The sequence below is a fragment of the Psychrobacillus sp. NPDC093180 genome (genome assembly GCF_044754065.1).
GTDB lineage: Bacteria > Bacillota > Bacilli > Bacillales_A > Planococcaceae > Psychrobacillus.
In genome coordinates, this window is record NZ_JBIVOJ010000015.1 from 1 (window position 1) to 57,671 (window position 57,671).

56 protein-coding genes (1 of these 56 running past the window's edge) are annotated in these 57,671 nt (G+C 35.9%); 41 read left to right on the forward strand and 15 right to left on the reverse strand.

The window, feature by feature from the left end; translation table 11 throughout:
• Positions 1-292: 292 nt before the first annotated feature.
• From ACIP9W_RS18940 to dnaA, 7 genes are all read right to left on the reverse strand, one after another.
• Positions 293-1,399 carry an HD-GYP domain-containing protein gene (locus ACIP9W_RS18940; protein WP_400792635.1) on the reverse strand — a complete coding sequence of 369 codons (1,107 nt, stop codon included), beginning with the start codon at positions 1,397-1,399 and terminating at the stop codon, positions 293-295.
• A gap of 113 nt (positions 1,400-1,512) precedes the next feature.
• Positions 1,513-4,017, reverse strand: coding sequence for a DNA gyrase subunit A (gene gyrA, locus ACIP9W_RS18945; protein WP_400792637.1), 2,505 nt, complete (start codon positions 4,015-4,017; stop codon positions 1,513-1,515).
• 27 nt (positions 4,018-4,044) lie between these two features.
• Entirely contained in the window at positions 4,045-5,967 is a 1,923-nt protein-coding gene (gyrB, locus tag ACIP9W_RS18950) for a DNA topoisomerase (ATP-hydrolyzing) subunit B (RefSeq protein ID WP_400792764.1), read from the reverse strand.
• Between the two features lie 63 nt (positions 5,968-6,030).
• Positions 6,031-7,143 carry a DNA replication/repair protein RecF gene (gene recF, locus ACIP9W_RS18955; protein WP_142540827.1) on the reverse strand — a complete coding sequence of 371 codons (1,113 nt, stop codon included), beginning with the start codon at positions 7,141-7,143 and terminating at the stop codon, positions 6,031-6,033.
• A gap of 1 nt (position 7,144) precedes the next feature.
• Positions 7,145-7,372 carry a S4 domain-containing protein YaaA gene (gene yaaA / locus ACIP9W_RS18960; protein ID WP_142540836.1) on the reverse strand — a complete coding sequence of 76 codons (228 nt, stop codon included), beginning with the start codon at positions 7,370-7,372 and terminating at the stop codon, positions 7,145-7,147.
• 471 nt (positions 7,373-7,843) lie between these two features.
• The gene (gene dnaN / locus ACIP9W_RS18965) at positions 7,844-8,980 is read right to left on the reverse strand and encodes a DNA polymerase III subunit beta (protein ID WP_400792640.1); all 1,137 of its coding nucleotides are present in this window, start codon (positions 8,978-8,980) and stop codon (positions 7,844-7,846) included.
• A gap of 170 nt (positions 8,981-9,150) precedes the next feature.
• Entirely contained in the window at positions 9,151-10,494 is a 1,344-nt protein-coding gene (gene dnaA, locus ACIP9W_RS18970) for a chromosomal replication initiator protein DnaA (protein WP_400792642.1), read from the reverse strand.
• A gap of 520 nt (positions 10,495-11,014) precedes the next feature.
• Between dnaA and rpmH the strand changes: the two genes are divergently transcribed.
• From rpmH to ACIP9W_RS19025, 11 genes are all read left to right on the forward strand, one after another.
• Positions 11,015-11,149, forward strand: coding sequence for a 50S ribosomal protein L34 (rpmH, locus tag ACIP9W_RS18975; RefSeq protein ID WP_142540824.1), 135 nt, complete (start codon positions 11,015-11,017; stop codon positions 11,147-11,149).
• Positions 11,150-11,212: 63 nt separating this feature from the next.
• Complete coding sequence (rnpA, locus tag ACIP9W_RS18980) at positions 11,213-11,557, forward strand: ribonuclease P protein component (RefSeq protein WP_400792644.1); 345 nt, start codon at positions 11,213-11,215, stop codon at positions 11,555-11,557.
• Between the two features lie 60 nt (positions 11,558-11,617).
• Positions 11,618-12,388 carry a membrane protein insertase YidC gene (gene yidC / locus ACIP9W_RS18985; RefSeq protein ID WP_142540822.1) on the forward strand — a complete coding sequence of 257 codons (771 nt, stop codon included), beginning with the start codon at positions 11,618-11,620 and terminating at the stop codon, positions 12,386-12,388.
• A complete protein-coding gene (gene jag, locus ACIP9W_RS18990; RefSeq protein WP_400792646.1) occupies positions 12,385-13,140 on the forward strand; it encodes an RNA-binding cell elongation regulator Jag/EloR in 756 nt (251 codons plus the stop codon). Before yidC ends, jag begins: the two co-directional genes overlap by 4 nt.
• Positions 13,141-13,628: 488 nt before the next feature.
• On the forward strand, positions 13,629-15,014 hold the full coding sequence (mnmE, locus tag ACIP9W_RS18995; RefSeq protein WP_282241688.1) for a tRNA uridine-5-carboxymethylaminomethyl(34) synthesis GTPase MnmE: 1,386 nt from the start codon (positions 13,629-13,631) through the stop codon (positions 15,012-15,014).
• A 23-nt stretch (positions 15,015-15,037) separates the two neighbouring features.
• The gene (gene mnmG / locus ACIP9W_RS19000) at positions 15,038-16,927 is read left to right on the forward strand and encodes a tRNA uridine-5-carboxymethylaminomethyl(34) synthesis enzyme MnmG (RefSeq protein ID WP_400792648.1); all 1,890 of its coding nucleotides are present in this window, start codon (positions 15,038-15,040) and stop codon (positions 16,925-16,927) included.
• A 23-nt stretch (positions 16,928-16,950) separates the two neighbouring features.
• Positions 16,951-17,667 carry a 16S rRNA (guanine(527)-N(7))-methyltransferase RsmG gene (gene rsmG / locus ACIP9W_RS19005; RefSeq protein ID WP_400792649.1) on the forward strand — a complete coding sequence of 239 codons (717 nt, stop codon included), beginning with the start codon at positions 16,951-16,953 and terminating at the stop codon, positions 17,665-17,667.
• 193 nt (positions 17,668-17,860) lie between these two features.
• Entirely contained in the window at positions 17,861-18,733 is an 873-nt protein-coding gene (gene noc / locus ACIP9W_RS19010) for a nucleoid occlusion protein (RefSeq protein ID WP_400792651.1), read from the forward strand.
• A gap of 132 nt (positions 18,734-18,865) precedes the next feature.
• Positions 18,866-19,627 (forward strand): ParA family protein, encoded by a 762-nt coding sequence (locus ACIP9W_RS19015; protein WP_142540816.1) that lies wholly within the window; start codon positions 18,866-18,868, stop codon positions 19,625-19,627.
• The gene (locus ACIP9W_RS19020) at positions 19,620-20,456 is read left to right on the forward strand and encodes a ParB/RepB/Spo0J family partition protein (RefSeq protein WP_282241681.1); all 837 of its coding nucleotides are present in this window, start codon (positions 19,620-19,622) and stop codon (positions 20,454-20,456) included. Before ACIP9W_RS19015 ends, ACIP9W_RS19020 begins: the two co-directional genes overlap by 8 nt.
• Positions 20,457-20,521: 65 nt before the next feature.
• Positions 20,522-21,229, forward strand: coding sequence for a DUF554 domain-containing protein (locus ACIP9W_RS19025; protein ID WP_400792654.1), 708 nt, complete (start codon positions 20,522-20,524; stop codon positions 21,227-21,229).
• Here the strand turns inward: ACIP9W_RS19025 and yyaC are convergent.
• Positions 21,185-21,811, reverse strand: a complete 627-nt coding sequence (yyaC, locus tag ACIP9W_RS19030) for a spore protease YyaC (RefSeq protein WP_400792656.1) — start codon at positions 21,809-21,811, stop codon at positions 21,185-21,187. The two genes, ACIP9W_RS19025 and yyaC, sit on opposite strands and share 45 nt — an antisense overlap.
• Positions 21,812-21,863: 52 nt before the next feature.
• Here yyaC and ACIP9W_RS19035 point away from each other — a divergent pair, with 52 nt between their 5' ends.
• The 3 genes from ACIP9W_RS19035 to ychF all read left to right on the forward strand — a co-directional run bounded on the left by ACIP9W_RS19035 (position 21,864) and on the right by ychF (position 24,113).
• Positions 21,864-22,682 (forward strand): mechanosensitive ion channel family protein, encoded by an 819-nt coding sequence (locus tag ACIP9W_RS19035; protein ID WP_400792658.1) that lies wholly within the window; start codon positions 21,864-21,866, stop codon positions 22,680-22,682.
• Between the two features lie 41 nt (positions 22,683-22,723).
• Positions 22,724-22,924 (forward strand): DUF951 domain-containing protein, encoded by a 201-nt coding sequence (locus ACIP9W_RS19040; protein ID WP_142540811.1) that lies wholly within the window; start codon positions 22,724-22,726, stop codon positions 22,922-22,924.
• An 88-nt stretch (positions 22,925-23,012) separates the two neighbouring features.
• Positions 23,013-24,113, forward strand: coding sequence for a redox-regulated ATPase YchF (gene ychF / locus ACIP9W_RS19045; protein WP_142540810.1), 1,101 nt, complete (start codon positions 23,013-23,015; stop codon positions 24,111-24,113).
• Between the two features lie 25 nt (positions 24,114-24,138).
• On the opposite strand, the gene ACIP9W_RS19050 is transcribed toward ychF, so the two are convergent.
• Complete coding sequence (locus ACIP9W_RS19050) at positions 24,139-24,687, reverse strand: DUF3267 domain-containing protein (RefSeq protein ID WP_400792660.1); 549 nt, start codon at positions 24,685-24,687, stop codon at positions 24,139-24,141.
• A 166-nt stretch (positions 24,688-24,853) separates the two neighbouring features.
• Between ACIP9W_RS19050 and rpsF the strand changes: the two genes are divergently transcribed.
• From rpsF to ACIP9W_RS19140, 18 genes are all read left to right on the forward strand, one after another.
• Positions 24,854-25,144: a 30S ribosomal protein S6 gene (rpsF, locus tag ACIP9W_RS19055; protein WP_282241676.1), complete on the forward strand. Its 291-nt coding sequence runs from the start codon at positions 24,854-24,856 to the stop codon at positions 25,142-25,144.
• Between the two features lie 43 nt (positions 25,145-25,187).
• A complete protein-coding gene (gene ssb, locus ACIP9W_RS19060) occupies positions 25,188-25,697 on the forward strand; it encodes a single-stranded DNA-binding protein (protein WP_142540807.1) in 510 nt (169 codons plus the stop codon).
• Positions 25,698-25,743: 46 nt separating this feature from the next.
• The gene (gene rpsR / locus ACIP9W_RS19065) at positions 25,744-25,980 is read left to right on the forward strand and encodes a 30S ribosomal protein S18 (RefSeq protein ID WP_142540806.1); all 237 of its coding nucleotides are present in this window, start codon (positions 25,744-25,746) and stop codon (positions 25,978-25,980) included.
• 140 nt (positions 25,981-26,120) lie between these two features.
• Positions 26,121-27,062: a YybS family protein gene (locus ACIP9W_RS19070; protein ID WP_400792662.1), complete on the forward strand. Its 942-nt coding sequence runs from the start codon at positions 26,121-26,123 to the stop codon at positions 27,060-27,062.
• Between the two features lie 12 nt (positions 27,063-27,074).
• Positions 27,075-29,051 carry a DHH family phosphoesterase gene (locus tag ACIP9W_RS19075; protein ID WP_400792664.1) on the forward strand — a complete coding sequence of 659 codons (1,977 nt, stop codon included), beginning with the start codon at positions 27,075-27,077 and terminating at the stop codon, positions 29,049-29,051.
• On the forward strand, positions 29,048-29,497 hold the full coding sequence (gene rplI / locus ACIP9W_RS19080) for a 50S ribosomal protein L9 (protein ID WP_400792666.1): 450 nt from the start codon (positions 29,048-29,050) through the stop codon (positions 29,495-29,497). The genes ACIP9W_RS19075 and rplI overlap by 4 nt, the downstream gene beginning before the upstream one ends.
• A gap of 12 nt (positions 29,498-29,509) precedes the next feature.
• Entirely contained in the window at positions 29,510-30,865 is a 1,356-nt protein-coding gene (gene dnaB / locus ACIP9W_RS19085) for a replicative DNA helicase (protein WP_142540802.1), read from the forward strand.
• Between the two features lie 140 nt (positions 30,866-31,005).
• A complete protein-coding gene (locus ACIP9W_RS19090; RefSeq protein WP_400792668.1) occupies positions 31,006-32,292 on the forward strand; it encodes an adenylosuccinate synthase in 1,287 nt (428 codons plus the stop codon).
• Positions 32,293-32,649: 357 nt separating this feature from the next.
• Entirely contained in the window at positions 32,650-34,122 is a 1,473-nt protein-coding gene (locus ACIP9W_RS19095; protein ID WP_400792670.1) for a peptidoglycan DD-metalloendopeptidase family protein, read from the forward strand.
• Between the two features lie 398 nt (positions 34,123-34,520).
• On the forward strand, positions 34,521-35,225 hold the full coding sequence (gene yycF, locus ACIP9W_RS19100) for a response regulator YycF (RefSeq protein ID WP_282241669.1): 705 nt from the start codon (positions 34,521-34,523) through the stop codon (positions 35,223-35,225).
• 4 nt (positions 35,226-35,229) lie between these two features.
• The gene (gene walK, locus ACIP9W_RS19105) at positions 35,230-37,053 is read left to right on the forward strand and encodes a cell wall metabolism sensor histidine kinase WalK (protein WP_400792672.1); all 1,824 of its coding nucleotides are present in this window, start codon (positions 35,230-35,232) and stop codon (positions 37,051-37,053) included.
• The gene (locus ACIP9W_RS19110; protein ID WP_400792674.1) at positions 37,044-38,366 is read left to right on the forward strand and encodes a YycH family regulatory protein; all 1,323 of its coding nucleotides are present in this window, start codon (positions 37,044-37,046) and stop codon (positions 38,364-38,366) included. Before walK ends, ACIP9W_RS19110 begins: the two co-directional genes overlap by 10 nt.
• The gene (locus tag ACIP9W_RS19115; RefSeq protein ID WP_400792676.1) at positions 38,353-39,162 is read left to right on the forward strand and encodes a two-component system regulatory protein YycI; all 810 of its coding nucleotides are present in this window, start codon (positions 38,353-38,355) and stop codon (positions 39,160-39,162) included. Before ACIP9W_RS19110 ends, ACIP9W_RS19115 begins: the two co-directional genes overlap by 14 nt.
• 12 nt (positions 39,163-39,174) lie before the next feature.
• Positions 39,175-39,963, forward strand: a complete 789-nt coding sequence (locus ACIP9W_RS19120) for an MBL fold metallo-hydrolase (protein ID WP_400792678.1) — start codon at positions 39,175-39,177, stop codon at positions 39,961-39,963.
• 132 nt (positions 39,964-40,095) lie between these two features.
• Positions 40,096-41,337 (forward strand): S1C family serine protease, encoded by a 1,242-nt coding sequence (locus ACIP9W_RS19125; protein ID WP_400792680.1) that lies wholly within the window; start codon positions 40,096-40,098, stop codon positions 41,335-41,337.
• Between the two features lie 167 nt (positions 41,338-41,504).
• Positions 41,505-41,672 (forward strand): CxxH/CxxC protein, encoded by a 168-nt coding sequence (locus tag ACIP9W_RS19130; protein WP_400792682.1) that lies wholly within the window; start codon positions 41,505-41,507, stop codon positions 41,670-41,672.
• Positions 41,673-41,759: 87 nt separating this feature from the next.
• Positions 41,760-42,239 (forward strand): 23S rRNA (pseudouridine(1915)-N(3))-methyltransferase RlmH, encoded by a 480-nt coding sequence (gene rlmH, locus ACIP9W_RS19135; protein ID WP_400792684.1) that lies wholly within the window; start codon positions 41,760-41,762, stop codon positions 42,237-42,239.
• A gap of 160 nt (positions 42,240-42,399) precedes the next feature.
• Positions 42,400-42,825, forward strand: a complete 426-nt coding sequence (locus tag ACIP9W_RS19140; RefSeq protein ID WP_400792686.1) for a nucleoside 2-deoxyribosyltransferase — start codon at positions 42,400-42,402, stop codon at positions 42,823-42,825.
• Between the two features lie 116 nt (positions 42,826-42,941).
• Here the strand turns inward: ACIP9W_RS19140 and ACIP9W_RS19145 are convergent, their stop codons facing one another.
• Entirely contained in the window at positions 42,942-43,226 is a 285-nt protein-coding gene (locus ACIP9W_RS19145) for a ClbS/DfsB family four-helix bundle protein (protein WP_400792688.1), read from the reverse strand.
• Positions 43,227-43,472: 246 nt separating this feature from the next.
• Here ACIP9W_RS19145 and ACIP9W_RS19150 point away from each other — a divergent pair, with 246 nt between their 5' ends.
• Entirely contained in the window at positions 43,473-43,970 is a 498-nt protein-coding gene (locus ACIP9W_RS19150) for an LURP-one-related/scramblase family protein (RefSeq protein ID WP_400792690.1), read from the forward strand.
• A 46-nt stretch (positions 43,971-44,016) separates the two neighbouring features.
• On the opposite strand, the gene ACIP9W_RS19155 is transcribed toward ACIP9W_RS19150, so the two are convergent.
• A complete protein-coding gene (locus ACIP9W_RS19155; protein WP_400792692.1) occupies positions 44,017-44,934 on the reverse strand; it encodes an EamA family transporter in 918 nt (305 codons plus the stop codon).
• Between the two features lie 154 nt (positions 44,935-45,088).
• Here ACIP9W_RS19155 and ACIP9W_RS19160 point away from each other — a divergent pair, with 154 nt between their 5' ends.
• Complete coding sequence (locus ACIP9W_RS19160) at positions 45,089-45,877, forward strand: nucleotidyltransferase domain-containing protein (protein ID WP_400792694.1); 789 nt, start codon at positions 45,089-45,091, stop codon at positions 45,875-45,877.
• 219 nt (positions 45,878-46,096) lie between these two features.
• Complete coding sequence (gene safA, locus ACIP9W_RS19165; RefSeq protein WP_282241657.1) at positions 46,097-46,708, forward strand: SafA/ExsA family spore coat assembly protein; 612 nt, start codon at positions 46,097-46,099, stop codon at positions 46,706-46,708.
• Positions 46,709-46,805: 97 nt separating this feature from the next.
• Here the strand turns inward: safA and pgeF are convergent, their stop codons facing one another.
• Positions 46,806-47,582, reverse strand: a complete 777-nt coding sequence (pgeF, locus tag ACIP9W_RS19170; protein ID WP_400792696.1) for a peptidoglycan editing factor PgeF — start codon at positions 47,580-47,582, stop codon at positions 46,806-46,808.
• A gap of 85 nt (positions 47,583-47,667) precedes the next feature.
• Positions 47,668-48,993 (reverse strand): short-chain fatty acid transporter, encoded by a 1,326-nt coding sequence (locus ACIP9W_RS19175; protein ID WP_400792698.1) that lies wholly within the window; start codon positions 48,991-48,993, stop codon positions 47,668-47,670.
• A 199-nt stretch (positions 48,994-49,192) separates the two neighbouring features.
• Between ACIP9W_RS19175 and ACIP9W_RS19180 the strand changes: the two genes are divergently transcribed.
• From ACIP9W_RS19180 to ACIP9W_RS19205, 6 genes are all read left to right on the forward strand, one after another.
• On the forward strand, positions 49,193-50,062 hold the full coding sequence (locus tag ACIP9W_RS19180; RefSeq protein WP_400792700.1) for a LysR family transcriptional regulator: 870 nt from the start codon (positions 49,193-49,195) through the stop codon (positions 50,060-50,062).
• Between the two features lie 243 nt (positions 50,063-50,305).
• Positions 50,306-51,877, forward strand: a complete 1,572-nt coding sequence (locus tag ACIP9W_RS19185) for a malate:quinone oxidoreductase (protein WP_400792765.1) — start codon at positions 50,306-50,308, stop codon at positions 51,875-51,877.
• A gap of 395 nt (positions 51,878-52,272) precedes the next feature.
• Positions 52,273-52,611: a zinc ribbon domain-containing protein YjdM gene (locus ACIP9W_RS19190; protein WP_282241654.1), complete on the forward strand. Its 339-nt coding sequence runs from the start codon at positions 52,273-52,275 to the stop codon at positions 52,609-52,611.
• A gap of 106 nt (positions 52,612-52,717) precedes the next feature.
• Positions 52,718-53,959: an ATP-binding protein gene (locus ACIP9W_RS19195; RefSeq protein ID WP_400792703.1), complete on the forward strand. Its 1,242-nt coding sequence runs from the start codon at positions 52,718-52,720 to the stop codon at positions 53,957-53,959.
• A 10-nt stretch (positions 53,960-53,969) separates the two neighbouring features.
• On the forward strand, positions 53,970-54,872 hold the full coding sequence (locus ACIP9W_RS19200) for a response regulator (protein WP_400792766.1): 903 nt from the start codon (positions 53,970-53,972) through the stop codon (positions 54,870-54,872).
• A gap of 116 nt (positions 54,873-54,988) precedes the next feature.
• Positions 54,989-56,263 carry a cation:dicarboxylate symporter family transporter gene (locus tag ACIP9W_RS19205; protein ID WP_282241652.1) on the forward strand — a complete coding sequence of 425 codons (1,275 nt, stop codon included), beginning with the start codon at positions 54,989-54,991 and terminating at the stop codon, positions 56,261-56,263.
• Positions 56,264-56,310: 47 nt separating this feature from the next.
• Here ACIP9W_RS19205 and ACIP9W_RS19210 read toward each other — a convergent pair whose 3' ends face one another.
• Positions 56,311-57,480: an SLC45 family MFS transporter gene (locus tag ACIP9W_RS19210; protein ID WP_400792705.1), complete on the reverse strand. Its 1,170-nt coding sequence runs from the start codon at positions 57,478-57,480 to the stop codon at positions 56,311-56,313.
• A 61-nt stretch (positions 57,481-57,541) separates the two neighbouring features.
• Positions 57,542-57,671: the 3' portion of a glycoside hydrolase family 18 protein gene (locus tag ACIP9W_RS19215; RefSeq protein WP_483880178.1), read on the reverse strand. Its footprint extends 1,064 nt past the window's final position; only the last 130 of its 1,194 coding nucleotides appear in the window; its start codon lies off the right edge, out of view — the gene reads right to left on this strand; its stop codon occupies positions 57,542-57,544.

The window sequence follows — 57,671 nt, forward strand, 5'->3', positions numbered from 1 at the left end:
TCGTCCTGAGCCAGGATCAAACTCTCCATAATAGAGAACTTAAAAAGCTCATTTTGTTTTGCTGGCATCATCATTAAATGATGTCATAATTGTTTAGCTATCAGACTAACAAGTTAACCTGAATAGCTCATATCTTAACGTTTTGCATGTTCAGTTTTCAATGTTCATGTTGTTGTCTCGTTTTGACGACTTCTATATAATATCAAGGTTCCACACATATGTCAACACTTTAATCTAAAAAAATTAAACTCTTTCCTTTTCAGCTAGAAATAAGGAAAGAGTTATTTTTAAGTCATTCTATAATATTCTCTATGTACAAAGATCTTTTGGCCGCTAAGTCAATTATTTGGCCAGTTTCTGTTAAACGAATCATAGGCCTCATTTGGGAATCTCTATGGGAAAACACAACTTCCCCTGTTCTTCCATCTGACAAGTGAACTCGAGTTGAAATTGGCAAATCACCCACGAGTGAAATTAATGCATGAACGGCTTCGATATTATATTTGCCAAACTCTTCTTCCTTTATCATCTCTAATACTTTGAATGAGGAGCTCTTCGCACGATAAACACGTTCGGATGTCATTGCATGATAAACATCTGCTACAGCAATTATTTGAGAGTAAACAGATATATTATCCATTTTTTCTCCTTTTGGATAACCGCTTCCATCTAATCGCTCGTGATGCTGGAAGATTGCAAGCTTCAGTTCGGATTTCAATAAAGGGCTGTCTTGTATCATTTGCAAGCTATATATAGTATGTTTTTTTATCTCTGAAAAATCAGCTTCGGTTAAATAGGACTTTTTCTCTCTAATCTTCACATCCACTTTTGCCATTCCTATATCAGCTAGCAAACCAGCAGTTGCTATTTGCTTAATCATTCCTGGTGGATAATTCATTTTTTTTGCTATTGCACCCGATATTATACCGACAGCAATCGAGTGATGTGCAATATAGTTATCTAAAGAAGAAAAACTATTTAGGTAAGAGAATATTTTTTTATCGTCCATAGCCCTTTCAACTAAGGGCATAATTATATTGCGTAATTTTGCTAAATCAACTTTTATTCCAGCTTCCCAAGAAGAAAATTCTTTGTAAAAACTAATTATTGCATCATTATATAGCTTTACAAAATTTGTTTGGATAGCAGGTTCATCTTTATTTTGTATAGCATATACTTGCTCTTCGTTTAATTTATTTATTTCGTCTTCCGTTCTACTAAATACATTTTCTATTATAATAGGTACTTTCTTAACATTAAAGGCACGTAACACTTGAATATGTTCTCTTGTTATTTTAGTGTCCTTTCGAATGATAGGATTTTTTGTATGAACCAAAATATCTTCCGCAAGTACACTTCCTAATCTCAATTCCTCTAAATTTTCTAAAGTCTGGTACATTCCATTCCCTCCTTTTTCTAAATGTTTCTTTAATTATACTAAATATTATTGGTTACTGTATATGCATGAAAAACACTCTTAAACAAATTTGTTTAAGAGTGTTTTTCATTTACTTATTCACTTGTTTCTTCTGTAGAGGATGATTCCGTATCGGTAGGAGAATTTTCTTCTACTTCTGTTTCTTCATCTTCTTCTTTTTCAACTTTTGCGACAGTAGCTATTAGCTCATCGTCTGCAAGTCTCATTAGTCGGACACCTTGTGTACTTCTACCAGTTATAGAAATATCATTTACGTCCATTCGAATGAGCATCCCGTTTATCGTGATTAACATTAAATCTTCTGTTCCATCTACTGCTTTTACAGCAGATAATGGACCGTTTTTATCGGTAATTTGACATGTCTTAACACCCATACCACCACGGCTTTGTAAACGATACTCAGATTCTGGTGTACGTTTTCCATACCCATTTTCTGTAACAACTAATATTTCTTGATCCGGTTCTATAATTTCCATCCCTACTACATAGTCGTCATCTTTTAGACGAATACCTCTTACCCCACCGGCAGTTCTACCCATAGAGCGTATATCATTTTCTTCAAATCGAACTAGCTTACCTTGTCTTGTTCCTATGATAATTTGTTTATTTCCATCCGTTAAACGAACAGCAATCAATTCATCATCCTCACGTAATGAAATGGCGATCAAACCATTTGCTCGGATATGTGCAAATCCAGAGACAGGTGTACGTTTGGTTACACCATGTTTTGTCGTAAAGATAAAATAGCTATCTTCTTCGAAGGATGCCATTGGAATCATTGCAGTAACTTGTTCATCCTTGTCTACACCCAGTAAGTTGATAAGCGGCAATCCTTTTGCGGTGCGACCATACTCAGGTATTTCAAATCCTCTAGCGCGGAAAACTTTTCCTTTATTCGTAAAGAATAAAATAGTGTCGTGTGTTGATGTGTACAATAGATGTTCTACAAAATCATCTTCGTTTGTACCCATCCCTTGAACACCCCGACCACCACGTTTTTGACTCTTATACGTATTAGCAGGCAATCGTTTGATGTACCCTTTGTTTGTCAAAGTAAGTACTGAGTTTTCTACAGGTATTAAATCTTCATCTTCTAAAACTTCTGCTCCACCGGCAACAATTTCAGTTCGGCGCTTATCTGCATAACGATCTTTAATTTCTGTAATTTCTTCTCTTATTATCTCAACTACTCGATACTCATTTGCTAAGATGAATTTTAGTTCTTCGATGAGTTTAACTAAAGCTGTATATTCTTCTTCAATCTTATCTCTTTCTAAGCCTGTTAAACGTTGTAAACGCATATCTAAAATTGCTTGGGCCTGACGTTCAGACAAATTGAATTTTTCCATCAAACCATTTTTTGCTTCTTCGCCTGTTTGCGATGCACGAATTAAAGCAATGATTTCATCAATGTGATCTAAAGCAATTCGTAAACCTTCTAAAATATGTGCTCGATCTTCCGCTTTATTTAATTCAAACTGTGTACGACGGCGGATAACTACTTTTTGATGTTCTAAGTAATAATAAAGCATTTCTTTTATGTTCAATACTTTTGGTTGGTTATCCACGAGGGCCAGCATATTAACCCCAAAGCTAGATTGCAAAGCCGTTTGTTTATATAAATTATTTAAAAGTACATGTGAGTTTGCATCTTTTCGAACTTCAATAACAATTCGCATACCATTACGATCTGATTCATCCGCTAAATGGGTAATACCGTCAATTTTTTTATCGCGAACTAACTCTGCAATTTTTTCGATTAAACGAGCTTTGTTTACTTGATATGGTAACTCTGTAACGATAATTACTTCTTTACCACTAGCTTTTTGTTCGATTTCTACTTTTGCACGAATTAGTATAGAACCCCTACCTGTTTCGAATGCACGACGAATACCACTTTTTCCTAAAATGATACCGCCTGTTGGAAAGTCAGGCCCCGGGATAATACCCATTAATTCCTCTATGGTAATTGCAGGATTTTCAGACAATGCTAAAACGCCATCGATTATTTCTCCTAAATTATGAGAAGGAATATTTGTTGCCATACCAACTGCAATTCCAGAAGCTCCATTTACAAGTAAGTTAGGGAATCTACTTGGTAATACAACAGGCTCTTTTTCCTGTCCGTCATAGTTATCTTTGTAATCTATTGTGTTTTTATTAATATCACGCAATAACTCCATCGCAATTTTAGACATTCTGGATTCGGTGTAACGCATGGCAGCTGCTCCATCACCATCAACTGAACCAAAGTTACCGTGTCCGTCTACTAACATATAGCGGTAGCTCCAATCCTGTGCCATACGAACCATTGCTTCGTAAATAGAGGAGTCACCATGTGGATGGTATTTCCCCATTACGTCTCCTACAATACGAGCAGACTTTTTATGGGGTTTATCCGGAGTATTTCCTAACTCTTGCATTCCATATAAAATTCGTCGATGAACAGGCTTTAGCCCGTCTCGAACATCTGGTAGTGCACGAGATACGATAACACTCATTGCATAGTCAAGAAACGATGTTTTCATTTCTTGACTAATATTGATCCCTTTGACACCTTTATTCGGTATTTCTGACATCCTAAAGACCTCCAATCATACACATTCTTAAATATCTAAGTTTTTCACATACACAGCATTTTCTTCGATGAATTGACGTCTCGGTTCTACTTCTTCACCCATTAACTGCTCAAATATCGCGTCTGCTTCCATTGCGTTATCTAAGTTTACTTGAAGTAAAGTACGTGCATCTGGATCCATCGTTGTTTCCCAAAGTTGCTCTGCATCCATTTCTCCTAGACCTTTATAACGTTGAATATTGGGTTTGGAGGTTTTTGGTAAACGATCTAGGATCTCTTTTAATTGTTCATCATTGTAGCAATACTCGACATGTTTTCCTTGCTTCACTTGAAATAATGGTGGTTGTGCTGCGTATACATAACCTGCTTCAATAAGCGGTCTCATGAAACGGAAGAAAAAAGTAAGCAATAACGTTCGAATATGCGCACCATCAACATCAGCATCCGTCATAATAATAATTTTATGATAACGTGCTTTTTCTAACGTAAACTCTTCTCCAATGCCAGTTCCTAGTGCAGTAATCATTGCTCGGATTTCAGCATTTCCTAAAATTCGATCTAAGCGTGCTTTTTCTACGTTTAGAATTTTCCCTCTTAAAGGTAAAATCGCTTGGAAATGACGATCACGACCTGATTTAGCAGATCCACCAGCAGAGTCACCTTCTACGATGTACAATTCACTTTCCGCAGGTACACGGGATGAACAATCTGCAAGTTTGCCCGGTAGGCTAGAAACTTCTAATGCTGACTTTCTACGTGTAAATTCACGAGCTTTTTTCGCGGCAACTCGTGCTCTTGCAGCCATAAGTCCTTTTTCAATAACTTTACGGGCAGTTTGTGGATTTTCTAGCAAAAATCGATCAAAGCCCTCTGAAAACAAGCTGTTTGTAATCGTACTCACTTCAGAGTTACCAAGCTTTGTTTTTGTTTGTCCTTCGAATTGAGGATCTGGATGTTTAACGGAAACAATAGCTGTTAATCCTTCACGCACATCGTCCCCTGTTAAATTGGCATCTGCTTCTTTTAACAGACCATTTTTTCTAGCATAGTCATTAATAATACGAGTTAGTGCTGTTTTAAACCCCGACTCATGTGTTCCACCTTCATACGTATTAATATTGTTTGCAAAGGATAATATATTAGATGCGTAACCAGAGTTGTATTGCATAGCAATTTCAACGGCAATTCCATCTTTTTCTCCTTCTACAAAAATTGCTTCTTCCGTTATCGGCTCTTTTGATTTATTTAAATCTTCAACGTATGATTTTATTCCGCCTTCGTATAAATATTTAACGGATTTTTCTTGGCCTTCTCTTTCATCCGCAATTGTTATCGACAAACCACGGTTTAAATAAGCTAATTCACGGACACGATGTGCCAATATATCAAATTCATATATAGTAGTTTCGGTGAAAATTTCTGCATCTGCTTTAAATCGAGTTGTTGTACCAGTTATATCCGCTTCTCCAATTACTTCCAAAGGAGTAATCACAGCACCACGTTCAAATTTAATACAATGAATTTTTCCGTCACGTTTTACATATACTTCTGTAAACTCTGAAAGGGCATTTACAACGGAGGCACCAACACCATGAAGTCCACCTGATACTTTATAGCCTCCGCCACCAAATTTACCACCTGCATGTAAGACAGTCATAATAACTTCAACGGCAGGTTTACCCATTTTTTCTTGTATATCTACGGGAATACCACGACCATTGTCTTCTACTCGTATCCAATTGTCTTTTTCAATTGTTACGATAATATGATCACAGTATCCAGCAAGTGCTTCGTCAATACTGTTATCGACTATTTCCCATACAAGATGGTGAAGTCCCTTCGAACTGGTAGTACCGATGTACATACCTGGACGTTTTCTAACTGCTTCTAATCCTTCTAATACTTGTATCTGATCGGCATCATAAGATTTTTCTAACTCTTTTTCTTCCATAGCCAACTTGCTCACCTACTCTTTCATCACTTCAATAATGGTGACTCATATCTAAAAAAAATTTTAATCGATAACTGCTCCTTGTTCCACATGAAACATTTTTGCATGTTGAATCGTATCATGTGCAATGCCTTCTACACTTGTCGTTGTAACAAATGTTTGGACATCACCTTGAATAGTGTTTAACAAATGCGATTGTCTATAGTCATCTAATTCTGATAGAACGTCATCCAGCAATAAAACAGGAGCTTCACCTACCTCCTGTTTTATCAATTCGATTTCAGCTAATTTTAAAGACAAAGCCGTTGTTCTTTGTTGGCCTTGTGATCCATATATTTGAACATCATAATCATTAACGAAAAATTGAAGGTCATCTCGGTGCGGACCTGTTAAAGTCACTCCACGATCAAGTTCTCTTTTTTGATTATCTGTTATTTTTTTTTCAAGATGTTCTTTCATCTCGTTCTCTGTCCAATCTGCTTTAATACCAGAAGTCGAATTATATGAAACGGTCAACTTTTCTAAACCTCTAGAAATACCAAAATGGATTGGTTCTGCCCACTTTTGGAGTAAATCCATAAATTGAAATCTTTTTTGGATTACTTTCACAGCAGCATCTATATATTGTTCCGTGTACACATCAAACATAACATCCTTAAGAAAAGGCTTCCCTTGATTCTGTTTCAATATATGATTTCGTTGTTTTAGTATCTTTTGGAATTGAAGTAAATCATGTAAATAAACAGGGGAAATTTGGCCGATTTCCATATCCAGAAACCGCCTTCTAACTTGTGGACTTCCTTTTACTAAGTATAAATCTTCCGGAGCAAACATGACGACATTTAGCTGCCCGATATAATTACTTAATTTTTTTTGTTCTAAGTGATTAACTTTCGCTTTCTTACCTTTTTTTGACAATGTTAATTCTAAAGGCAAATGACCATACTTTTTTTGAATAGCCCCTCTTATTTTACCATAGTCTGCTTCCCAACGTATCAATTCTTTGTCATTGGAGGTTCTGTGTGATTTTGCCATCGACAATACATAAAGGGATTCCATCAAGTTTGTTTTCCCTTGTGCATTTTCTCCGATAAAGACATTTATTTTGGAGGAAAAGTCCAACTCAATTGATTCATAATTACGGAAATCTTTTAACTCTAACCGTTCAATATACATGTTAATCCCCGTTCTCTGGTCCAATCATCTGGAATCTTCCTACCCCCGGAATATTTACAACGTCTTTGTGACGCAGCTTACGGCCTCTTCGATCTTCTACTTCACCATTCACATAAACGGCATGTTCACTTAAAAACCATTTGGCCATTCCACCTGAATCTATTGCATCTGTCATTTTCAATAGTTGACCAAGTGTAATAAATTCTGAGTCAAAACGAATCTCTTCCAACAATAATTCAACCTCTTCTCATTTTCATTATCCCTTCATTTTACTCCAAATAACCGAATAAGTAAAAAAAAGCGTAAATGGTTTGCAATGTAGCTTGTTTTCGAAGTTTTTTATTTCGAATTATGTGTAACAGTCATCGTCATCTTATGACAAATAACCTCTTATTTTTAGAAAACAGGTATCAACTTACTAAAAAACAAAATCATAAACAGTTTTTCAAAATGGAGCATTATTTAATAAAGCGATCAATATCTTCACGCGATGTGGCATTTTTAACCTTTGTTCCCTTTGTGGGCAGATGATCTTCCACATCGCCTATCTAGCGGATATCATTCAACATACTACCGCACAGTACCCCTAAAAAAGTAGATTTGGTTAAATGCAAAGTTATCCACACTGTTGATAATTTACTCAAGCGTAAAAAAGATAGCCACGATAGTGACTATCCCCAATTTTTTTGTTTTTTTCAAATTAATAAGTTCTTACCGGCAATATAAGCTGCAAAATAGAATCATCGTGAACAGATTTCAATACAAAAGGTCTCATTGCTCCAGAGAACATGATTTTTACATCTTGACCATCGATTGCTTTTAAAGCATCCATCATATATTTTGCACTAAAAGAAAGTTTCAAATCTTCCCCGTCTATGGATTCTGCTTGAATTTGTTCTTCTACATTTCCTATTTCAGGAGAATTAGAGGACACTTCAACAAAACCATCACCAATAGTTGAAAAACGAACAACATTATTTCTTTCTTCTCTTGCGAGTAATGAAGCTCGATCAATTGCTTGGAGCAATGATTTTCCGTTAACTAAAATGGTTGTTTTGTATTCATTAGGAATCAATCTTGACGTATCAGGATAATTTCCTTCTAACAACCTTGAATAGAACAACACATCTCCCGTTTTAAACAGTATTTGTTGTTGTGTCATAACGATTGCTACTTCAGAGGATGTTTCTTCTAATATTTTATTTAATTCATTTAAGCTTTTCCCTGGAATAACAACACTATATTCTTCTTGAGGTAAATCTTTTAGTGCTGTTTTTCTTTTTGCTAAACGATGGCTGTCTGTTGCTACACAGTGAAGCTCTCCCTCTTTTACCGACCAATTAACTCCAGTGAGGACTGGACGACTCTCTGAAGTAGATACAGCAAATACCGTTTCTCTAATAATTGATTTTAGTAAATCAGAAGGAATAAAGAATTGACGATCCTCCTCAATTTGTGGAAGCAATGGATACTCAGATGCATCTAAACCAATTAAGTTAAACTCTGATTTACCTGAACGAATATGTGTTTGAAATTGATTGGTTACTTCGATTTCTACTTCGTTAGTAGGAAGTTTTCGTACAATCTCGTTGAACACGCGGGCTTGTAAAACTATTGTTCCTGCTTCTGTCACTTTAATAATTTGTTCTCCATTTTTTTCTGTTGGAATATAGGTTTGAATAGTGATGTCGGAATCACTGCCCGTAATATAAAGTCCTTTTTGTGAAACTTCTAATTTAAGACCAGTTAAAATTGGGACAGTTGTTTTTGAACTTACTGCTTTCATTACGTCATTTAATCCCTCTAATAAACTATCTCTCATTACTTCGAATTTCATTTTTGTACCTCACTTATATAGTTATTATTTATTTAAAAGAATAATAGATATAGTAATAGGGCTTGTGGATATGTTGATAAGTGTATTTTAACCTTTATATGCCTGATTATCCACATGTGAATAAGTTGTTCTTAAGTGAAAGGATAAAGAATAAACTTATCCACAATGATTTATCTCCCTAAAATAGTTTTTATTTGTTTTAAGTCATCTTGCAAATTTGTATCATCTTTAAGCATTTTAGAAATCTTCTCGTGTGCATGAATAACAGTTGTATGATCTCGGCCACCAAACTCTTCCCCGATTTTCGGCAGAGAAAAGTCTGTCAGTTCTCTAGAAAGATACATTGCGACTTGACGAGGAAATGCAATAGACTTAGTACGTTTTTTAGCTGCGAAATCTTCCAACCTAATGTGAAAATGCTCCCCAACTACTTTTTGAATGTCTAAAATGGTAATAATTCTTGGACGTGCATTAGGCATAATATCTTTTAGTGCTTCTGTTGCAAGTTCCGGGTTTATATCTTTATTTACAAGAGAAGAATAAGCAACTACGCGTATTAATGCCCCTTCTAACTCCCGAATATTCGAATCGATTTGATTTGCTATATAGGCCATTACTTCATCCGAAATATCCAGTCCGTCAGCTCTTGCCTTTTTACGTAAGATAGCAATTCTTGTTTCTAAATCTGGTGGCGCTATATCAGTTATTAAGCCCCATTCAAAGCGAGAACGAAGTCGATCTTCCAGTGTAGGAATTTCTTTTGGCGGTCTATCACTTGAAATGACAATTTGTTTGGATTCTTCATGTAATGCGTTAAAAGTATGAAAAAATTCTTCTTGAGTTGATTCTTTTCCGGCAAGGAATTGAATATCATCTATTAACAGGACATCTATGTTCCGGTATTTATTGCGAAACTCAATAGTTTTATTGTCACGAATAGAGTTAATGAATTCATTCGTAAATTTTTCAGAAGATAAATAAACCACTTTTGCATTGGGATCGTGTTCTTGTACATAATGACCAATCGCATGCATTAAGTGGGTTTTTCCGAGTCCAACTCCTCCATATATAAATAGAGGATTATATGCTTTTGCAGGTGCCTCTGCTACAGCTAAAGAAGCAGCATGAGCGAAGCGGTTTCCTGATCCAATAACAAAAGTATCAAACGTGTATTTAGAATTTAAAATTCCAGGGGAAAACTCAGATTGTTCTCCATTATTATTAGGGATTTTCGGTTTTGGTATATCAAACTCTTCTACGTCTTGGTTCTTTGGTACAACAAAAGAAATAAGAAGTTCGTTACCAGTCACTTCTGTCAAAATTCCAGCAATTAAATGGACATAATGGTTTTCAAGCCAGTCTCTTGCGAAGGAATTCGGCGCAGCTATTGTAACAGTCTCTCCTTTATATGAAAGTAGCTTCGTCGACTTTAACCAAGTTTCAAAACTAGGTTTCGATGTTTTCTTTTCTACTTCAGAGAGAACCTTTGCCCAAAGTTCTTCTAAATGTTCCAATAATCTAGTCTCCTTTTTTAGAGTAGTAAAACGTTCATATTTACAACTTGCAAAAATAATTAATATGTATAGATTTAAGACATATACACAAATCCACTTCCTGTGGATAAATATTGTAAACGTACGTGGAAAAACTTATCCACAGATTATTAACAACTGTGGATAAGAAAAAGTGGTAAAATTTAATTGAAAAAGTAAAACACAAATATCGTAACAAAAAAACATTGTAATTACAAGAGATTTAAGAGTTATCCACAATTATCAAATTATTAACATTCCAGGTTGTCCACAAGGTATGATTATGTTCAGAACATGTTCATAAGTCTTGTGGATATTTTTTTCTGTTTATTTTTTTATACACAAGCAAAAAAGAGGAGTAATAATAATTGTGGATAAACTATCTTTTAAACGAGGACTATAAGAATTTGAAAAACGATTGACATAATCACAGTAGTTATATATAATATCGGAGACTGTCTAAAGAAATTTGTAAGATGATCACTCAGGAGGTGTCATATAGATGAAACGTACATTCCAACCAAATAGCCGTAAACGTAGCAAAAACCACGGTTTCCGCGCACGTATGAGTACTAAAAACGGTCGCCGCGTATTAGCAGCACGCCGTGCAAAAGGAAGAAAAGTATTATCAGCATAAGTCCACTGACCATTCAGTGGTCTTTTTTTTCTTTTATAACGATTAGTCGGAGCAGGTGAAACGATGAATAAAAGACAACGAATAAAAAGAAACGCAGAGTTTCAAGAGATCTTTAAAAAAGGAAAGTCATTTGCCAATAGACAATTCGTTGTCTATTGCTTAGCAAAAGAAGAGGATTATTACCGTGTTGGATTGTCGGTAAGTAAAAAAGTAGGGAATGCAGTAGTCCGAAATCGTATAAAGAGATATATTAGACAAACCTTTTTAGAAATACATGATCAAGTGTATTCGAATATGGATTATATAATTATCGCCAGAAATCCGGCGGCCAAGCTAGATTTTCATGAAACCAAAAAAAGTTTGGAACATGTTTTAAAAATTGCAAAGGCAATCAAAAAGAAAAGCTAGTGTAGACTTTCTTAGAAATGGTAAGATGAAATGAAGATATATAATTAGGGGGAAAGAAGGTTGAAAAAAAGATTATCATTAGTACTATTACTAGTAGTAGTAACTGCACTACTTGCTGGTTGTTCTGAATTTAATGAGCCGATCTATTCTGATTCAGAAGGATTTTGGAATCATTACATCGTTTGGCCGTTAGTTTCAGCTATTACTTACTTTAAAGATTTACTAGGCACTTATGGTTTAGGAATTATTACGGTAACAATTATTATTCGCTTAATAATCTTGCCTTTAATGATTAAACAGACAAAAAGCTCGAAGAACATGCAAGAAGTACAACCTGAATTACAAAAATTAAAAGAAAAATACAGTTCTAAAGATGCAGTAACTCAGCAAAAGTATCAGCAAGAAATGATGGCCCTTTTTAAAGAAAGAGGAATCAATCCAGCTGCTGGGTGTTTACCGGTGTTTATACAAATGCCAATACTAATAGGTTTTTATCATGCAATTAGCCGCATGAATAATACACCTGAAATCAATCTAGGTGACTTTTTAGGATTTGCGTTAGCAGAGCCTAGTATAATACTTGCAGTTCTTGCTGGTATTATGCAATTGATCGTTTTACGTACTGGTCCGGCAATGGATAATCCGCAAATGAAAATTATGATGTATATCATGCCATTTATGATTATTGGATTTGGTATCGTATTACCGGCTGCATTAACATTATATTGGGTTATCGGAAACATCATCTCTATTATTCAAAATTTATTCATTTATAAACCTTGGAACAAGAAAGCAAAAGAACCTGTTAAATCGGGAGGGGCTAAAAAATGAATCAGATTACACAAACTGCGCCTACAAAAGAAGAAGCTATAACTATTGCACTAGAAAAGCTAGGAGTACCCATGCAAGATGTGTCGATTACAGTAGTGGAAGAGGGTAAAAAAGGTTTTCTAGGATTTGGAGTAAAACCTGCAGTTGTACAAGTAACTGTTTTTAAAAAAGAAATAGTAGAAGAAGTTCCTAAAACAGAAAAAATTGAAATAGAACAACCTCAACAGGGCCAGCTTCATAACACAGAAGTAAGTGTACTAAGTGAGAAAGAAGAAACACCTGTAAAGCAACAAACGAATGAGTTGGCATTAGAGGAAACTACACGATATATAGAGAAAATCGCTAAAGAGATGAAAATAGATGATTTAGTAATAACTGAAAAAAGAGATGGAAAGTTTGTTCATCTTCATCTAAATAGTGATAAAGCGGCGTTATTAATAGGAAAGCGTGGACAAACACTGAATGCGCTTGAAAATTTATCCCAGCTTGTCGCAAATAAGTTTTCTAATTCCTTCATTATTATTAAATTAGATGTTGGAAATTACCGAGAGCGTAGAAGAGAGTCACTCGAGCAGCTTGCAGAAAGAATGGCAGACAAAGCTGTTCGAACAGGTAAAAAAGTAGAATTTGAGCCGATGTCTTCTTTTGAAAGAAAAATAATTCATCATGCACTATCTGTTCGTGTAGATATAGAAACCTATTCAATGGGGACAGATCCAAATCGTTATTTAGTTATAGAACCAATAAAGTAAAAAGAAATGGGTTTTAGCTCTCAATAGCTGAAATCCATTTTTTAAATTTTATCCCGCATTAACGAGCAGTAAGACTCCCACTTTAAGATTGAAGAAAAGCGAAAAGATAAGTGGGAGATCAACTGCTGGCATGCGCCCGATTGGTTCAACTAACAATCAGTGGGGGATAGCGGACTAAAAGCGCGACGTCCATGTCGCAACGTCCGCACTAGCACGTCCTGTGCGTCGGAACCCCCCACTGATTGAAGTTTCACTTTATTAGCAATACCGCAGATTGTGAAGGAAGTATGAGAATAATGTCAGCCAGGCCAAGTCGGATTTATACGAAGATAATCGATATGGTTAAATTGGTACATTTTGTTCACACGAATAAAAGTATCTATGCTTCTGATTTTGGGTATTTTGTGGTATCGTTATATGTTAGATAGTCGTGTTCGTTTACTTATTCACATGTGGATAAGTGTTAAACTGTAAGGAGGTAGACACTAGTGGAATTTGATACAATAGCAGCTATTTCTACACCGCTTGGTGAAGGGGCTATAGCAATAGTAAGAATCAGTGGGTCTAATGCAGTAGCTATAGCAAATAAAATTTTTCGTTCACCAAACGAAAAAGATTTACTAAAACAAGCATCTCATACGATACATTATGGACATTTAGTTGATCCTAAAACGAATGAGGTAGTAGAAGAGGTAATGCTATCCTTAATGAAAGGACCAAAAACATTTACAAGAGAAGATGTAATAGAGATAAATTGTCATGGAGGACTTGTATCGGTCAATCGTGTCTTACAACTCATTTTAATAAATGGTGCACGACTCGCAGAGCCAGGTGAGTTTACGAAACGTGCATTTTTAAATGGAAGAATCGACTTATCGCAAGCAGAAGCTGTCATGGATTTAATAAGAGCAAAAACAGATAAAGCGATGAATGTTGCTTTAGGGCAAATGGACGGACGATTATCTAGACTTATTAACACATTAAGACAAGCTCTTCTTGAGACTTTGGCACAGGTAGAAGTAAATATTGATTATCCAGAATACGATGATGTGGAAGAAATGACACTTCCACTGATGATAGATAAATGTACTTGGGTGAAAGAAGAAATTGATAAACTATTAATTACTTCATCTCAAGGAAAAATACTTCGTGAAGGACTTTCGACTGCAATTATTGGCAGACCGAACGTTGGAAAATCTTCTTTATTAAATAGTTTAATACAAGAAAATAAGGCTATTGTTACGGATATAGCGGGAACTACAAGAGATATTATAGAAGAGTATGTTAATGTACGCGGAGTTCCGTTAAAATTAGTAGATACTGCTGGAATCCGAGAAACAGAAGATATCGTTGAAAGAATTGGTGTAGAAAAATCACGACAAGTATTAAAAGAAGCAGATCTTCTTTTACTTGTGTTAAACAATGCAGAGCAACTAACCGAAGAAGACCGTCGACTATTTGAAGCGGTTGAAGGTATGGATTGCATTATCATCATTAATAAAACAGATTTACCGTCCGAAATAAATATGGACGAAGTGAAGCAGTTGGCAGGCGATAAACGAGTAGTCACGACTTCCTTACTTCAGGAAGAAGGGGTCGATGAATTAGAAGAAGCAATAGCTACTCTATTTTTCGAAGGATCTATTGAAGCATCAGATCTAACATACGTGTCGAATGCTCGTCATATATCCTTATTACATTTAGCAAAAGCAACTGTAACAGACGCAATTGAAGCTGCACATAATGACGTGCCAGTGGATATGATTCAAATAGATGTGACAAGAACTTGGGAAATACTAGGCGAGATAGTTGGAGATACAGTGGAAGAAAGTCTAATTGACCAGTTATTTGCACAGTTTTGTTTAGGAAAATAAAAAATTGAGAGGAAGTAACGAACATGCCAAACTTTGAAGCAGGCAAGTTCGATGTGATTGTTGTTGGAGCAGGACATGCAGGCGTGGAAGCAGCACTAGCAGCTGCTAAAATGGGTGCAAAAACGCTTGTTTTGACAATAAATCTTGATATGATTGCATTTATGCCATGTAATCCATCCATCGGAGGGCCAGCGAAAGGAATTGTTGTGCGTGAAATTGACGCATTAGGCGGAGCCATGGGAAAAGTAATAGATAAGACACATATTCAAATGAGAATGCTGAACACTGGGAAGGGTCCAGCTGTTCGAGCACTGCGTGCGCAAGCGGATAAAGTGTTATATCAACATGAAATGAAACGACTACTTGAAGAACAAGATAATTTAACGATTCACCAAGCAGTTGTAGAAGAATTACTTGTAGAAGATGAAAAAATCATTGGATTAGTAACACAAGTAGGGGCTATTTACCGAGCAGAAACAGTGGTCATTACTACAGGTACATTTTTACGCGGAGAAATAATCATTGGAGACTTAAAATATTCAAGTGGACCAAACAATCAGCAACCTTCTATTAAATTAGCGGATAGTATCCGAAATTTGGGCTTTGATTTGGTTCGATTTAAAACAGGTACTCCACCACGTGTAAATAGTAAAACAGTAGACTATAGTAAAACAGAAATTCAACCTGGCGATGACGTTCCTAGAGCATTTAGTTTTGAAACAACTGAATTTATCATGGATCAATTACCATGTTGGTTAACATATACAAGTGAAAAAACACATCAAATTATTAATGAGAATTTACATTTATCTCCTATGTATTCTGGTATGATTAAAGGAACTGGACCAAGATATTGTCCGTCTATTGAAGACAAGGTAGTTCGATTTAATGATAAACCGCGCCATCAGATTTTCTTAGAACCAGAGGGAAGAAATACAAAAGAAGTATATGTTCAAGGATTATCGACTAGTCTACCTGAGCATGTTCAACGACAACTAATAGCCTCAGTTCCTGGACTTGAAAATGCAGAAATGATGCGTGCTGGCTATGCAATTGAATACGATGCAATGGTACCAACTCAATTATGGCCAACACTTGAAACAAAAAAGATTCAAAACTTATACACTGCAGGTCAAATTAATGGAACTTCTGGATACGAAGAAGCAGCAGGTCAAGGATTAATGGCTGGTATAAATGCGGCACTGCGAGTACTAAACAAAGAAGAAAAAGTGTTAAGCAGATCAGATGCATACATCGGAGTATTAATCGACGATTTAGTAACAAAAGGAACAAATGAACCATATCGTTTACTTACTTCACGTGCAGAATATCGTTTGTTATTACGTCATGATAATGCTGATTTAAGACTTCTTGAAATAGGCTATGAAATCGGTTTGGTCTCTCAAGAGAGATATGATCAATTTTTAGCTAAAAAGAAACGAATAGAAGATGAATTAGTTCGTCTTCGCACTCTAATCATTAAGCCAAATGAAACAACACAGGCGTTAATACGTAGTGTAGATGGTAGTGAACTAAAAGATGGTATACGTGCTGCTGATCTACTGAAGCGAACAGAAATGCACTATGATTTAGTTGCCGAATTGGTTCCGTCAGAAGTAGAATTAACATTAGAAGAAAAAGAACAAGTTGAAATTCAAGTAAAATATGAAGGATATATTGAAAAATCTCTTCAACAAGTAGAAAAACTTAAAAAAATGGAAGACAAAAAAATTCCTGACCAACTTGATTATGATGCAATTTCTGGAATTGCTACGGAAGCTAAACAAAAATTGAAGCAAGTCTGTCCATTATCTATTGCACAAGCATCTCGTATATCAGGAGTAAATCCAGCGGACATTTCTATCTTGCTTATCTATATCGAACAAGGAAAAATCGCTAAAATATCTGGATAGTCTTAAATGATAAGGAGAACTACATGAACGAAGAACAATTTAAACAAGCCCTTCATGAAAAAGGAATTTCACTAAGTGATGTTCAACTAGAACAGTTTAAAAAATATTATGAACTACTAGTTGAGTGGAATGAAAAAATGAATTTAACAGCTATCACAGATGAACCTTCTGTCTATTTAAAACATTTTTTTGATTCTATTAGTGCTTCTTTTTATGAAGATTTTAATGGCCCTTTCTCTGTTTGCGATGTAGGAGCAGGGGCTGGATTTCCAAGCATTCCTATAAAAATTTGTTTTCCACATATAAAAGTAACTATAGTTGATTCATTGAATAAAAGAATTCAATTTTTAACTAATTTAAGTAAAGAATTAAACTTATCCAATGTTCAATTTGTGCATGCTCGAGCAGAAGAATTTGGACAAAATAGTGAATATAGAGAAAAATATGACATTGTAACTGCAAGAGCTGTAGCAAGGCTCTCTGTCTTATCTGAATTATGTGTCCCCCTAGTAAAGGTGGGGGGCAGGTTTATTGCAATGAAGGCTGCTAGTGCTTCCGATGAGTTAAAAGATGCGAAAAAAGCACTAGATGTGCTAGGTGCTGAGAAAAGTGGAGAGTATTCATTTCTTTTACCTATAGAAAATAGTGAGAGAACGTTATATGTCTTTTCTAAAACAAAAAGCACACCGAAAAGATACCCTCGAAAGCCAGGTATTCCAAACAAAACGCCTATTATTTAACCTTACTAAACGGCTTGTTTCTATCTACAATTCATTAATATATTACAAAGTTATTTTCTTTAGAATTAGAGATAAGAAGCAAGTATGTTAAGGTGCATTAAATTGAGGAACGTTCCACGTGAAACATTTATAGTAGTGTAATTTTTTCGTGAATATTAAGTGTATAGAGTTTCTAAAAGGTGGTGCTTGTTAGATGAAAAGTCCTTTTTCTCGTTTTTTCGGAAGCTCTGAAAAACAAGGACAAGATGTAGTTGTGGAACCCACAAAACATCATTTAGAAGAAGTAGTGAATATAGCAATTGAAAAAATCATACCCAATAGATATCAACCGAGAACTGTTTTTGATGAAGCAAAAATAGAAGAACTTGCTCGGACTATTCATACGCATGGTGTAATTCAACCAATAGTCATCCGTAAAATGGATGATGAAAAGTATGAAATTATTGCTGGGGAGCGACGTTTTCGAGCAATGTCGAAATTGCAGTGGGCAGAAGTACCAGCAATTATTCGTAATTTAAGCGACAAAGAAACTGCTTCTATTGCTTTAATAGAAAACTTACAACGGGAAGAACTAACCGCAATTGAAGAAGCAGTCGCTTATCAAAAGTTGCTAAAACTGCATGAGCTTACCCAAGAAGCATTAGCACAACGTCTTGGAAAAGGGCAATCTACTGTGGCTAACAAACTAAGACTGCTAAAACTCCCGGAAGAAGTGCAAGAAGCAATTCTGAAAAAAGAGTTATCAGAAAGACATGCAAGAGCATTAATGCAAATTAAAGACAAAGAAATCCAAATGCAATTGATGAACATGACAATAGAACATCATTGGAATGTAAAACAATTGGAACAAAAAGTAGAAGAAATTATAAATCCTCCTGTGAAAGAGGATAAAAAAGCAACAAAATCAAAAAGAAAAGCTGTTAGCAAAGACGTACGAATTGCTTTAAATACGATAAAACAGTCCTTATCTATGGTTACCAAGAGTGGTATTAATATTAAAACAGAAGAAGAAGATATGGAAGAATTTTATCAAATTACTGTGAGAATACCTAAAAAGAAATCATAATATATTATCAAATTCAAACTCTGGCATTTTTGCAAGAGTTTTTCTTTTGTTACAAGAATAATATCCAATTTTCTTGAGAAATTTGATAGAATGGAATAGAGTCAAAAAATTACGACGAAAGTAGGTGCAAGAGTGGGAAGAATTATTGCAATAGCCAATCAAAAAGGTGGTGTGGGAAAGACTACTACATCTGTTAACTTAAGTGCCTGCCTTGCCTACTTAGGCAAGAAAGTTCTACTTGTAGATATTGATCCACAAGGAAATGCTTCTAGTGGCGTAGGTGTGAATAAAGGTGATATAAGTCAATGTATTTACGATGTTTTAATAGATGATGTAAGTGTTTTAGAAACAATTCAAGAAACAAAAGTGGAGAATCTGTATATTGTTCCCGCTACTATTTCTTTAGCAGGAGCAGAAATAGAATTAGTTTCAACTATTTCTCGAGAGGTTCGATTAAAAAAAGCATTACAAGAAGTAGAAAATCAATATGATTACATCGTTATTGATTGTCCACCGTCTCTTGGATTATTGACTATAAATTCGTTGACTGCTTCAGATGCTATTATTATACCGGTTCAATGTGAGTTTTATGCCTTGGAAGGGTTAAGTCAATTGTTAAGTACTATACGACTTGTACAAAAGCATTTAAACAAAAATCTAGAGATTGACGGTGTTTTATTAACTATGTTTGATGCCAGAACTAATCTAGGTATCCAAGTCATTGAAGAAGTAAAAAAATACTTTCAAGAGAAAGTATATAAAACGATAATTCCTAGAAACGTACGCTTGAGTGAAGCACCCAGTCACGGAGAACCAATTATTATTTACGACCCGAAGTCTAGAGGAGCAGAAGTATACTTAGAACTAGCGAAGGAAGTGATTCGTAATGGCTAAAGCTTTAGGAAAAGGTATTAACGCACTCTTTCCGGGGGAAGATCAATTAAAAACAGAGAGAGTTGAGCAAATTAGTTTAACAGATATTAAGCCTAATCCTTATCAACCTCGAAAAGTATTTGATCAAGAAGCGATGAAAGAGCTTACTGAGTCTATTAAAGAACATGGTGTATTACAACCAATTATTCTTCGTAAAAAAGGTTCAAAATATGAAATAGTTGTTGGAGAGCGAAGGTTCAGAGCTTCTCAGCTTGCTAGTTTAGATATAATACCTGCTGTGATTCGAGAGCTGACGGATCAACAGATGATGGAGCTCGCTATACTAGAAAATTTGCAGCGTGAGGATTTAACACCAATAGAAGAAGCAGAAGCTTATCAAAATTTAATGGAACATTTAAAGTTAACGCAAGAACAACTTGCATTTAGATTAGGAAAAAGTAGACCACATATTGCTAACCATGTACGATTACTAACATTACCTGAAGTCGTAAGAAATGCTATTTCTGATGGTATTCTAACAATGGGACATGGGAAGGCTTTACTAGGTTTAAAAAAGAAAAAAAACATTCCAATAATCATGCAAAAAACGGTTAAAGAAAACTTAAATGTACGTCAATTAGAAGCATTAGTACAAAGGTTAAATGAAAATGTTCCACGTGAAACAAAAAAAGAAGAAAAAGATATTTTTACGAAAGAAAAAGAATCTGAATTAAGAGATCTATTTGGTACATCTGTTTCGATAACAAAAGGTAAAGAAAAAGGAAAAATTGAAATTGAATTTTATTCAGAAGATGATTTAGAAAGAATATTAGAACTATTAGAGAATTGATTCAGCCTATTTCTAGGGCAACCTAGGAATAGGTTGTATTTTTAGAGACGAGATGAGGATTACGGATGGTGTTGTTGGGGACTTTAGTAAATGCTCTATTAATAATTATAGGGGCTATTGCTGGACGGTTGTTAAAAGGAATTCCTGAGAATATGAAGCAAACGGTTATAAGTGCAATTGGAATAGTGGTGACTGTTTTAGGTATTCAAATGGGCTTAGAAAGTAGTAATTTTGTATTAATCATTATTTGTATAGTGTTTGGAGCGGTTATAGGTGAATGGATTGATATAGATAAATGGTTAAATAAACTAGGTCAACTTTTAGAGAAAAAGTTTGGTTCAAAAGCTTCTCAAGGAGGAAGTATCGCACAAGGCTTTGTTACGAGTACTCTTATATTCGTTATCGGCGCTATGGGTGTATTAGGAGCATTAAATAGTGGACTTCAAAATGATCATGAATTACTCATAAGTAAAGGAATTATAGATGGCTTCACTTCTATTATCTTATCAGCAACGCTAGGAATAGGAGTATTGTTATCAGCAATTCCAGTAGCAATTTACCAGGGAGTAATTGCTTTATTTGCAACACAAATCACAAAAATTATACCAGAAGCTGCGCTCGAGTTATTTCTCCAAGAAATGACAGCTACTGGCGGCATAATGATTATAGTAATTGGTTTAAATTTACTTGGCTTAACCAATATTAGGGTGGCGAATCTCTTACCAAGTTTAGTGGTTGTTGGCATTGCGGTTGCTATTATTTATATCTTTTAGATTATAACGATGCCACGCTAAAAGAAGAGAGCGTGAAATCACTCTTCCCATTTCAAAGGTGAGATTGAGTCGGGTACTTTGCAAAACATTATATTCCATAAAACCTCCAATATTAACAACAGCTTTAATGGAGACTTCTCCGATTGGGGGTAATTCTTTTTTTACTGCCTTTCCAGGGAATAACGGACCACGATGTACAATAATCTGTCCAATATTGTTTGCATTCCCTAAACAAGCATCAATAGCAATAATATAAGGTGAATCAGGTGCCCTTTTTAATTCCTCTGTTATTTCTTCTAGATTCAAAGCGTGTAAAGGATTATCTAAGGTTCCGACAACTTGAAATGGAAAAGAAACGAGTTGCGTTAAAAAGGAGCCAGTCATTGGACCAAGCGCATCGCCTGTAGAGCGATCCGTTCCTATACAGCAAAAAACTAAGTTTTGGTGATCAAAAGGAATATGTTCTAAAAAGTAGTTGCTTAATCGCCAAACTACTCCTGTTTCTTTATAATAGATAGTAGAGGGATGTTGAGTAACTGTCGCTTCAGAATTCATGAGTTTTACTCGCTTTCTTTTTAGCATAGTATATGCATCTAGAAGATTATTTATTCAAGTAGAGGTGATAAACGACTTTATGGAAAATACTATTCAGAAAATACAGGATTACTTATTTACAGAGGACACATGGATACAGCTTGGAATAATAAGTATAAAAATAATTGTTATTTTATTGCTAACAACAGTTGTAGTGAGAGTCGGTAAACGTATTATCAAAAAATTATTTTTTGTGAGACAAAAAAGTCCTTTAGGATATTCGGAACGCAGACAAAACACTTTGGAAAAGCTATTACAAAATATTTTAGCTAATGTAGTGTATTTTACTGCGATCATAGCGATTTTAAGCACTTTTGGCATAAAAGTGGTAGGACTACTTGCCGGAGCCGGAATTGTGGGACTTGCAGTTGGTTTTGGTGCGCAAAGCTTAGTAAAAGATATAATTACAGGATTTTTTATAATATTTGAAGACCAGTTTGCTGTGGGTGATCAAGTACAAATTGGTACAGCCAATGGAATTGTGCAGGAAATTGGTTTACGTACAACGAAAGTGAAAAGTTATACAGGGGAACTTCATATTATTCCAAATGGAAGCATTACGAACGTGGTTAATTACTCCATATTTAATTCATTAGCTTTGATAGACTTTAGTGTAGCTTCTGAAACAGATCTTTTAACATTAGAGAAGAATATACAAGAATTTCTGAAAGGTTTACCGAGCAAATACGAGGATCTTGTTAAACCACCAAGTTTTTTAGGAGTACAAAGCTTTAGTGCAACGGAGATAGTTGTCCGTATTACCGCTGAAACAATACCGACAAAACAAGCGGGGGTTGCTAGAAAGGTACGTAGAGATTTGAGAGAGTTCCTGGAGCATAAAGGTATTCAAATTTCATAATTAAATAGCGATATTAATCCTAGTAAAAGAAGGTGATTGAAATGGAAAGTAAGCAATTTCAATTAAATGATATTGTAGAGATGAAAAAGCAACATCCTTGTGGGACAAACGCATGGAAAATTATCCGAATGGGAGCAGACATTCGGATCAAATGTGAAGGTTGCCAGCATAGTGTGCTCATTCCAAGAAAAGAATTTGAAAAAAAAATGAAGCGACTATTAAAACAAGCAGATACGGAGTAAAGATAGACTTTTAGCATTAAAATCAATATAATGAACAGGTTATAATTAAAAAAAGTGTAAGTTAATATAGAGAAGGGTTGTGACATATATGGCACTGACGGCAGGAATCGTAGGATTACCAAACGTAGGAAAATCCACATTGTTTAATGCAATAACAAAAGCGGGGGCACTTGCAGCTAACTATCCATTCGCTACGATCGATCCGAACGTAGGTATTGTAGAAGTTCCAGATGCACGTTTAGATAAATTAACAGAGTTAGTAACACCTAAGAAAACAGTTCCAACGGCATTTGAGTTTACAGACATTGCAGGAATTGTAGAAGGTGCTAGTAAAGGTGAAGGTCTTGGAAACAAGTTCCTAGCTCATATTCGCGAAGTAGATGCGATTTGCCAAGTAGTACGTTGCTTTAATGATGAAAATATTACACATGTTTCCGGTAAAGTAGATCCAATTTCCGACATAGAAGTAATTAATCTGGAGCTAATCTTAGCGGATTTAGAAAGTGTAGATAAACGTTTAGCACGTGTTGCGAAAATGGCGAAACAAAAAGATAAAGATGCAATGATAGAAGAACCGATCCTTTCACGCTTAAAAGAAGCTTTTGAAGCCGGCAAGTCTGGTCGTTCCGTCGACTTTACGGAAGAGGAACTTCGAGTAGTAAAAGGTCTGCACTTATTAACTATTAAACCGATGTTGTACGTTGCAAATGTATCAGAAGACGATATTATGGCAGACGAAGAAAACGAATATGTACAAAGAGTACGTGCATTTGCTGCTGAAGAAGGAGCACAAGTAATTGTAGTTTGTGCAAAAATCGAAGAGGAAATGGCAGCCCTAGAAGACGATGAAAAGCAAATGTTCCTAGAAGAACTAGGAATTGAAGAATCAGGATTAGACCAACTAATTAAAGCATCGTATTCATTGCTAGGACTAGCTACTTACTTTACTGCAGGTGTACAAGAAGTACGTGCATGGACGTTCCGCAAAGGGATGAAAGCTCCACAATGTGCTGGAGTCATTCATTCTGACTTTGAAAAAGGATTTATCCGAGCAGAAACAGTTGCTTACGATGATTTAGTTGGTACTGGATCGATGGCAGCTGCAAAAGAGGCAGGAAAAGTTCGTCTAGAAGGAAAAGAATACGTGGTACAAGATGGCGACGTAATGCTGTTCCGTTTCAACGTTTAATAAAAAAGATTAGCGAAATCTCTCGCTAATCTTTTTTTAATATATATAGTTTTGGTTTTATAGGATCATCTTTTATTAGAACATCTTTTGGATATCTTCTTAACTCTTTATACATCGCAAAGTCACCAGCTGCACCAGCTACAAGCCATGCCCCCAACAGAACAAGTACTGGCATTTCTATTATATATCCGACGAGCATTGGAAGAACACCGGTCATCCAAAAAGGCAGCAACAATGCTTTTTTCATTGCGTGATTAGGTAAAGGAACGGTAGTTGTTGCGTAAGCAATCCCCATCTTCAAATTAACACCATAATCCATGCTACTCCATGGAACTTTCCCGAAAAGATAAAAACCGATCAAATGAAAACATTCATGTAAGACAATAAGAAGTATATACCCAATACAAAATAAGAAAAAATCCCAAAATGTAAAAGTTAGTTGTATGTCGCCATGTAAAAAGGTATAGACAACCAGTCCAACAATGGAAATAATAACAGTCATAAATAAACTAGACCAGGCAACCCTTTTCAAATCAATTTCAATTATGGATAAATAATGCTCTCTATTTTCCATGAACGATCCCTCCAATTAATAAATATACATGAATTGAAAAAGTAATGACAATCATTCTTGAAATAATTAACTCCTTATGGTACAATTCATTGATGTGAGTAATAGAATTACTTGCTCCTTGTCGATTGGTAACAATCGGCCAAAGACCATAGGGAGGTGTAAATAGATGAGAAAGTACGAATTAATGTACATTATTCAACCAGCAATCGAAGAGGATGCTAAAAAAGCTTTAGTTGAGCGTTTTAACGAAATCCTAACTTCAAACGGTGCTGAAATCATCGAAGCAAAAGACTGGGGTAAACGCCGCTTAGCTTACGAAATCAATGACTTACGTGAAGGTTTCTACCAAATCGTTAAAGCAAACGCTGATTCTCAAGCAATCGATGAATACATTCGTCTAGCAAACATCAATGAGGACATTATCCGTCACATTGCTGTTCGTATCGACGATAAATAATAAAATCGACTAACAAAAGCTGAATGAGGGAGGTTGTACACTGATGATTAACCGTGTCGTTTTAGTTGGAAGACTAACAAAAGATCCGGAACTTCGCTATACACCAAGTGGTGTGGCAATGGCAAGATTTACACTAGCTGTCAATCGAACATTTTCCAACCAACAAGGTGAAAGAGAAGCTGATTTTATCAACTGTGTCGTTTGGAGAAAACAAGCGGAAAACACAGCTAACTTTTTGAAAAAAGGAAGTTTAGCTGGTGTCGAAGGGCGTATTCAAACAGGCAGTTATGAAGGACAAGATGGAAAACGTGTTTATACGACGGATGTTGTCGCAGACAGTGTTCAGTTTTTAGAACCACGTAGCAGTTCTGGAGACCGTGGCCAATCGGGACAACCATATGGTGGCGGACAACAGCAACAACAGCAAAATCCATATCCAACATATCAGCAAAACCAACCAATGAATCAGCAAAATTATACACGTGTAGATGATGATCCTTTTGCAAATAGTAGTGGACCAATCGAAGTTTCGGATGACGATCTACCATTTTAATAGGACAACACACATGTTACTTTAACCGAAAAGGAGGCAATCTATTATGGCACCACGTCGCGGAGGCAAAAGACGCCGTAAAGTTTGTTACTTCACAGCTAACAACATCACTCACATCGATTACAAAGATGTAGATTTGTTGAAAAAATTCGTGTCAGAACGTGGAAAAATTCTTCCACGTCGTGTGACAGGAACTAGCGCGAAGTACCAACGTAAGTTAACACGAGCTATTAAAGTATCTCGTATCATGGCTTTACTTCCATTCTCTTCTGAAGAGAGATAAGTTTATAATTCAAAAGACCGGGAAACCGGTCTTTTTTTTATTCCTAAATTTGAAAAAGGTGTGCCTGCAGTGTATGGGGTTTTAGTTGTCGTAGTAAATCTGTTACAATAAATAGATGATTAAAAAAAGGAAGGTACTTCATGCAAAAAAATGAGACAAACTATTTAACGTATGGATCTATGATGATTGCCCTATTTGCTATTCTCTTGGCAATGTCTGTATATGTGCCATTTTTAAGTGTTATTATTTCATTCATATTACCATTACCAATTGCTTGGTATAGCACAAAGTTTGAACGGAAGCATGCACTATTAGTTACACTTATCGCAGTTGTATTATCTGTCTTGGTTGGAGGCATTGCTGGATTATTTTTGGGGATAGCACTAGCTCCACTAGGTCTTATCATCGGAGATGCCATTCGAAACAAGCGATCAAAATTTTATATATTAATGGCTTCAGGTATTTATTTGTTATTTATTACAGCGATACAATACATAGTATTTATTTTAGTATTAAATATTAATATTTTGGAGCAATTTTTTGAGGCTCTTGAAATATCTTATAAACAAGCAGGAAATATCATGGAATTAACTGGCCAGTTGCCAGCTAATTATGAGGAAATGGTGGAACAATTTTTATTACTGTTGAAAATGATTGTACCATCTCTATATATTGGAATTGTATATATATATGCTTTTCTTTACCTAGTGATTAATCTATCACTACTGAAAAAGTTAAAGCTAGATGTTCCAAAGTTTTCAAAGTTCATGGATTTTAGACTACCTAGAGTGGTGTTGTGGTATTATTTAATCGTATCCATTTTCTCTTTATTTATGGAATTTGAAATGGGCACTTTTGGGTATTTACTATTTGTGAATGCGGCACTCATTTTAAGAGTACTTTTGTTTTTACAAGGTGTTTCGCTCATTCACTACTATTTTTATGTGCAAGGGTGGCCGAAATGGTCGATGGTTTTAGCAAGCATTCTTGCCGTACCACTTTTTACGTTCACAATTATATTAGGGGTTTTAGATTTAGGATTTAATTTGCGAGCGTATTTAAAAGACAGGTACAAAAAATAAGGAGCTGATCAAGTGGCATCTTTTTTTAGGAAACGGCCAATTCGATATCCACTCGTTTTGTTCATGTTACTCGGTGGAGTGGCAGCTTATATACTGTTATCTAACAATTTATTAGTCGGATTGTTATTTACTTTATTAGTAATAGGGGTATCTATTTACGCATGGATTTTAGAACAGCGTGTATATGAAGAGACAGAAAAACATATAGAAACACTCTCTTATCGTATGAAAAAGGTAGGAGAAGAAGCACTATTAGAGATGCCTATTGGTATTTTATTGATAAATGATCAATATGTCATTGAATGGGCAAATCCATATATGATGCAAAAGTTACCGTTCGATACAATTATAGGTGAAGAGTTATTTTCTATATCTAAAGATTTTAAACAGCTTTTGAAGCAAGAAGATTTAAAAGAAATGATTATATCATTTGATGACAATGACTATAAGGTGTTGTATAAAGCAGAAGAAAAGTTATTATACTTCTTCGATATTACAGAACAAGTAGAAATGGAATCCTTATATTATGGAGATCGAACAGTTATTGGTGTTCTGTATATCGATAACTATGATGAAATTGCCCAAGGGATGGATGATCAAACACGAGGACAATTAAATAGTATTGTTACCTCCTGTGTCAATGACTGGGGTGCCAAGTATGGAATTTACGTGAAAAGAATTTCATCAGATCGTTTTTTAGCGGTCTTTAATGAATCCATCTTAGTAGAACTTGAGAAAAATAAATTCTCGATTTTAGACGATATTAGAGAGACTACAGCTAAGTTTGGATTTTCTTTAACGTTAAGTGTTGGTGTTGGTGCAGGATCTATTTCGCTTGTAGAACTTGGAGAATTAGCACAATCGAGCTTGGACTTAGTATTAGGTCGTGGTGGTGATCAGGTAGCCATCAAACATCCAAGTGGAAAAGTGAAATTTTACGGTGGTAAAACAAATCCAGTAGAGAAGAGAACGCGTGTTAGGGCAAGGGTTATCTCGCATGCGCTTCGTGACTTGATCCAAGACAGTGATCAAGTGTTTGTGATGGGACATCGTATGCCCGATATGGATGCGATTGGATCTGCTGTTGGAGTTAGAAAAATGGCCGAAATGAACAAAGTAGAGGGCTTTGTCGTGATCGACTTTAATGAACTAGATAATAGTGTGACCCGATTAATGGATGAAATAAAAGAAAAGCCTGAGCTTTATGATCGTTTTATCAGCCCGGATGAAGCAATGAGTAAAATGACAGATAAAACGCTTCTAGTTGTAGTAGATACACATAAACCAAGCTTAGTTATTGATGAGAAATTGCTTCAACGAGCAGAAAAAATAGTCGTCATTGATCATCACCGACGAGGAGAAGAATTTATATCTAATACGATGCTCGTTTATATGGAGCCATACGCATCTTCTACTTCTGAGCTTGTTACAGAATTAATCGAATATCAGCCTAAACACCAAAAGGTAACAAGCTTAGAGGCCACGTCCATGCTTGCAGGAATAATAGTTGATACGAAAAGCTTTACCCTTCGTACGGGAGCTAGAACGTTTGAAGCAGCGTCCTATTTACGTACGAATGGAGCAGATACGGTACTTGTACAACGTTTACTGAAAGAAGATATTGATACGTATATTGAGCGTTCTAAAATCGTGCAAACGGTTGAATTTTTCGGTGAAGGCATTGCCGTTGCACATGGTGAAGATAATATTACTTATAGTCAGGTATTGCTAGCGCAAACAGCCGATATTTTATTGACGATGAATAATATTACTGCTTCGTTTGTTGTTGGGCGTAAAAGTGATTCTAAAATAGGTATAAGTGCAAGATCCCTCGGAGATGTAAATGTACAGTTAATAATGGAAAGCCTGAATGGCGGAGGCCATTTAACGAATGCAGCTTGCCAATTAGAAAATATAACAATAGATGAGGCCATAGCATTATTAAAAGATGCTATTACGGAAACAACTAAAGGAGGAAATACAGAATGAAAGTCGTATTCTTAAAAGACGTAAAAGGTAAAGGGAAAAAAGGGGAAATCAAAAACGTAGCAGACGGCTATGCACATAACTTTTTATTGAAAAACAAACTTGCAGTTGAAGCAAATACAGCTGCAATCAGTGCATTAGAAGGTCAAAAGAAAAAGTCTGAAAAAGAAGCTGCCGAAGAGTTAGCAGAAGCAAAAAAATTAAAAGAAGTATTAGAGCAACTTACAGTTGAACTGAAAGCAAAATCAGGTAGCGATGGTCGTTTATTTGGTTCAGTAACAACTAAACAAATTGCAGCACAATTAGAGAAATCTCATGATATCAAATTAGATAAGCGCAAAATGGAATTAGACGATGCTATTCGTGCATTAGGATATACAAATGTTCCAGTTAAACTACACCACGAGGTAGTAGCAACATTAAAAGTACATGTTACAGAAGAAGCGTAAGGAGAGAGAAGAATGAGCGATCCATTGTTGGACCGTGTACCGCCGCATAACCAAGAAGCTGAACAGTCTGTCATTGGAGCAATATTTTTAGAACCACAAGCATTAATAACTGCAGCAGAAATTGTAATGCCAGAGGACTTTTACCGGGTCGCACATCAAAAGATATTTCAAACGATGCTACGGTTAAGTGATCAAGGAAAAGCAATAGATGTCATTACTGTAACTGAAGAACTTTCAGCTAAAAAAGAATTGGAAGATGTCGGAGGTATTTCATACATTAGTGAGATTGCAAATAGTGTTCCTACTGCTGCTAATATTGGTCACTATGCAAAGATAGTAGAAGAAAAGTCTATTTTACGTAGACTTATTCGTGTGGCTACTACAATCGTAGAAGACGGATTTACTAGAGAAGACGAAGTAGAAGCCTTGCTATCAGAAGCAGAAAGAAAAATGATGGAAGTTGCCAACCGAAAAAACGCTGGTGACTTTAAGCATATAAAAGATGTGTTAGTAGAAACGTATGATAACATTGAAAAGCTTCATTCACAAAAAGGGGAAGTTACTGGTATACCTACAGGATTTCGTGATTTAGATCGTATTACCGCCGGTTTCCAACGAAACGACTTAATCATCGTAGCTGCACGTCCTTCTGTTGGGAAAACGGCATTTGCGCTTAATGTAGCCCAAAATGTAGCAACAAAGACCGATGAAAACGTAGCCATCTTTAGCTTAGAGATGGGGGCAGAACAGTTAGTAATGCGTATTCTTTGTGCAGAGGGAAATATAGATGCGCAAGTGCTTCGTACTGGTACACTTACAACGGAAGACTGGCGTAAGCTTACGATGGCGATGGGAAGCTTATCAAATGCTGGTATTTATATCGACGATACGCCTGGTATTCGTGTAAATGAAATACGTGCTAAATGTCGACGTTTAAAACAGGAATCTGGTCTTGGAATGATCTTAATTGACTACTTACAACTTATTCAAGGAAGCGGTGGGAGTCAAGCAAATCGTCAACAAGAGGTTTCTGAAATTTCTCGTTCTCTAAAAGGTTTAGCTCGTGAATTAAAAGTTCCAGTCATCGCACTTTCACAGCTATCTCGAGGGGTAGAACAACGACAAGATAAACGACCGATGATGTCCGATTTACGAGAATCTGGATCAATTGAGCAGGATGCGGATATTGTATCTTTCTTATATCGTGAGGACTACTACGATAAAGAAACCGAAAACCAAAATATGATTGAAATTATTATTGCAAAACAGCGTAATGGCCCTACTGGCACGGTAACGCTTGCTTTTGTGAAAGAATTTAACAAATTCGTTAATATTGATTGGAGTCAGCATCAAGCTCCACCAGCCTAATTGATAACACGAACGTATTAATGTTTAACTCATTAATCGTTCGTGTTTTTTAATGAAATTAGTTGACGGAGATTTAGATGATTGGTACAATAACACTGATTTTATTTAGGACATATGAATGTCCGACGGAGGTGTCGGCAATGCCATCAGTAGTAGTTGTTGGAACACAATGGGGAGACGAAGGAAAAGGAAAAATTACAGACTTTCTTTCGGAAAATGCAGAAGTTATCGCACGATATCAAGGTGGAAATAATGCAGGACATACAATCATTTTCGGAGGCGAAACGTATAAGCTTCATCTCATTCCTTCCGGTATTTTTTACGAAGATAAAATCTCTGTCATTGGAAACGGTATGGTCGTAGATCCAAGGGCACTAGTAAAAGAAATAAAAGGACTACATGATCGAGGGGTAAAAACGGATAACTTACGTATTTCTAACCGAGCACACGTCATCCTTCCTTACCACATTAAACAAGATGAAGTAGAAGAAGCGCGTAGAGGCGCAAATAAAATTGGTACTACAGGCAAAGGGATTGGACCAGCATACATGGATAAAGCAGCACGAGTTGGTATACGTATTGCAGACCTTCTCGATTATGAGGTATTTAAGGAAAAGTTAGAACTTAATTTAGCTGAAAAAAATAGAATGTTTGAGAAGTTTTATGAAACAGAAGGTTTTACCGTAGAGGAAATTTTAGAAGAGTTTTATGGTTATGGAAAAGAAATTGAGAAGTATGTCACAGATACTTCAAAAGTATTAAACGATGCATTAGACGAAGGTCGTCGAGTGCTTTTTGAAGGAGCACAAGGTGTCATGTTGGATATTGACCAAGGAACGTATCCATTTGTAACTTCCTCCAATCCAGTAGCTGGAGGGGTAACGATTGGTGCAGGTGTTGGACCAACAAAAATTTCTCATGTGGTAGGTGTTTGTAAAGCCTATACTTCTCGTGTAGGTGATGGACCATTTCCGACAGAGTTATTTGATGATGTAGGAAGTCAAATTCGAGAAGTTGGAAAAGAGTATGGGACAACTACTGGTAGACCACGCCGAATTGGTTGGTTTGACACTGTTGTAATCAGACACGCAGTACGTGTAAGTGGTTTAACGGATCTAACAGTTAACTCCATTGATGTTTTAACTGGTTTAGATACGGTAAAAATTTGTACTGCTTATAAATACAAAGATGAATTAATCACGGAATATCCAGCGAATCTTCGTATGCTTGCGGAATGTGAACCTGTATATGAAGAGTTACCAGGTTGGAACGAAGATATTACGAAATGTAAAACGCTTGATGAGTTACCGGCAAATGCACGTCATTATCTAGAGCGTATCGCACAACTTACCGGTGTACAAATATCCATCTTTTCAGTGGGACCAGATCGTACACAAACTAATATTATTTCGAGCGTTTGGAGATAGGAAAAAGTAAAAGCTGTCGAGAAGTGTAGACTTCTTGACAGCTTTTTGTCGTTTCGTTCAAAAGTTACAGGAAAATTAGCATTTTAAAACTTCTAATATGACAAATATAACAAAGAAGAGAGTAAATTCTTGTATAATAGATTATTATTTTAGCAACAAGGCATATAAAAGAATAAAAAAAATAGAAAAATAGATTAGTGATTCGCCTTTTTTTGGAATCTAATAGAATATATTGGAACCAATACTACAGTTTCTTTACAACTGGCGTAATTTGTTCACTTCCTCATTTCAAATATGTTAAATTAAAGTAGTGTGAAAAATAGAGTAGATTGTAAATAGTTTGGAAGGGGCTTTACCATGTTTTTGAAAAGAAAGAAGAAGGAACAGGAATTTCAAGAAACTGTTCTGGCAAACAGAAAGTCAAGTATATTGAAAAAAGCAACCGTATCAATTTTGCTCATTTCTAGTCTATCCTTTAATATCGCTTTTGCTAATGAAGATGACAGTCATCTGTTGAAAGAAATTTACCATATATATTCTAATGGACAATACATAGGAGCTATATCTGATCAATCAGAGATGAAAGCAATGATGGAACAAAAAGTTCAGGATTTGCATTCTGAGTACAAGGATCTTTCTTTAAAAGCTGGCTCTAACTTATCTATTGTACCAGAACAAGTTTTTACAGCTTCTACAAATGACGAAGCAACACTTCAAAAACTAGATGATTTAATAGAAGTAGAGGCAAAGGCTTTTGCATTATCCGTTAATGACGAGATGGCGGTCTACGTCAAAGACTTAGATGCTTACCAAGAAGCCGTACATAAATTAAAATTACATTTTGTTTCGGAAGAAGAGCTACAAACAATTGAAGCACAAAAAGATTCTAATGAAGCTTTACCCCAATTAAAAGAAAATGAAACACGTATAATGGATTTAATCATAAAAGAAAAAGTATCAGGTGTTACTGTAAATATTAATCCAGAAAAAGTTGTTTCGCCAGATGAAGCAGTTAAACTTCTTTTAGAAGGAACTTTAGAAAAAGAAACATATAAAGTAGCTACAGGTGACGTATTAGGTACTATAGCTAACAAGCATAATTTAACTTCGGCTGAGCTTATTGCATTAAATCCTGGGATTACAGAATCTACCTTATTGCAAATAGGGCAAGAGTTAAATGTAACTGTCTTAAAACCGCTTATTAATGTAGAAGTTTTATATGAAAAAAAAGCTGAGGAAGTCATCAAACATACGAAAAAAGTAATAGAATCAGATGAAATGTATAAAGGTGATACTAAAGTAAAACAAGAAGGTTCTGATGGAAAGAAAATAGCTACTTATTTAGTACGTAAAGAAAATGGTATTGAAGTAGGCCAATCAGTTATGGAAGAGACAATCCTTGAAGAACCTAAGGAGCATATCGTCCTAAAAGGGACTAAAGTGATACCTTCTCGAGGTTCTGGTCAATTTGCTTGGCCAGCTGAAGGTGGATATATATCCAGTAAAATGGGTTATCGCTGGGGCCGCCAGCATGAGGGAATAGACATTGCACGTCCTAATGGTTTCACGATAAAAGCTTCGGACAATGGTGTCGTGGAAGCAGCAGGATGGGATGGAACATATGGTAACCGAATAATTGTCAATCACCAAAACGGTTATAAAACGACCTATGCTCATCTTTCTTCTATAAGCGTTAGTGTAGGGGATGTTGTGCCTCAAGGTTCCAAGTTAGGTATAATGGGAAGTACTGGTCGTTCAACAGGTACGCACTTACATTTCGAAGTGAAGAAAAATGGTGTAACGATTGATCCATTATCTGTGTTAAACTAAAAAAGGTAGAGACGGTCACTAGTTTGGCTGTCTCTTTTTTAATTTTTCCTTTATTCGACAAAGGTTTATAGATCCCGCTGAACACTTCGAGGAACTTTTGCTAAAAACGTCGCGTCAAAAGGAAAGCTTTCTAAACACACAAGTAAGCCATTGCTACAAGGATGCAATCTTTATAAGGATAATCTTTTTACTTTATCATGGCGAATTACTTTCTGTTAGATGTCGAATTTGATAATTTCCTGGGAAATAATTCGACAAATATTTACTTTTCTTATCTTGTTACCAACTACTTCCTTTAAGGATGCGAAGAGTCTAAAAGCATGATAGAGTAAATATATGAAGAGAAAAATAATTCATTTCTATAAAATACAGAGAAAAGAACGAAAGGGGTTCTATAAATGAGTAAAAAAATATTAGTAGTAGATGATGAGAAACCGATTGCAGATATATTGCAATTTAATCTAAAAAAAGAAGGTTACCAAGTATTTTGTGCCTACGATGGCGATGATGCGATGAAAAAGGTTGAGGAGCTACAACCGGATTTAATGTTATTAGATATCATGCTTCCAAATAGGGATGGTATGGAGGTTTGTCGGGAAGTAAGGAAAAAATATGATTTCCCTATCATTATGCTAACTGCAAAGGATTCAGAGATCGATAAAGTGCTTGGTCTAGAGTTAGGTGCGGATGACTATGTGACAAAACCATTTAGCACAAGAGAGTTAATAGCAAGAGTGAAAGCTAATATGCGTAGACATCAAACAATAACTGGCGATGCTGAAACTACAACGAATGATATTGTAATTGGACCACTTACGATACAGCCAGATGCATATTTAGCATTAAAAAGAGATATAACAATCGAACTGACCCATCGTGAATTTGAGCTATTGCACTATTTAGCAAAGCATGTTGGACAAGTGATGACTCGTGAGCATTTATTACAAACGGTATGGGGATATGATTATTTTGGAGATGTTCGAACAGTAGACGTAACTATTCGTCGTCTGCGTGAGAAGATTGAGGATAACCCTAGTCATCCTACTTGGATTGTAACTAGAAGAGGCGTCGGTTACTACTTACGAAATCCTGAACAGGAGTAAACATATGCAAAAGGTTGGTTATTTCAAATCAATTCATATGAAGATTGTTTTCATCTATATATTACTAATAATTATTGCGATGCAAATTATTGGTTTATATTTTGTTCGAGAGTTAGAGCAATCGTTAAAAGGAAATTTTCAAAAATCTATATCGGACCGAGTTGGATTACTAGAATTTAGTGCTAGAGAAGAATTATTAAAAGTAAGAAATGAAGATGATCTGACGGTACAACAAAGCCTACGTTCCATTCTAAATGGTCTAGATTCATACGATATTAAAGAAGTGCGTGTCATAGATGCAAATTATCAAATTCTTGCAACTTCCGACGTGAGCAATCAGTCGATCGTTGGACAAAGGTCGATGGATGAATTAGTAAAGCTTTCGATATCAGCGGCAACTCAAGAGGATAATATTTTCATCGATCGGGAAACACGCGAACGAATTTGGATTTTAGCAACGCCGATTGTCTATCAGGGAGAAGTGATTGGTTCTCTTTATATCGAATCGAATATTGAAAATGTATTTGGCCAGATGAATGAGATAAACCAAATTCTTGCCGGAGGTACAGCCGTTGCACTTGCCATTACAATTACTCTTGGTATATTAATCGCACAAACGATAACTAGACCAATATCCGATATGAGAAAGCAAGCTCAGGCTATGGCAAAAGGGAATTTTTCTCGAAAAGTACGTGTATATGGCAATGATGAAATCGGCCAATTAGCAATCGCTTTTAACCATATGACGAATCGTTTACAAGAAGCTCAATCCACCACAGAGGCAGAGCGTAGAAAACTTGCATCGGTGCTGGCTAATATGACGGATGGTGTTATTGCAACTGATCGTAAAGGAAGAGTCATCCTTATTAATGACCCGGCCATCAGATTATTGCGTATTCCAAGAGAAATGGTTTTAAATCGTCCGATTATATCTGTTCTTGGAATTGATTCTGCCTATTCATTTGAAGATTTAATCCATTTAAAGGAATCGATGAATTTAGATTTAAGTACACAGGAACGTCCATTTATATTACGTACCAACTTTTCTGTTATTCAAAAAGAAACAGGCTTTGTTAATGGACTAATTGCGGTGCTACACGATAACACGGAACAAGAAAAAATAGATATGGAAAGAAGAGAATTTGTTGCAAATGTTTCTCATGAACTACGAACTCCATTAACGACAATGAGCAGTTATTTAGAAGCACTTGCAGATGGTGCATGGAAAGATGATGAAATTGCACCTGCATTTTTACAGGTAACACAAACGGAAACACAGCGGATGATTCGACTTGTGAATGATTTGCTACAGTTATCTAAAATGGATAGTAGGGACTATGATTTGAATCGTGAGATTGTGAATTTCAACCAATTTTTCAATCGAATTATAGATCGATTTGAACTTTCTAAATCTCAGCATGTTACTTTTCATCGGATGCTGTCTGATAAAGCATATTATGTAGATATCGATACAGATAAATTGACGCAAGTATTGGATAATATCATTTCCAATGCTATGAAGTATTCACCAGATGGAGGAAATATCCGTTTTGGAGCTGCTGAGCAAGAAAATATATTAACGGTAATGATTTCAGATGAAGGTATGGGAATACCTTCTGAAAATGTTAATAGAATTTTTGATCGTTTTTATCGTGTGGATCGTGCAAGAGCAAGGTCAATGGGTGGAACTGGTCTTGGACTGGCTATTGCCCGGGAAATGATAGAAGCGCATGGTGGTAGGATTTGGGCAGAAAGTGAAGAAGGATATGGTACGACTGTATTCTTTACTCTAAAAGTTGAAATGGACGAGGAAGGTGAGTGGGATTGAAGTATATTGAACAAGTGAAATCAGTTATTTTACTCATACTCATCCTACTTAGTTTAACACTGACTTTTTCGATATGGACATATTCACCTTCCTATGATCTGAATGGCACACCAGTAGTAGATATTGCAATTGCTGAGAAAAAGAAACTGGAAGATGTGGTGAAACCTTATCGACTATTGGTTAGTGAAGAATCGGCATTAAAAGGTTCTGATAATACGCCTATAATCGAAGATGTATTAAAGTGGATGAAAACAGGAGAAATACAAACGGTAGAGCTTTTAAACAATCAAGCAAGTGAGCAGCAAATTAATGATTATATAAAAATGCCGAATCATCTTACTTTCTTTTTTCCAGCGGAAGTTCCATTTAAAATATATAACAATGTTTTAACCTTTAGTGATTATAATGTACCAAATGCTTCATTCGATCGGTTAATCGTTGAATGGAAAGATGATGCTAGAGATAATTTGAATGTATACTTCATTAGTACCATTACTAAAAAAGTTTATATGGCTAATATCGGACTGGCCAATCGAGAAGATTTTATTAAACGCTTAAAAAATGAAACGATGGATTTACCAGTGTACAATGAGATAGTGAGAGAAAATCGTCTTTCGCTTTATGTTTCTGCTAGTCCTATAAACATGTCTAGCTATTCGTATATCGAAGAAGAAATTTCACCGGAGAAATTTAAAAATGCCTTATTCACGAATCCGAGTCTCGTTCGAAGTAATCCACTAGGGGTAAGTGGACGGGAGTATACGGATGATAGTGCACTCATGAATGTCGACTATTTAGTTAAAAGTTTAAGTTATGTGCATCCGGCTTCCGAAAGTGATAAAGTGGAGAAATCGGATGAGCTTATACAACAAAGTTTGAACTTCGTTAATGAGCATAGTGGATGGACAGATGACTATCGATATAGTCGGATAAATAATACTACCAAACAAGTAAGTTACCAGCTATACTTTCATGGAATGCCAGTTTTCAGCAAAGATCCAGAAACCGAGATTAACGTACATTGGGGAACCAATCGTGTTTACCGTTATATTAGACCGTATTTTGCGATAGCTGATGCGAGTAAACAAAGAGATATTCAGTTGCGGTCTGGACAAGATATATACGACTTGATCCATGCCCTTCATGAGAATAAAGTGCTTTCCATAGATGACATTGCAATAGGATATAACTTGTCACGAAACGGTCAGCAGAGATTAATGAATCTAGAACCTTCCTGGTATTATTTGTCGAATGGTTCTTGGACTAGAATCACTCCCGAACTATTAGGAGGCGGCAAATTTGGATTGGAATAAAACGAAAACGATATTTATCATTGTATTTTCTATTTTAAATGTATTTTTATTTTGGCTTTATTCGAATAGATATAATGAGGCACTAAATGTAAAGGAGCGCATCGATACTCCTATTGAGGAACGACTGCTGTCCGATAATATTAAGATACCTAAAACTGAATCATTTATCCAAGAGGCCTCGTACATTTCTGGGAATGTACATCTATTTAGTGCAGAAGAGTTGGAACAATTAAAAAAACAGACCTTAGAAGTAAAAGATGGTTATGCATTAATAGGTACATTTAAAGAGCCACTTCCGGTCACAACAGATAATTCTATAGAAAAGTTAGTAAAAGATAACATTATTCGTGGTAATTCATATGGATTATGGAAAATAGATGAAGAGAAAAAATCCGCAACGTTTTTTCAAAAAGTAAATAATCGACTTGTTTACCACAATCAAAATGCACAACTAATCGTATATTGGAATGATGAGAAAGAACTTATTGGGTACGAACAAACCTTATTGGATAATCTAGAAGAGTATGATGAATCGAAAAAATTAGTGTCACCTATGTTTGTATTTCGAGTTTTGTACTCTAGCGCATTATTAAAAACGGATTCGACGGTAAAAGATTTTAAACTTGGATATTCCACGTTAGCCACACTAACGGAAACACAAGTATTTGTATTTGCGCCAACTTGGTATGTACCAGTGGAACTTTCAGACGGAACGATGGAAGAGTATTTTGTCAATGCAGTAGAAGGAACGGTTAGTGAAATTCCTAAAAAGACGGAACAACCTGAAGTAAAGTAAGGAGTTTTAACAATGAAGTTTAGTGTTTTAGCAAGTGGAAGCAGTGGGAATGCTATTTATGTGGAAAACGAGGAGCATTCTTTTTTAGTAGACGTAGGCTTAAGTGGTAAGAAGATGGAGCAGCTTTTTAGCGAGATAGATCGAGATATAAAAAAGTTATCCGGTATTTTTATTACTCATGAGCATAGTGACCATATCAAGGGACTAGGTGTCGTAGCCAGAAAACATGGGATTCCTATTTATGCAAATGAAAAAACATGGCTAGCAATGGATTCTCTTATTGGGAATGTGGCGGTTGAACAACGATTCCAATTTGATATGGAAGCTGTGAAAACATTTGGTAGTATTGATATTCAGTCTTTTGCAGTATCACATGATGCGGCAGACCCAATGTTTTATATCTTTCATGAAAATGGTCGTAAACTTGTCTTAATTACGGATACTGGGTATGTTAGCGACAGGATGAAAGGGCATATAAAAGGAGCGGATTCATTTGTTTTTGAAAGCAACCACGATGTGAGTATGCTTCAAATGGGACGCTATCCATGGTCTATTAAAAGAAGGATATTAAGTGACGTAGGACATGTATCCAACGAAGATGCTGCAGTTGCAATGAGTGAAGTGGTGGATATTAAAAACACGCATATTTATTTATCGCATTTAAGTAAAGATAATAATATGAAAGATCTTGCACGAATGAGCGTTGCACAAACGTTAGAATCTTGTGGAGTTATTGCAGGAGAATATGTACATCTTCACGATACAGATGCGAATGTTCCAACCGAATTAGTTTCCGTTTAAATAGTAAAAGTTCCAAAGTTCAGGCTTTGGAACTTTTTTATTTATCTTTCAACCAATTTTCATCTTATTTTAATGTGAGTTGGGTAAAGTAACTGTACAAACAGTTACATAAAAAAGAGAGGAAGATAAAACATGGAACCAAATAATCCATACGGACCACAAGAAGAATCGAAAATAGAAGAACCTGTAGTAAAAAAACGAGAAGTAAAGAGGGAAAAGAAACGAGGTGTAGCTGGTTATTTTTTTAGTGCATTAGCGGGTGTATTAGTTGGAGCTTTACTTGTATGGTTTTTAGTACCTTCTGTCGTGACAAATTTACCCGCCGACAATGCTACTAAAACAACTAATACTAATGCAAAAACAGAACAGCTTTCCGTGGATATAACTACAGACGTGACAAGCGCCGTAGAAAAAGCTTCTGGGGCCGTCGTTGGAGTTTCAAATATCCAATCAGTAACGAATTTCTGGAGTCAATCCCAATCGGAACAGGAAGCTGGAACAGGTTCCGGGGTAATTTATAAAAAAGAAAATGGTAAAGCATATGTCATTACGAATCACCATGTAATCGAAGGTGCAAAGGCAGTAGAAGTAACTTTAGCAGATGGTGCAAAAGTGGAAGCTAAATTAGTTGGTAGTGATGTATGGACAGACTTAGCAGTTTTAGAAATTGACGATAAGGGCGTGGATACAGTCATAGAGTTTGGAGATTCAGATGCATTAAAGCAAGGAGAATCTGTTATTGCGATTGGAAACCCACTAGGGCTTGATTTCTATGGTTCTGTCACAACAGGTGTTGTATCTGGTAAAGATCGTGCTATACCTACAGATATAAACGGAGATGGTGTAGAAGATTGGCAAGCAGAAGTTTTACAAACAGACGCAGCGATTAACCCAGGGAATAGCGGTGGAGCATTAATCAATTTAGCAGGACAATTAATAGGAATAAATTCGATGAAAATTTCAGAGTCTACCGTAGAAGGTATGGGACTTGCAATACCAGTTAATTCGGCTATCCCAATTATAGAAGACCTAGAGGCTAACGGAAAAGTAAATCGTCCATCTATGGGAATTACGTTGGTCGATGTAACAAATGTACCTGCGATCCATCAACGTGATACGTTAAAATTACCAGCTGAAGTGACAACAGGAGTTGTAGTAGATCAAGTAATAGAAAATACTCCAGCAGCTTTAGCAGGGATGAAACCTTATGATGTTATTGTAGAAATGGATGGTCAAAAAATAGAAAACACGATTGAGCTAAGAAAACATTTATACAATGAAAAAGAAATTGGCGATGAGCTGAAAGTAAAAGTATATCGCCAAGGAAAATTAGTGGAACTAACGATTGTATTAAAAGAAACAGATACATTATAAACATGTGGATAACTATGAATTGTAAATAAAAGATTTACACAACGAGTAGGAAAAGAAATGCTGTTCTTTCCTACTCGTTTTTCATTTGGTAAAATAGATTGTGGATAAGCACGAATGATTTGTGTATAACTTATTAAATTATTCGGAAAACGAAAGGAAGTATAAAATTGAGAATATTCAGTTGTGAAACCCATATAAATCAAGCTTTGGACATGTTCGTTGCAGAACAAAAAACCTTCCCAATGCTTGAAAAAATAAATGAGAACGAAAAGTTATCCACAAAATGCACATACTGTGATGTCGCTGCAATATATATTGTAGAAGATGAAAAATAAAACACAATATGTAGATAACTATTGTGGATATGTGTATAAGTTATGTGTATAACTTGTTTGTAAACAGAATGTAAAGGTGGATAACTTGTGAATATACAAATTGTTTCGGTAGGGAAGTTAAAAGAAAAATACTTAAAATTGGGGATAGAGGAATACTCGAAGCGATTAAGTAGCTATGCGAAAATTGATTTGGTGGAAGTACCGGACGAAAAAGCACCGGAAAATTTAAGTGAAGCGGATATGGAAATCGTGAAGAAAAAAGAAGGTGAACGCATTCTCTCCAAAATTGGAGCTGATACTTATGTAATTGCGCTTGCAATTGAAGGAAAGATGAAGTCATCTGAGCAGCTTGCCAGTGATTTAGAGTCGTTGATGACATATGGACGAAGCAAAATTGCTTTTGTAATTGGAGGATCTCTTGGTTTACATGAGGATGTAATGAAGGGTTCGGATGAAAAGTTATCTTTTAGTAAAATGACTTTACCTCATCAGTTAATGAAGTTGGTGTTGGTGGAGCAGATTTATCGTGCTTTTCGGATAATAAAAAATGAACCTTATCATAAATGATTGCCAAACAGCTTACTGATGGTCAGCTAATTTCTATAATAGATTTTAGTATTTACTCGGGGTATTTGAATGGAAGACCGTTTGAGATACAATTGGCTAGTAAATGATAAAATGTTCAACCGTTGTAAGTAATTATCAAAAATTGAAGGAGATTAAACCAATGAAGAGAGTATATTTAGCCAGCCCATTTTTTAACGAGAAGGAGATTGAATGCTTAGAACAGGTGGAAGCAATTTTGGCGGAAAAAGGTTTGAAAGTATTCTCTCCGCTTAGAAATCCAATTGATGAACGTGTTGAGGTGGGTTCACGTCAATGGTCCATTGAAACATTTATGAATGATATAAAACATATTAAGTGGGCAGAAATCGTCGTAGGTATCTATCATGGTAACTATTCGGACAGTGGAACAGCTTGGGAACTTGGTTATGCTTATGCCACTGACAAGCCTGTTATTTTAATCCATCTTGGTGCAAACAGTAATTTAATGGTACATGAAGGTTCGCATGCAAATATTACTCTAGAGGAATTGAAAGATTATGATTTTGATCAATTAGCTAGTTCTTTCTATACAGGTAAAATGCTTTAGTAGTTCAATTTTTGATTAATGCGAAATAACAATAGTAAATACAATCAGAAATACCACCTAAAACCTTGAATCTATAACGTCTTAGGTGGTTTTGTTACTTTTAATTTCTTCCGCTATTATTTCATATTTTTTAATTGCCCAGTTATAGTGATTTGTAGTATTGGCTGCAAATAGCTATAGAGGTTGCTTGTTTTTGTCCATTTGTAATACTTTTTTGTAAATATTTCTTCATCATTATGACCTTCCATTAGAAGCATAATCCGCTGATGGCTAAGTCTTACTCTTTTTATAGCTGTAGATAATTTTACATCTTGATAGTTTCGCCAAATGAGTAAGTTAAGTTCATCAATATTACGCCATTTATAACCTGGAGCTGGCATTTCGGGTGTATCCCCATCCATTCTTTCACGATACCATCTTTCAAGCATCGCTTGCCAAGTATATTATAATTTTTAGAAGCATGTAATAAGGACTACTTTGCTATTTTTCGCTTGAATTATAAAGTAGACCTAATCATGTTTATGCTTGTCTTCGGAGTAACATATACAGATGAACCAAAGACTGGTTTTCAAATAGGTAGGGTTTTTAGTATCAAAATCCGTTCAATGTTATACTTTTAGTAGTATATTACAGGGGGAGGCCGTCGTATGAAGCAACTTTATATAAAACAAAAGGTATTCAGTCTAGGTGGCAAATTTACGGTAAAGGATCAGCAGGAGAGAGATGTTTACTTTGTGGAGGGCAGTTTTATGCAAATTCCAAAGACTTTCTCCATTATGGATACAACAAGAGAAGAAATAGCACTCATCACAAAGAGGGTATTCAGTTTTTTACCTAAGTTTTTTGTGGAAGTAAATGGTCGAGAAGTATTAACGATAAAGAAAGAGTTTTCCTTTTTTAAGGCCCGCTATACGATTGATGCAGCAGGTGTGGAAGTACATGGTAACTGGTGGGATATGGATTTCCAAGTGTTACAGCATGGAAAAGTCGTCGGTAAAGTGAGCAAGGAATGGTTTACATGGGGCGATAGCTACCAAGTTCAAATTCTGGATGAAGAGATGGAGGGCGTCATCATAGCAATCGTTGTCGCTATCGATTGCGTCAAGGCTGATCAAGCAGCAGCTTCTTCGGCAGCAACGATGTAATGCTTCTCTTTAAAGAGTGAAATAAAATAACATAAAAAGCAGGGAATCATGAATGGAGTCCCTGCTTTTTATGCTGTTTAACTTTAAAAATATTACTTCCAATTTCATTAAATGCAATAGCTAATAAAATAATAACTGTACCTAACCACTGAAGAGGCGTAACTGTTTCGGATAAAATAATGCTAGCAGATAGAATAGCAATAGGTAACTCAATGGAGGTTAATATATTGGCAATTCCTCCAGATACTAATGGTGCACCTACTGCAAAAAATAATGGTGGAAGCACAGCTCCAAACAATGAAACTCCGACCGCGGTAGTTAGTAAATTTTGCTCTAACGGCAGTACAGATGGAATATCCCGGATGAACAGGATAAATACCAAAATGGTTGATCCTGTTACCATTAAAGAGCTCCGTGTCCACGCATCCACTTCTACAGCGACCTTTCCGCTGAAAAATATAAATCCCGCATACGTAAAGGCGGATAAAATTCCAAAAATGAAACCTTTAATTGGCAGACCTTGTATGTCTCCATCTAAAACATTTGAGGCAAAAAAAACTCCTATTAGGATTAAAATAATGGATATTATTGTCGTAGGAGCAGGTTTAATTTTGCTGAAAACCCATTCTAAAATAATCCCAATCCAAACAAATTGGAACATTAAAATGATAGCCAATGAAGCGGGTAAGTATTGCATAGAACCGTAATAGAAGATACTTGTTAAACCGATAAAACAACCGGTCACCATGACTTGAAGAAAGTTCTTCTTAGTAAGCCCCTTGAAACTGGAGCGTTTCATCATTAAAGTAAAAGACCATAAAAGTATAAAAGAAATTGACATTTGAACGATATTGATTTGGCCAAGGGAGTAGCCGTAACCAAATCCAAGCTTCGCAAATATTGGTGTAAAACCAAAAAATGAAGCTCCCAATAATATAAATAGAATACCTTTATTTAGTTTCAATATAATACCTCCTTGGTACTCAAAACAACCAGGCTATTATATCATAGATAAGTGGAAGTTCAGCACGCATGGAAAGCATTCCTAGTTACTAAAAAACATAAAGAACAAAGTTAATGTCAATAAAAAGTAAATATAACTTCAGGGAGGTTTTTTAATGAATGAAATTATTCTAAAAAAATTGTTAGAAATTGAAGAAAAATATCAAGTAAAGGTTCTCTATGCTGTCGAATCTGGTAGCCGTGCTTGGGGATTTCCTTCTAAAGATAGTGATTACGATGTACGATTTATTTATGTGCATCAACCAGATTGGTATCTATCGATTGATCCGCAGGGAGTTGGTACAAAGAGAGATGTAATTGAAGTGCCGATCAATGATTTATTAGATATAAGTGGTTGGGAAATTACAAAAGCTTTACGACTGTTTAGAAAGAGTAATCCACCTCTTTTGGAGTGGATGCGAAGTAATATTATTTATTTTCAAAAGTACTCATTTATCGATAAATTACGAGGGTTAGAATCGGAAGTTTTTTACCCAAATGCAAGCCTGTACCACTACTTAAATATGGCGAAAAACAATTATCGAGAATATCTACAAGGCTCTGAAGTGAAAATAAAGAAGTACTTTTATGTGCTTCGACCTGTCTTGGCCTGCAAATGGATTGAAGAGTATAAAACGGTACCACCAATTGACTTTCATGAATTACTACAAGCAATGATTTTTAATGACAAATTAAAAAACGAGATCGATCATCTTCTAGAAAGAAAGATAAAAGGCGATGAATTAGACATGGAGCCAAGAATTGAAGTGATCAATGATTTTTTAGAAAGTGAAATGGCACGACTGGAAGCTTATATTCAAACATTAACAGTTAAAATAGAAGATCCCACAGAAAAACTAGATGTTTTGTTTAGAGAAACATTAAAAGAAGTATGGGATAACTAATTTGAATAGCGGCATTACTCATAGGTAACTTTTTCCTGTTTGGGATATATTTCAATTATATTACCAACCTCTTTAGTAAAAAACGTGACTTCACCATAAACCACAAATTGTTTATTACACATGTAATGAAATTGTAAAAATACTTCCAAATATTAAGTAGTGAATAACTCTATGAAACTACTTAATATGAATATATAACGAATTGGAAGGATTGATAGAATGCTTAAAAAATTTGGGAAAGCTACGATTGCTTCTGTTTTATCTATATCTTTATTAGTACCGATGAGCGCAATGGCGGCGGATAGTTCATATTCAGTTGAAGGGGGAGACACCCTTTGGAAAATCGCGTTGAAGACTCAAACAGGAGTTCAGGAACTAATTGAGGCAAATCCACAGCTTGCGAATCCAAATCTTATCTACGCTGGTCAAAAGATAAATGTTCCAACAAAAGAACAAGCTAGTGTAGAGCAAGAAGTGATTAAGCTTATAAATATAGAACGAGCAAATGCTGGGCTTCCAGCACTGAAAGACGATTGGGAGCTTGCAAGAGTAGCAGAAGCGAAGTCTCAAGATATGCATGATAAGAATTACTTCGATCATACAAGCCCAACCTATGGTTCACCGTTTGATATGATGAAAGCCTATGGTGTTACATATAAAGCAGCCGGAGAAAACATTGCAAAAGGTCAACAGTCTGCATCTGATGTAGTAAAAGCATGGATGAATAGCGAAGGGCATAGAGCAAACATTCTCAATAAAAACTTCACGCATATTGGAGTAGGATATGTGAAAGACGGTAATTACTGGACACAAATGTTTATACAAAAATAAGAGCTGATAAAGATTAAAAAGGACCTATGCCGTAGGTCCTTTTTAATCTTTATCCACATAGAAATTAGCATTCAAGTGTAATTAACTCTTTTAAATGTTAAGCTCTATCGAAACTGCCCTTTTTCATAATAAAACTCATATGTCTTCCACTTTTTTTGTCTCGTCGGTAAGAGAATCCATCTGGACTCAAAAACGTACAAGTACGGTCTATCGTAATTTGCTGAGAAGGGATTCCTGCTAACTCACACTGCCTTTTCACGGTTAACTGGTTATCAATATGATACTTGCGTGTTTCGTCCTTGTAATAAATAAAATCATCTGTATAACCAAGCTCTTTAAATTGAACATATACATCTTCATCTACTTCAAATTTCTCCTGACTAAGGGCTGGACCAAGTTGGACGTGTATATCATGCATATTACATTGCTCTACTTGCTTTAAATGTTCAAAAAGCTTCCAAGTAATTTCTTTGACAGTACCTTGCCATCCAGAATGAATGACACCAATGAGGCCCGTGTGCTCATTGAAGAAAATAACGGGAACACAATCAGCGGTGAAGCTACATAATAACAAATCCGGCTCATATGTATACAAGGCGTCTGTATCCAATATAGCGTTCTCTGTTGTATCAGCACCTCGGCCTTTGTCGTCGAGCGTTACTCGGTGGAAATTAGCGCTATGTGTTTGATTGGCACATACAAAAGTCTCCAATCCGCAATTTAAAGATGCAGCAAGTTTCTTACGATTTTCTAATACATTACTAACATTTTCACATACATGCAATGCCATATTGTTTTGCTCGGATTCCCGACTATCTTTCAAGCTCAAACCTGCTATGAATTTTTCGTTGTTTACGTATATTTTTGTATTCATATCATCACCTAGTTTAAATATATAATAGTATATAGAAAAAGTTAATTAAAAAAGACCTCAACATTACTGGTGAGGTCTAAATTCATCATATAAACAAAAAAGCAGCCGAAATAAAGATTCCTGTAATAAGCATGATTATTAATCCATAACCCATAATATCCTTTGCTTTTAACCCTGCAATTGCCAAAGCAGGTAATGCGTAGAATGGTTGAATCATATTTGTCCATGCGTCTCCCCAAGCAACAGCCATTGCTGTTTTAGGTAAAGAAACGCCTAGACTTTGTGCAGCTTCTAGCATGACAGGAGCTTGTACAGCCCACTGTCCCCCGCCGGAAGGGACGAAGAAGTTTACAAGACCTGCACTCCATAGTGTAAGCATATGGAATGTATGCTCATTGGAAATAGATATAAATGCATCTGATAATACACTTGCAAGTCCTGAAGCAGTTACAATACCCATTAATCCTGCATAAAATGGAAATTGAATAATAATACCGGTTGCGCTTTTAACCGAGTTTGTAACAGCTTCTAAAAATAGTTTTGGAGTTTTGTGTAATAGTATTCCTACAATAAGAAATAGAAAATTAATGATATTTAGATTGATAGCAAAACCGTTAGTAGCAATATAATATCCTAAAAAAGCAAGACCAGTTAAACCAATTAATAATGAAAGTATTTTACTATTTTCTAAACGATCAGCTGGTGTCATCTCCACATTGTCCACTGTAGCAGCAGGCATAGCGTTTGTATCCTCTAAAAGACTACGATCGATAATAAATGCTTGATCTTTCGTTGGTGTCATTATTCTATTAATAATAGGTACTAGAATGATTAGTCCAACAACAATGATTAAATTAAGTGGTGAAAAAAGAGTTTGACTAGTTGGCACTACACCTATAAGGTTTTCGGTAAAATGACCAGGTGTGGCAATAGTTAACGCCACAGATGACGAAAGACCACCACTCCATATGATAAACCCACTATATGCGCTTGCAACTAACAGTCGATAGTCAACCCCGTCTACTTTTTTAGCAATTTCTCTTGCTAGTAATGCCCCGATGATTAAACCAAATCCCCAGTTAATCCAACAAGCGACTAATGCTACAAGGGTAACAAGGATGATCGCTTGTCCGGGTGATTTTGGTACACTCGCTAAGTTTCCTAATAGCTTCTTAAAAAATGGACTACTCGCCATAACATGTCCTGTAACTACAATAAAAACCATTTGCATAGAAAATGTTAATAGGCTCCAAAAACCATCTCCCCAAAAACTCAATAATTGAACAGGTGTACTAGGGGTTAGTAATAGAGCAAGTCCACCCACAAGAAAAGTAAGAATAACTACAAGTACATATGGGTCAGGCATGTATCGTTGCATTAATCTGTTTGATAATGAAATCATTACTTTCAAGGTTTTATCCTCCTGTGATAATATTTATTGATCAAAAATTTCTGAAATCTAAAGTTGCATTAAATTTACTATTATCTTAATAATAATTCCCCCTTTTTCTTCCTCATAAGAAAGAGTTTACAAGCTGTCAGAATATATGTAAAATTCATAAATAGAATAGTATTTATTCAAAAAAGGAATAAAACGAGGTTGTCTAAAAATGGAATTACGTGATTTAAAATCGTTTATGGAAGTGGCTGAACACGGGAGCTTTACAAAAGCAGCAGAGCACTCATACCTCTCTCAGCCGTCGTTAAGCAAGGCCGTAAAAAAGTTGGAAGAAGAATTCCACGTTAGTCTTTTCGACCGTTCCACGAGACATCTCCACTTGACTGATGCTGGAAAAATTGTTTATAGACAAGGACAACAGGCGTTTAATATGTTGAATGAGCTACCTAATTTGCTGAAAGAATTAACGGATGCGAAAATCGGAGAAATTAAGATAGGAATTCCGCCTCTGATCGGCACTCTGTTTTTCCCTTATATTGCTCGTATATTTAACGGTCAATTTCCAAATGTGAAGCTTGTACTCGTCGAACTAGGTGCTAAATTGATAGAGCAGCTTGTAGAAGAAGAGAATATCGATGTGGGGTTAATAGTTCTGCCGGCTGATGAATCGGTATTTAATGTTCATCCCTTTATTGAGGATGAATTTGTACTGTTTATTCATGAAGAACATCGACTAGCCCAATATACATCTGTTGCATTAACGGATTTAAAAGATGAACAATTTATTGTTTTCACGAAAGACTTTGCTTTGCATGAATTTGTCATTCAGACATGTAAAGAAGCAGGTTTTACTCCATCTATTTCATACGAGAGCTCGCAGTGGGATTTAATAGTAGAGTTAGTGGCTTCCAAATTAGGAGTTACCATATTACCGAAAACCATTTTTATAAAACAAAACAATCCAGTAATTAAAACAATACCATTGGAGGAACCAGCACTTCTCTGGAAAATAGGCATTGTAACGAAAAAAGATGCATATCATTCCTTTGCAATAAGAAAATTTCTGTCATTATTTCCTTAATAGTTGATGAAAACAACCATTTATAAAGGAAAGGCTCTAACATATCTCTCCTAGAATTTTCCCATGATTTCTCTTAGCTTCCATGACTTAAAACTACAATATGCGACATAGTTTGAGATAGAGATGTTTTATTATTAAAATAACTATGATAAACTAATAAAAGGATATTGATATAGAAAAGATGTGTTCCCAGGTTGCGTCTTGTCTTATTATGACGCCAAAGAAGGAGCGTTTACATCCTTTCTGCAAAACTTAACATATAAGGATATGGTAAAAATGAGTAACGGACAAACAAATACAGATGTTATCTTAATTGGTGCCGGAGTCATGAGTGCAACTTTGGGAACACTGCTGAAAGAATTAGCACCAGACTGGAAAATTACAGTATTCGAAAAACTGGATAAACCAGGAGAAGAAAGCTCTAATGAGTGGAATAATGCGGGAACAGGGCATTCTGCACTATGCGAGCTAAACTACACGACTGAAAAACCAGATGGAACAGTAGATATCAGTAAAGCGATAAAAATTAACGAGCAGTTTCAACTTTCTAGACAGTTTTGGTCTTATCTTGTAGAAAGTGATCTAATTAGCAATCCACAAGACTTTATCATGCCATTGCCACATATAAGTTACGTACAGGGAGAAAAAAATGTACAGTTTTTAAAAAATCGTTTTGAAGCGCTTTCAACTAATCCGTTGTTTGAAGGGATGGAGTTTTCCGATAATCCCGAAAAACTGAAGGAATGGATTCCGTTAATGTTAAAAGAACGAACTTTAGATAAACCTATAGCGGCAACAAAAATTGATTCCGGAACTGATGTGAACTTTGGTGCTTTAACGCGCATGTTAATTGACCACTTAGCGAGTAAAAATGTTGATATTAAATACAATCATCAAGTGAATGATCTTAAACGCACGCCAGATGGCTTATGGGAAGTAAAAGTGCAAAGCGATAGCGGTAAACTCGAATATCTTAATGCGAAATTTGTCTTTATCGGGGGTGGAGGTGGAAGCTTACCTTTACTGCAAAAAACAGGTATTCCGGAAAGTAAGCATGTTGGTGGATTCCCGGTAAGTGGGCTCTTCTTAGTATGTAAAAATCCGGAGATTGTAGAGCAACACCACGCAAAGGTTTATGGTAAAGCTGCCGTTGGTGCACCTCCAATGTCGGTACCACATCTTGATACTCGATATATTGACAATAAAAAATCATTACTATTTGGACCGTTTGCCGGCTTCTCGCCAAAATTTTTAAAAACCGGTTCTAATATGGATTTATTAGGCTCTGTAAAGCCAAATAACGTGTTAACTATGTTATCGGCAGGAGCAAAAAACATGGGATTAACAAAATACTTAGTTCAACAATTGATGCTATCAAAAGAACAACGCATTGAAGAATTACGAGAATTTGTTCCGAATGCTAAAAGTGAAGACTGGGATATCGTAGTAGCAGGACAACGTGTGCAGGTGATTAAAGATACCGAAGCCGGCGGTAAAGGCACGCTTCAATTTGGTACGGAAGTTGTCACAGGAGCTGATGGTTCTGTTGCTGCATTACTAGGTGCTTCTCCAGGTGCATCTACTGCAGTTCACGTTATGCTTGAAATAATCAATAAATGCTTCCCACAACATGCAAAAGAGTGGGAACCGAAGATTAAAGAAATGGTTCCTTCCTATGGTGTATCTCTAGTAGAAAATCCAGAGCTTTTCCGCGAACTTCATGCTTCAACTGCGAAGGTGCTTGGTTTAGATGAAGATATGCCGAACGAAGGCCATTCTTCAGAGGAAGAGACACAGGAGTTAGAAAAAGTTTAATAAAAGCATGTATAAAAAAATCGTCGATCCATTAATGGACTGACGATTTTTTTCGTGCTTTGTTGCCAATTTGGCGACCGCAGTTATTGGAGTAACTCCCCATAATATCTTCATCTCAAGCCAAGAAAACTTATTATTTTTAGAACTCGTTTCTTTCCCCAGTAATATGGTTGCTCTTATGCAGATTAATTAAGTTGCTTTCCTGATAGAATTGATTGCTTTCAATGACTGATTGGTTGCCCTAAACCATTTCCTGGAACCCAAACCCTCTGCTAAGGCCACAATTTCAAAGCAACCACCACTTATGCTTTTTCTGTGAAGGAGTTGTCAAAATAACTAGACATGGTAGTATAGAGGCATAAAAGGAACTGTTTGAGAATGGAGGATATGAAAGTATGGTTAATTTACCTAATTGCCCAAAGTGTAATTCAGCATATACATATGAAGATGGAAATCTTTTCGTTTGCCCAGAATGTGCGCATGAGTGGACTATAGGAGGAGCAGAGGAAAACGAAGATACGCAAATAGTGAGAGATGCGAACGGGAATATTTTAAGTGACGGTGATTCTGTAACTGTCATTAAAGACCTAAAAGTAAAAGGCAGCTCCTCTACTTTAAAAATAGGTACTAAAGTAAAAAGTATTCGTTTAGTCGAGGGTGATCATAATATTGATTGTAAGATTGATGGTTTTGGTGCGATGAAGTTAAAATCCGAATTTGTAAAAAAAGCATAAAATAGTGAAAAGGCGAAGCATGTAACTTTATGTTTCGTCTTTTTTTTCTTCTATAGTGTTCAATGTTATACTCGAATTATTAAATAAGCTTTACTAGGAGAGTTTTATGGTTTTACGAGATAGTAAGTATGCAATCATTCTGACTGTATTGTTGACAGTGTTGGCAAGTGAGTTTAAGGTAATTCCATTTAGCGGAGAAGCCTTTCGTTTTGGTTTAGGGAGCATTACATTCTTTCTACTTATCCTTATCCGACCTCCAGCTTCTCTCCTTTTAATGGGATCCATAACAGGACTTTCTGTTGTGATTGCTCGAACGGTAAGAGATGCATTATTCCATGGAGATTCCTTCTTTTTAAGTTTTGTTGACCATGCACCTGCTTTTTTATATTATTTTTTGTTCGCATTAGGATTACGAATGATAAATATGGAAAAATATAAGGCTAATCCATTCCTTTTAGGAGCTCTCGGTGTTGGTTTTGAATTTATCGCCAATGGCACAGAGCATCTTGTACGAAACTGGTTTATGCATGAGGAGAATTTAGGTTTTGAAGAATGGGCATTACTATTAGGAGTGGCGGTTCTTCGTAGTTATTTTGTCGTTGGGTTGTTTAGTTCCATCGCGATGTCGGAGCAAAAGAAACGGATGGAAGAAATGCTTAACGTAAATTCAGGGCTGTATGCAGAAACACTTTATTTGCAAAAATCGATGAATCATATTGAACAAATCACTGTTTCTAGTCATGACCTGTACCGAAAATTAAAGCAACATAATATGCAATCATTAAGTGTACAAGCATTACATATTGCGCAGGAAATACATGAAGTGAAAAAAGACTCCCAACGAATTTTAGCAGGATTAAAGAACGTAACAGAAGGGAAAAAAGATGACCCTATCTATTTGTCTGAGGTAATTCAGCTAGTTATCCATGCAAATGAAAAATATAGTGAGTTGTTAAGGAAACAGGTTCATTTTTCCGTTTTGGCAGAATTAGATTTTGAAACAGACCAACAAATCCCTTTACTTGCTCTGCTAAACAATATTGTAGCCAATGCCGTAGAAGCAATAGGGGATAAAGGAGAAATACATATAAGCCTTTTTGAAAAATCTAGCTATACATATTTTTTGATAAAGGACACAGGAAAAGGAATCCCAAAAGAAGATATACCGATCATTTTTGAGCCTGGATATACAACGAAGTATAACGATAAAGGAGTTGCCGCAACGGGGATTGGTCTTTCACATGTGAAAGAAATTATCCAAACAATGACTGGCGACATTCGAGTGGAAACGAGGAAAGAAGGAACTGCTTTTCAAATCCAAATCCCGACGAACAATTTAAGAAAGTGAGTGAACCAACCTGCGCTATTTTATAGTTGACGATGATCCAGCAAGTAGAAATATGCTAAAAAAGATAATAACAGAAGGGGATATTGGACTAGTAATTGGTGAAGCTAATAGTGGTATCAGTTCCTTATCTCCAATCGCTACAATGCAGCCAGACGTTGTTTTAATCGATTTTTTAATGCCGGAATTGGACGGCATTGAAACAATTGAACAGTTAAGAAAAAAGGGATACCAAGGGCAGTTTATCATGATTTCTCAAATTATTAATAAAGAAATGGTCGGTGAAGCTTATGAAAAAGGGGTTGAATTCTTTATACATAAGCCGATAAATCGAATTGAAGTTCTAACTATTTTACGGAAAACGGCAGAACAAATTCGACTGAAGGATTCCCTTCTTGCGATTAAAGAGTCTTTGGCTAATATTACGTCCATTAAACCAATCTATAAAAAACAAAGTGTAAAAGAAATTGTTCATTCTATATTAAGTGATATGGGTATTCTTGGAGAGGTAGGAAGTGACGATATTGTTGCGATGATAGAGTTTCTCTTCGACCAAAAGGATTCAATGATTCAACTGCCTCCATTAAAAGAATTATACGAAGCTGTTGCTACAAAATCAGGTATTCCTTTCACCCATTTACAAAAGGAAAGTAAGGCAATAGAACAACGCTTACGTCGAACAATATTAAATGCAATGAATAATATAGCTTCTTTAGGCGCCATCGATTACACCAATCCTGACTTCGAATACTACGCTCCTCGCTATTTCGATTTTCAAGAAATTAGAAGTCAAATGATTCACATGCAAGAAGGAAGAAAAAACTTTGCAAAGATGAAAGTAAACATTAAAAAATTTCTCCAAGTTCTTTATATGGAAGTGCAAGAAAAATACAATGAGATGCAAACAAAAAGATAACTCTATAATTTTTTTGTCGGATTTCGTCGGATTTTGTAAGTTTCCTTTAAAATTATCCTTAAGCTTACTCTTAAGGTAGGAAAGCGTTTTCATTTTTATTAAGGGGGGACTTACGGTTGAAGAAAAAATTTAAATTTACATTGGCATATCAAATTTTAGTCGGGCTTGTCTTAGGTATTATCGTGGGTGCTATCTTTTTTGGTAACCCAGCTGTAGAAACTTACTTACAGCCTATAGGTACAATTTTTATTAATATGATTAAAATGATTGTTGTTCCGATCATTGTTTCTACACTTATTTTAGGTGTAGCTGGAACTGGGGATATTAAGCAATTAGGTAAATTAGGTGGTAAAACATTAATTTACTTTGAAGTTGTGACGACGATTGCCATTATCGTTGGGTTATTAGCGGCGAATATTTTCAAGCCAGGTGAAGGTATAGACATGTCTACACTTTCAAAAGGAAACATCGATCAATACGTTCAAACAACGGAACAAGTACAAGACCATGGTTTCATGGATGTAATTGTAGGAATTGTTCCAAGTAATATTGTTCAGTCTATGGCAAGCGGAGATATGCTTGCAATTATTTTCTTTTCAGTGTTATTTGGTTTAGGAATTGCAGCTATTGGAGATAGAGGAAAGCCGGTATTAGCATTTTTCCAAGGAACTGCGGATGCAATGTTCTGGGTGACAAACTTTATTATGAAATTTGCTCCATTTGGTGTATTCGCTCTAATCGGGGTAACCGTCTCTAAATTCGGTTTAGAGTCATTACTGCCACTTGGTAAGTTAATGATCTTGGTCTATGCAACAATGATTTTCTTTATCCTTGTTGTACTCGGTGGAATTGCCAAGCTCGTTGGTGTGAATATTTTCCACCTTCTTAAAGTATTGAAGGACGAGTTACTTCTTGCCTACTCTACTTCTAGTTCGGAAACCGTTCTGCCAAAAGTAATGGAGAAAATGGAGAAGTTTGGTTCACCAAAAGATATTGTATCGTTTGTTGTACCGACTGGGTATTCATTTAATCTAGATGGTTCTACATTATATCAAGCAATTGCGGCGATTTTTATTGCACAAATGTATGGTATTGATCTAAGTATTATGCAACAAGTCACATTAGTACTTGTGTTAATGGTTACTTCAAAAGGAATCGCTGGTGTACCTGGTGTATCATTTGTTGTGTTACTAGCTACGCTCGGAACAGTAGGAATTCCTTTAGAAGGATTAGCATTTATCGCAGGAATCGACCGACTTTTAGATATGGCACGTACAGTTGTAAATGTTGTAGGAAATGCATTAGCAACAGTTGTTATGGCTAAATGGGAAGGTAGATTTGATAAAGAAAAAGAAGAAAAATACGTTGCTTCTATGGAAGAACTAGCGTAAGAATATGTGTGTACAAAACCGGCTATCCATTTGGAGGTCGGTTTTTGTTATGTCTTTGGGCTGGGAACGTTTCTGACTCTCCACATGCAGATTAACGCAAAAAGCATACTACCTGCTGTTGCATTAAATAAAATACCAAAACCAAATATATCAATTAGCAATCCTAAAGTAGGTGGAGAAATGATGGCTGCTAAAGAGGAAACGAAGTAATATAAGCCTGTTCGAGTTCCAAAGCTATGTTCATCTCCAAGGGAAACGATATAGGGGTAAGAGTTGATATTGATGCATGCCCAAAACATACCTCCTACTAAAAGCAGACTTCGTAAAGAGAAGACTGATTGGACCCAGTTTAATAATAAGAACACGAAAAATAATCCGACTATGCCAAAAAGGATAATCCTCTTCTTTCCAAACTTTGCACCTAAGATGCCACTTGGAATAGCTGAAAGGACAAAACTTAACGAAAAAAAGGCTAAAGAAAAGGCAGAGGCACTTTTGGATAATCCGAGCTCATTTACTCCATATAGTGTAAATAATGCTTCCATTCCTTGTATGGCCATAAACCAAAAAAAGATCGCAGCTAAAAGAAAAACAGTTGGATTATTTAATTCTGCTTTGTAGTTTATTTTTGGCTTCACTGGTGCAATGAAAGGGATAGTGTCTTCTTTTTCTTGGATATTTTTATAAACGACAACCAGCGCTATGATTAAGGTAGCGGATACTGCTAAAAATGGTAAAGACTCTTCGATACCGAAAAGATATGAGCCTATACTGAACGCTAAAATACCACCGCAACCACCCATGAAGTTAATGATACCATTTGCTTTTGTACGCTTCTCTTCAGGCGTTATATCCGGCATTAATGCAATAGTTGGTGACCGAAAAATAGCCATGGATACATTCATGCAAACCATGAATAGGATTAACGTAAGCAAACTTGTATGAAAAGGGATAAGACCGTAAAAGATTGCGGCAAAAGGAATGCCGATGAGTAAATAAGGCATGCGGCGTCCAAATCGGGTATTCGTCCGATCACTTCGGTTTCCGATATAAGGTTGTAAAAAAAGAGCGAAATAATTATCAATTGTCATTAGAAAGCCAATAAGGGCAGTACTTGAAAGATAATCATTTAGAAAATATGGGACAAATCCATTGTATAATGCCCATCCTAAGCTAATACTAAAAAAGCCAACCCCTAGTAGCCATGTTTTTTTCACTACGTTCCCCCTCGTATAGACGCTTTAAGATCCCACTTTACATGGAGGAATCTCACTGCTCTTACAGAACCTTCTTCGTGTTAAAAAACTCTTCAACCAAGACAGCAGACTGGGCAAATTGCAATCCCAATTGCCAAGCTCCTGCCCCTTTCAAACGATACTCCACTACTAGTTCTAGTTTTTCAGCACGA

What these genes read in the sequence shown, in the direction of transcription:
- ACIP9W_RS18940 (WP_400792635.1), bottom strand. Translation starts at nt 1,399, where the DNA reads ATGTACCAGACTTTAGAAAATTTAGAGGAATTGAGATTAGGAAGTGTA.
- gyrA (WP_400792637.1), bottom strand. Translation starts at nt 4,017, where the DNA reads ATGTCAGAAATACCGAATAAAGGTGTCAAAGGGATCAATATTAGTCAA.
- gyrB (WP_400792764.1), bottom strand. Translation starts at nt 5,967, where the DNA reads ATGGAAGAAAAAGAGTTAGAAAAATCTTATGATGCCGATCAGATACAA.
- recF (WP_142540827.1), bottom strand. Translation starts at nt 7,143, where the DNA reads ATGTATATTGAACGGTTAGAGTTAAAAGATTTCCGTAATTATGAATCA.
- dnaN (WP_400792640.1), bottom strand. Translation starts at nt 8,980, where the DNA reads ATGAAATTCGAAGTAATGAGAGATAGTTTATTAGAGGGATTAAATGAC.
- rpmH (WP_142540824.1), top strand. Translation starts at nt 11,015, where the DNA reads ATGAAACGTACATTCCAACCAAATAGCCGTAAACGTAGCAAAAACCAC.
- rnpA (WP_400792644.1), top strand. Translation starts at nt 11,213, where the DNA reads ATGAATAAAAGACAACGAATAAAAAGAAACGCAGAGTTTCAAGAGATC.
- jag (WP_400792646.1), top strand. Translation starts at nt 12,385, where the DNA reads ATGAATCAGATTACACAAACTGCGCCTACAAAAGAAGAAGCTATAACT.
- mnmG (WP_400792648.1), top strand. Translation starts at nt 15,038, where the DNA reads ATGCCAAACTTTGAAGCAGGCAAGTTCGATGTGATTGTTGTTGGAGCA.
- rsmG (WP_400792649.1), top strand. Translation starts at nt 16,951, where the DNA reads ATGAACGAAGAACAATTTAAACAAGCCCTTCATGAAAAAGGAATTTCA.
- noc (WP_400792651.1), top strand. Translation starts at nt 17,861, where the DNA reads ATGAAAAGTCCTTTTTCTCGTTTTTTCGGAAGCTCTGAAAAACAAGGA.
- ACIP9W_RS19020 (WP_282241681.1), top strand. Translation starts at nt 19,620, where the DNA reads ATGGCTAAAGCTTTAGGAAAAGGTATTAACGCACTCTTTCCGGGGGAA.
- ACIP9W_RS19025 (WP_400792654.1), top strand. Translation starts at nt 20,522, where the DNA reads ATGGTGTTGTTGGGGACTTTAGTAAATGCTCTATTAATAATTATAGGG.
- yyaC (WP_400792656.1), bottom strand. Translation starts at nt 21,811, where the DNA reads ATGCTAAAAAGAAAGCGAGTAAAACTCATGAATTCTGAAGCGACAGTT.
- ACIP9W_RS19035 (WP_400792658.1), top strand. Translation starts at nt 21,864, where the DNA reads ATGGAAAATACTATTCAGAAAATACAGGATTACTTATTTACAGAGGAC.
- ACIP9W_RS19040 (WP_142540811.1), top strand. Translation starts at nt 22,724, where the DNA reads ATGGAAAGTAAGCAATTTCAATTAAATGATATTGTAGAGATGAAAAAG.
- ychF (WP_142540810.1), top strand. Translation starts at nt 23,013, where the DNA reads ATGGCACTGACGGCAGGAATCGTAGGATTACCAAACGTAGGAAAATCC.
- ACIP9W_RS19050 (WP_400792660.1), bottom strand. Translation starts at nt 24,687, where the DNA reads ATGGAAAATAGAGAGCATTATTTATCCATAATTGAAATTGATTTGAAA.
- rpsF (WP_282241676.1), top strand. Translation starts at nt 24,854, where the DNA reads ATGAGAAAGTACGAATTAATGTACATTATTCAACCAGCAATCGAAGAG.
- ssb (WP_142540807.1), top strand. Translation starts at nt 25,188, where the DNA reads ATGATTAACCGTGTCGTTTTAGTTGGAAGACTAACAAAAGATCCGGAA.
- rpsR (WP_142540806.1), top strand. Translation starts at nt 25,744, where the DNA reads ATGGCACCACGTCGCGGAGGCAAAAGACGCCGTAAAGTTTGTTACTTC.
- ACIP9W_RS19070 (WP_400792662.1), top strand. Translation starts at nt 26,121, where the DNA reads ATGCAAAAAAATGAGACAAACTATTTAACGTATGGATCTATGATGATT.
- rplI (WP_400792666.1), top strand. Translation starts at nt 29,048, where the DNA reads ATGAAAGTCGTATTCTTAAAAGACGTAAAAGGTAAAGGGAAAAAAGGG.
- dnaB (WP_142540802.1), top strand. Translation starts at nt 29,510, where the DNA reads ATGAGCGATCCATTGTTGGACCGTGTACCGCCGCATAACCAAGAAGCT.
- ACIP9W_RS19090 (WP_400792668.1), top strand. Translation starts at nt 31,006, where the DNA reads ATGCCATCAGTAGTAGTTGTTGGAACACAATGGGGAGACGAAGGAAAA.
- ACIP9W_RS19095 (WP_400792670.1), top strand. Translation starts at nt 32,650, where the DNA reads ATGTTTTTGAAAAGAAAGAAGAAGGAACAGGAATTTCAAGAAACTGTT.
- yycF (WP_282241669.1), top strand. Translation starts at nt 34,521, where the DNA reads ATGAGTAAAAAAATATTAGTAGTAGATGATGAGAAACCGATTGCAGAT.
- walK (WP_400792672.1), top strand. Translation starts at nt 35,230, where the DNA reads ATGCAAAAGGTTGGTTATTTCAAATCAATTCATATGAAGATTGTTTTC.
- ACIP9W_RS19120 (WP_400792678.1), top strand. Translation starts at nt 39,175, where the DNA reads ATGAAGTTTAGTGTTTTAGCAAGTGGAAGCAGTGGGAATGCTATTTAT.
- ACIP9W_RS19125 (WP_400792680.1), top strand. Translation starts at nt 40,096, where the DNA reads ATGGAACCAAATAATCCATACGGACCACAAGAAGAATCGAAAATAGAA.
- ACIP9W_RS19140 (WP_400792686.1), top strand. Translation starts at nt 42,400, where the DNA reads ATGAAGAGAGTATATTTAGCCAGCCCATTTTTTAACGAGAAGGAGATT.
- ACIP9W_RS19145 (WP_400792688.1), bottom strand. Translation starts at nt 43,226, where the DNA reads ATGGATGGGGATACACCCGAAATGCCAGCTCCAGGTTATAAATGGCGT.
- ACIP9W_RS19150 (WP_400792690.1), top strand. Translation starts at nt 43,473, where the DNA reads ATGAAGCAACTTTATATAAAACAAAAGGTATTCAGTCTAGGTGGCAAA.
- ACIP9W_RS19160 (WP_400792694.1), top strand. Translation starts at nt 45,089, where the DNA reads ATGAATGAAATTATTCTAAAAAAATTGTTAGAAATTGAAGAAAAATAT.
- safA (WP_282241657.1), top strand. Translation starts at nt 46,097, where the DNA reads ATGCTTAAAAAATTTGGGAAAGCTACGATTGCTTCTGTTTTATCTATA.
- pgeF (WP_400792696.1), bottom strand. Translation starts at nt 47,582, where the DNA reads ATGAATACAAAAATATACGTAAACAACGAAAAATTCATAGCAGGTTTG.
- ACIP9W_RS19180 (WP_400792700.1), top strand. Translation starts at nt 49,193, where the DNA reads ATGGAATTACGTGATTTAAAATCGTTTATGGAAGTGGCTGAACACGGG.
- ACIP9W_RS19190 (WP_282241654.1), top strand. Translation starts at nt 52,273, where the DNA reads ATGGTTAATTTACCTAATTGCCCAAAGTGTAATTCAGCATATACATAT.
- ACIP9W_RS19195 (WP_400792703.1), top strand. Translation starts at nt 52,718, where the DNA reads ATGGTTTTACGAGATAGTAAGTATGCAATCATTCTGACTGTATTGTTG.